Genomic DNA, 57671 nt, shown 5'->3' with positions numbered 1-57671 from the left:
CGCAGTATGGCTGCTGGCAGTACTGGCGCTATGGTTAGGTATAAAGCTCATTGGTACACTCTCAGGTTTGATTTGTTGTAGTGTCACACTTTTTATTGTATTTGGTCGTGCTTAACGCGCCATAAAATAAAGAGCCTAAAAAATACGGTATGACGCATATTTTTTAGGCCCTGTTAATCTATCAATTTATCAAGGTTTAGCTTTAGATATCAACGTTTAGCCGTTGAATTTCTTCGCTATTAGATCTTTGATAAATGCCACAACAGCAGCGCTGTGCTCAGAGTTTTTGATCTCATCTAATAGCTCAGCTTTTGACATGCTTTGGTATCTTTGTATGTCTTCGCTGCTGATGTTTTTTGCGCTGTCGATCAAGCCTGATAGGCCGTTTTCATCGTTATCACCACCAGTTACGGCGCCTAACATATCATTCATGTTCATCATGGGTATTTCCTCATATAAAAGTTATTATCAAGTTTTTCAATGTGAAAGTGCTTATAAATCTGCGCTGTGGTCACATACCGCACACACTTTAGTTTACCGCATCTATATTCGTTTAGGGGTATTAAAGTCACCCTTTTTAGATGATAATTATGCGTCGGGAAGATGGGTTTTAGCCAAAATTTTCACATGGCTTATGATCAATGGTTTTAAAAATAAGATTGAAACCGACTGTCAGTGTCTGGTGATAAGGTCTAAATAGTGCGGTGTAACAAGTGACGAGTAGGGGCATGAATAGTAAAAAAGACGTTTGCCCGCAACGCCAAGTAGCCACTGCAGTATTTGTTCAACCCCCTGTTGTGGAGTGCGGGGTCTTAACACTCGCCCAGTCGGTTCCAAAAGGGTGTTCTATAGTCATTCCACTATAAAAGTAGTCATTTAAAAGTAGTGATTTAAAAGCAACTATTCTGCTAAATCGATTTGCCAGTTATTGGACTGAATCACAATATTGATTTGCCGCAGTTTCATGGCAATATCGTCTGCTTGTTTCTGTAAACTAGCCACGGATACCATGACGTTGTATTTAATCTCACGATGGCTATAACGATCCGTTTCGGTATGCATGGCTGCTATGGCATCGATCAATAGTTTATGGCGCATCTCTAAGGTATCGCGCTCTACCAACAGCGTTAGCATCGATTGACCGTTATCCGTCTTTGCAATTGCATTGGTACGGTGAATACGTTCAATTAGGTTGGACAACTCAGCGATGATTTGGCTGGCATCAACCATCAATGCGTTTGGGTCCTCAGATGGCGTATCGCCTTCTTGGACTTTGATATTGGCGTTGATACGGCCCTTAATTTGAGCTAGCTTATTTTGCATATCGCTACGGATCAGTAGGGCTTCTGCGAGTTTCATTTTGATTTTCCTTAAGAGGTTAAAATGTTTAACCTCAGTTATCTCTTTTAAGCTATCTATTAGTCTGGAGTAATGGGATTACTTTTTATTTTTCGCTGGACGTCCTTATCCTGTCCTAGTTGCTTAATTTGTGCTAAACGCTGTTTACGCTCATAACGGCTGACATACCATTCTTCTATGAGCATTTCTATCAAACCAATTAGCAGACTTGCTTCGTTCTCATCGACCTCAACAATTTGGTTGATGTCTTTTTCCATGTGAGCACCAATATTGCCAACTTTTCGCACGACATCAATAGCTTCCCAAGTATCAGGATTTATTTCATCTTTTATAGACTCAATTTCTTGAAAAAGATTCTGAGGCTTTACATTCCAAAAATCTCTTATCATTCCTTGCAAGCATCGTCGAGCTAATGTTGCTGATGCTTTAGGACTCAAGCTTAGAATTAGACAGGCTTCTTCGTAGTCTTCTTTTATAGCTTTTGGTACATAATCAGGTAGAGGTTTTGCAGAAGATTGTGGGCGTAACTTCCAACGATTTAATAATTTTCCAAATCTATAAGATGGGTGAGTTGCCTTGATCTCTTGTATTTTTGCTTGTACTGTGAATTCTTTGCATTTTGGATTAGGGCAAGTAATAGTTTCAAAACTCAAATGTAATCTGCCATACTTATTCCCATTTTCAAAGTTTAAGTAGTCTGAACTAATGTTGTCTTCATCTATTATCGAATGATGAGAGCAGTACGGACATTGCCAAGATTTACTCATTTTATATTCCTTTTATTCTTTAATTTGAAGATATACATTTTAGTTTTACACTTTACTATACATTGTTTTATATCAGCCAAGCATAGCTTGGCTCTTGCGAAGCTAAAAAGGTCTCCCAGACCTTTTATTAACGCTTCTCACCCTTTAACACAAACCACCTGACGCAGTGTATGTACCACTTCTACCAAATCACTTTGCGCTTGCATTACATCATCAATATTTTTATAAGCTGCTGGAATTTCATCAATCACATCCGCATCCTTTCGGCATTCTACGCCCGCAGTCTGCGCGATTTGATCGGCGACCGTAAATACCTTTTTGGCCTCAGTACGTGACATGATACGACCTGCACCATGCGAGCAAGAGCAAAACGATTCTTCATTACCTTTACCGCGCACGATGAATGACTTGGCACCCATTGACCCCGGAATGATGCCGTATTCACCAACGCGAGCACGGACAGCGCCTTTGCGGGTCACAAACACTTCTTCGCCATAATGTTGCTCCTTTTCTACATAGTTATGATGACAGTTTACTGCTTTTACGGCTGCATCAAACGGCTTGGGTATGATTTGGCGTAGGGCTTTAATCGCTTTTTCCATCATGATTTCGCGGTTTTTAAAGGCAAAGCGCTGCGCCCAACCAACCGCAAACCAATAGTCATCGAAATGTTCTGTACCCTCGGCAAAGTAGGCTAAATCTTTATCTGGCAAGTTGATAAACCACTTGCGCATGTCCTCACGTGCCAGCTCAATAAAGTAGCGTCCGATGGCATTACCCACACCGCGTGAGCCTGAGTGCAGCATGATCCAAACTTGGTTGGTCTCATCAAGGCATACCTCGACGAAATGGTTCCCCGTACCCAGCGTACCCAAATGGTTAAGGTTGTTGGTGTTTTTAAGCTTAGGGTGCTTTTGGGTTATATAGTTAAAGTCATCAACCAGCGTACCCCAACCATTCATTACGGTGTCGTCAGGGTTCGCCCACGCGCCAACATCACGGCGTGATCCGCGACCACGCGTTTTACTACGACCATGTGGAATCGCTTTTTCTAGTTCGGTACGCAGACCAAGCAAACTATCTGGCAAATCGTTCGCGGTTAGGGTGGTTTGTACTGCCATCATTCCGCAGCCAATATCTACGCCAACGGCAGCCGGAATAATCGCTTCTTTGGTTGGCAGTACGGTACCAATAGTCGCGCCAATACCGACATGCACATCGGGCATCACCGCAAGCCATTTATATACAAACGGCATTTTTGAGGCTTTGATCAATTGGTCGTGTGCTTTTGGATCGACAGGGACGCCCTTGGTCCAAAGTCTGATAGGCGTTCCACCGTCTTGAATGATGTTATGAGTGGTTGGTTGCATGTTGTATTCCTTAGCGTTGCAAAGTTTGTTTATTATGAAAGATGATGCTTACTTTATATAGTGCTAAGGGCGTGCCAAGTTTTTATGATATTTTAAATTTATTTGTAAGTAATTGATAGTAAATGGTTTAATTCTTACGTGTTTTTCAAATAGATAAATTTACTTAACCATGGGCTAAAAATATATAGAAATAAAACTAACTAGATAGAAAGTAATATACTATTTGCTAATGATAATCAGTGATAAGTAATATTATGAATAGTGATTCGAACAACAAAACCGCCGTCATCGGTTTCCTCGGCACCACTTTAGATAATGGCTTTAATGACAAGCGTTGGCAAAGATGGCGTCCGACGGTCAGTCTAGGCTTACATGATGAGTTGTTGGTCGATGAGCTGCATATCTTATATAGCAAGCGCGATAAGCGCCTATTTAAAATCATTGTCGATGACGTGGCGCAGGTTAGTCCGCATACGCAAGTGATTGGTCATCATGTAGCGTTGACCAGTCCGTGGGATTTTGCAGACGTTTATGCTGAGCTGTATGACTTTGCTGCAGGGTTTGATTTTCAAGACAATACTGATTACTTATTACATTTGACCACGGGTACGCACGTGGCGCAGATTTGCTGGTTCTTGTTGGTAGAGGCAGGATTTATTCCCGCTGATTTGATTCAGACTTCTCCTTGCACAAGACCCGACCAAGCTGATCCGCAAGGGCGCTATCAAGTGATTGATTTGGATGTCTCAAGATATGATGGCTTACGTGAACGTTTTGAAGCAGAAAAACAGCAACATTGGCAAACCTTGCAAGCCAATCTAGTCACCCAGAATACCGCTTACCAAAAGCTCATCTCCGATATCGAAAAGGTCGCCACCCGCTCAACCGCACCCATACTACTGATGGGCGCAACAGGGGCAGGCAAGTCACAATTAGCAGGCCAAATCTACGCGCTCAAAAAAGCCAAAGTTAGCAGCACGCAAGGCAAAAACACGCTTGATGCGTTCGTCGAGGTAAACTGCGCCACGCTGCGTGGTGACACCGCCATGAGTGTGTTATTCGGTCATGTCAAAGGGGCATTTACGGGCGCTGCGACGAGTCGAGATGGGCTACTAAAATCAGCCGATGGTGGTTTATTATTCTTAGATGAAATCGGTGAGTTGGGGCTTGATGAGCAAGCGATGCTATTAACTGCACTGGAAGAGCAGCGATTTTATCCGCTTGGTAGTGATACACCGATTAGCGTGTCGTTTCAGCTGATGGCAGGCACCAATAAAGACTTGCGGCAAGCGGTTGTGAATGGCGAGTTTCGGGCAGATTTATTTGCGCGTCTCAATACATGGACATTCTTTTTGCCATCCTTGAAAGACCGATTAGAGGATTTACCGGCCAATATCGACTATGAGTTAGCGCGTTTGGGTAGCGAGCAGCAGCAGCAGTATCGATTTACGCCAGAAGCAAGGCAGCGTTATGAAGCTTTTGCGATGAGTGCGGATGCAACATGGCAGGGGAACTTTCGTGATTTGACTGCCAGTATGATTCGTCTGACCACGCTGGCTGAAAGTAAGGTGATTCGCAATGATGATGTACAAGCGGAGATTGAGCGCTTAACGCATCTTTGGGAATTGCCTGATAGTTTGAACGGCTCTAATATATTGAGTAATAGTATAGGCAATAACTCAACTAAAAATAGCCCCAATACTACTTTATATAGTGAAACCATCGAGCAGGGTAGCCATAATATTTTAAGAAAATATCTCGATGAAGACATATTGACAACTATTGATCCGTTTGATGCGGTGCAACTCGCGTATGTGATTGAGGTGTGTATTAATCATAAAAATCAAGCGGCAGCTGGGCGCTATCTATATGCGAGTTCGCGCGATAAGCTAAAAAGCCCGAACGATAGTGATAGATTGCGTAAATATCTGCTGAAGTTTGGGTTGAGGTTTGATGAGTTGGGGTAAAGGCGTTTTAATTTCATTATTAGTGAGGAAGATAGTGAGTAATTTTTAAAGGTTCATCGCAAGCGCAGGTAAAAATAGTGTCATTAAATAAATAGGAGCTGTTGTTATGTTGTTTGATCCACTAAGACGCAGAGAAACTGCAATGATCGATTTCTTAATCAATACGGAATATGACTCGGAAAGACCGATGGGTAATGTGGCTTTGAGTAGTATTAATATGCTTATTGGTGATTGGATAGTCGGCTTGAAATCAGAAACTGAGGCTATCTTACCTAGTCGCATTGAATGGATGCAAATAGCTATTGATTCGGATGAAAATTTTAAAGGTTTATATGAAAGTGCAACTTTCCACAAATATAATCTATACAAATATTTAGCACTTGCAAAATGGTTACATACAGGCGTAGATAGCCAAGTGGCTTGGCAACATGCCAGAGTCATTTTTGCTGACAACTACGTCTCTGGAGATTGGTATGGCAAAAGAAAGTTTAGAACCAATGCTTTAGATGACTATTTAGCTCTATGTATTCAAGCAAAAAATTATCAAGCTGGGATTGACGAGTTTGAGAAATATCATAGGCAAATAATCATTTCACTGAAAAGAAAAAGGATAACACCTAGAGAGTATGGGTATTTAGTTTGTCAAAACAAACTAAACCCAGTTTATGACGATGCAACTATGATTGAGTTAGGTAGAAAGATGCTTGTAGCTAACTTAGAAGATCACCCGTGGTTAGGCTATGGTCAGTACTCTACAGCTGCTATGTGGTTAAAGATAGTTTATTGGTGTCACAAAAAGAACTTAACACCAGAGCAAAACCTGCTTCAGTGTTATGAAAATATGCCTAACGTTCCTAAACCAGATTTTATCTCATAGTATGTAAATCACTACGAATTGCCCCGTGGTTGTTTAAGTCTCAATGTTTCAAGAGAGTACGACAATAAAAACACGAAACAAAAAACCTGAAATTAAATAAGGTAATGTTCGCATTCTGATAGAAGCAGCAAACGAGCACTCTTGCACACAGCTACTGCTAAACCCCACCACCAATCCGCTCAGCCAATGCCTGCAATTTTGTCACTATCATCGCCGCATAGTCATCCGCTTCCCAATTAGCGCTTGGTACACTGGCATTCAGCGAATACGCGTATTGTCCTGTTGCAACATCATAGACGCCAACCGCGACTGCCAGTATGTCAGTAGAAAACTCCCCATCAGACACGGTATAGCCGTATCTTTCATAATGCTCTGCCGCGCTGGCTAGGGCAGTTTGCGCATGGTTATAATCCTCTGTAGATAACTGCTCTTGTAAATTACTATCAATCACAGCCTGTCTTGCTTGTGAGCTTGCCGTATAAAAAGCCCGTCCAATCGCAGTGCGTGCTACTGGAACTGCTGAGCCAACCTGTAAATTTACCGATAGGCGAGCAGGGCTACGACAACAAGCGTGATAGCGCATTTCTCCTTCGACTTCGGTAGCCAAATTCACCGATACTTCATTTTCACTAGCAAACTGCCGTAATAGTGGTTCAGCTGCTGCCATCATATCGTGGCGACTCCACGCGGTAGCACTGAGACGTACAGCACTACTGCCCAATTGATACTGTCCGTGCTCAGTGACACGTAAAAACCCGAGCGTGGTTAAGGTATGGATAAGGCGGGTAATAGTTGCCTTTGGCAGATTTGTCATCTGACACAATTGCTGATGAGTGAGCCTATCATCATGTTCAAATGCTGTGAGCAAAGACAGCCCACGGCCCAGTGCCGTGACGAACTGCCGATCATTATCTTCCTTGCTTTGCTCAAGCGTGGTCGTCATTCGTTCCAATAGCGGAGTAGCTGTTGATAAGGGTTTTGTCATTTTATACTCGTCTTTTTGGGATAAAGGTTTACAGCGTGGCTAAATTTTGCTTAAATGGTTTTAAATTATGAAACTAAGTTTCGCACAGCGGAATTATTAAGTCAATAACCTATTATCTAAACCTATCTATTAATCACAATTCGTCAGTCAGGATGACTGATACCAAGGAGATCCACATGGCAACATCTACTAGCCCACGCTTTGATTGGGAAGATCCTTTTTTACTACGTGACCAGCTCACTGAAGAAGAGCGCATGGTCACCGACAGCGCGCGTCAGTTTTTTCGAAAAGAGTTGATGCCTGGCATTATTGAGGCTAATCGCAATGAGAATTTCGATCGTAATATCATGCGTCAAATGGGTGAAATGGGCCTGCTAGGTGTCACAATTGAAGGTTATGGCTGTGCTGGCTTATCGAGTGTCGCCTATGGTCTGATTGCCAAGGAAGTGGAAGCAGTAGATTCGGGTTACCGTTCAGCGATGAGCGTGCAGTCAAGCCTAGTGATGCATCCTATTTGGGCGTACGGCACAGAAGAGCAGAGAGAGCGTTATTTGCCTAAGCTTGCTTCGGGTGAGTATGTTGGCTGCTTTGGTTTGACTGAACCAGACTCGGGGTCAGATCCTTCATCAATGTCTACTCGTGCGCGCGCTGTAGATGGCGGTTATGAGTTGACGGGTAATAAAATGTGGATCACCAACAGTCCTATCGCTGACGTATTTGTCGTGTGGGCCAAAGATGATGCTGGCGAGATTCGCGGTTTTGTTTTAGACAAAGCCATGAAAGGATTATCTGCGCCGAAAATCGAAGGCAAGTTCTCATTACGTGCATCAGTCACAGGTGAGATTGTCATGGACAAAGTATTCGTTCCTGAAGCCAATGCTTTCCCAGATATTCGTGGTCTAAAAGGGCCATTTGGCTGCTTGAACAAAGCCCGTTATGGTATCGCTTGGGGTTCGATGGGTGCGGCTGAATTCTGTTGGAAAGCCGCTCGTCAGTACACGCTCGATCGTAAGCAGTTTGGTCGTCCGCTTGCCGCAACGCAGTTGGTGCAGTTGAAGCTTGCCAATATGCAAACTGAAATCACGTTAGGTCTACAAGCAGCGCTACGCGTGGGTCGTTTGATGGATGAGGACAATGCAGCACCTGAGATGATCTCACTCATTAAACGTAATAACTGCGGCAAGGCGCTTGATATCGCTCGCATCGCTCGTGATATGCATGGCGGTAACGGTATCTCTGATGAGTTCCATATCATCCGTCACGTCATGAACTTAGAGGCTGTTAATACTTATGAAGGTACGCATGACATCCACGCGCTAATTTTGGGTCGTGCGCAGACAGGTATTCAAGCGTTCTTTTAAACTGAATTTAAGTTAAATATTCAGATTTAGGACACGCCCTAACGTACGTTGCTGCTTGGCTTTTTGTTAAAAGAGCATTAGCAACAGTGTACGTTTTTCAGTTGTTCTTCATGATTTAACTGCTTGGCAATTACATCCTGAATAACAATTTTATGATTAAAAAATCAAAAAATACGCGACAGAGTAAGGGAATCTCATGACAGATATGATTGATATGGCTAATATGCCAAAGGGCGCATTGCATGGTATCAAGGTGCTCGATTTATCGAGAGTGCTGGCGGGCCCTTCTTGTACACAAGTACTTGCTGACCTTGGTGCCGAAGTTATCAAAGTCGAGCGTCCTCATATCGGTGATGAGACGCGTCATTGGGCACCGCCAATATTCAGCGATAACACCTCCGCTTATTACGCTACGATTAACCGCAATAAAAAATCGCTGACGGTAGATATCACTACGCCAATAGGGCAAACCATCATTAAGCAGCTAATCGCTGACAGTGATATCTTGGTCGAAAATTTTAAAGTCGGCGGTCTAAAAAAATACGGCTTGGATTATGACAGTCTAAAACAGTCCAATCCGCGTCTGATTTATGCATCATTGACGGGGTTTGGTCAGACTGGTCCCGATGCCGCGCGCCCCGGTTATGATTATATTATCCAGGGATTGTCAGGGCTGATGAGTATCACAGGCCCTAGTGATGGCGAACCGCACAAAGTTGGCGTGGCAGTGGTTGATTTGTTTGCAGGTTTGCAGCTAACGATTGGTATTCAAGCGGCACTGCTGGCGCGCCAAAATACTGGACTTGGACAACATGTCGATGTGGCGTTGCTTGATAGTGCACTCGCCATGCTGGCCAATGTCGGTATGAATCATTTAGCATCAGACAAAGTACCACCAAGACTGGGTAATCAACATCCTAATATTGTGCCGTATCAAGTATTTTCTGGCGAGGGCGAGCAGCACTTTATTTTAGCCTGTGGTAACGACAGTCAGTTTGCCAAACTGTGCAATGTGCTTGCAGTTGATTGGCATACCGATGAGCGCTTTACGACCAATCCACAACGCGTTGCCAATCGCGAACTGCTGTGCAGCGATCTGACTAAGCATTTTGCCAAGCAGTCACGTACCTATTGGCTAGAAGTTTTAGATCAAGCAGGTATTCCATGCGGCGCGATTCATAATGTGGCTGAAGCCTTGGCTATGCCGCAAGCACAAGCAAGGAGTATGATTGTTAATTTCACCGAGCAAGGCAGTCCAGTCAGAGCACTTGGCAATCCTATCAAATTGTCCGCATCACCGGTCACTTACCGTACGCCACCACCGCAGTTGAGCGAACACACTGATAGTACGCTTGCTGATTTGGGCTATGACAGTGAGATGATCGCTAAGCTAAAAGCTGATGGGATCGTTTAAAGTAGCGTCGGCAGCCGTATATTTACAATGAGACATGATAAAAATAATAGCTAGGAACTGGAACTTCTTAAACAAAGCAACGTTAAGTAAAGCAGTATCACAACAAATAATGTAAAACCAAGTAGTGTCAAACAAGGAATGTTGAGCATGAAAATATACAGCCATGAAAACCTAAGTCTGCATAGACCGTTACCTTATTTTTCTTATGGACAGATGCATGAGCCGTTAGAAATACCAGAGCGTATGGTCGAGTTTTTGAAAGCGCCAGCGGCTTTAAGCCTAGAAGTGACGACTGCTATCGATGTTGGTATCGGGCCAATATTAGCGGTACATGACTTCGGTTATGTTGAGTTTCTTAAGCATGGCTATGATGAATGGATGGCAGTAGAGGAAGACTTGGGCGCGCAGGTGCAAACAGGAGTTTTTGTGCCATATGACAATCCCGGTATTGGTATTATGGCAAAAGCAGCGAAGTATCAAGCAGATGATAGTGCACCCATCAGCGAGCATTCTTGGACGTCTATCTATTGGTCGGCACAGACCGCGCTCAACGCTGCCGAAGCACTGTTAAATGATGAAAAGTCAGATACCGAGCGTGCCGACTGTCATATACAGCTTTTCTTTTCACGGCCGCCTGGTCATCATGCGCGTAAGAGCGCCGCAGGTGGGTTTTGTTATCTGAATAATGCCGCCATCATCGCTGAACATCTACGCCAGAAATATGCAAAAATCGCTATTATCGATACGGATATGCATCATGGACAGGGTATCCAAGAAATATTCTATGACCGTAAAGACGTGCTTTATACTTCAGTACATGGCGACCCCGTTAACTTCTACCCAGCAGTAACAGGGCATGCGTTTGAAAAAGGCATAGGCGAAGGTGAGGGCTACAACATCAATTTCCCGATGCCACATGGCACCGATGAAGTGGGATTTTTTGAGTATGTTGATAAGTCCATTGAAGCGATGACGCTATTTGACCCTGATGTTATCGTTCATGTATTGGGCTTTGATGTTTATGAAAATGACCCAGAAGCGAGATGTGCCGTGAGTACAGAAGGGTTTAAGATCTTGGCGCAAAAGATGAAAGCGCTAAACAAGCCATTGATTGTCTTGGTTGAAGGTGGCTATTATATTCAAAAGCTCAATGATAATTTGCAAGCATTTTTATCGGGGCTTATCTCAGAAGATAACAGTAATAGCTAGCTGACATCGCTGAAAGCTTAGTAGCGTTAAAAGTAAATCGATAGCAGGGTTTTGTAAGCCAAACCCTGCATCTATACTTTTATTCTTTATGAGTGAGTAATTAACCCCAAACGCTGTTCAATTTGCTCAGCCAATTCAATCAATACCGCACTCACTTCCTCACGTCTAATCTCATACTCTCCCTGCAAAAAACTTACCGCCATACCAGCAATTGCAATACCTGATGCATTACGAATGTATGTGCCCAAGCAATACATGCCATCACGTAGCTGTCCATCGTCCAGTGAGATGCGGCTACTATTAATCTTGGTCATTTCAGTTGCCAATGACTCAAAGTCAGACACACAGTTGTGGTTCAATGGCTCAGGAAATACGTCCTCATACAATGATTTTATGGTGTTCATCGACATGGTTGAGAGCATGGCTTTACCCGTAGCAGAGAAAACCGCAGGCACACGTACACCCGCACGGAAGGTGAAGCCGAGCGGGGCAGGCGACTCATGACAGGCCAAAAATACCACTTCTCCCAAGTCCAGTTTTGACAACGTCACCGTATGTTGGAGTAGCACAGGATATTGCGTAATAAGGTCTTTAAATAACTGGATGACGCCTTGCTGCTGCTCGTACTTGCCCGCCCAGTACATTAGATATGAGCCCAGATGAAAACGACTATCAGCATCTTTATAAATAACGTGTTTGCTTAATAGGCTTTGCAAGATATTGTGGGTTGAGCTACGAGGTAGCTCAAGTTGCTTAGCAATATGAGCAGCAGTTAATGGTTGAGGGCTATCTGTAATTAAATCTAAAATCTGAAACGTTTTGTCCAAGGCTGGAACGGCAGTTGTGCTCATAAAGTAACCAAAAAGTGAAGTGAGGGAAACATAATTAGGATAATAGCAAAAATTTCAATTAAAAAAGGAATAAGGGTTGCAAAGTGTCTCATATCATTCCTATAATGATGTCTCACATATGGAATTGTTGTACAGTATATTGAACAATAAGTCGTTTATCAATAACTGTTTTACTCCTCTATCAAGTGGTCATCTTATTAAGAGTTATAAATTGGCAATGAGCTTGCCGACAAGGAGCATTACTATGACAAAGCCCACATCAAATATAAAATTATCCAATTCAGATTTGCTTAAACAACAGTGTCTAACCAAAGACGGTTGGCATGGTTCTAGCGATGCCGCGACCCTCGATGTAACCAACCCTTTTAATGATGAACTCATTGGCACAGTGCCAAGCCTCACCACCGAAGACGTCAATGACGCTGTTGCCTATTCTCATGAAGCGCAAATTGTTTGGGCAGCCAAGACTGCAAAAGAGCGTTCAGAGCTATTGCAAAAATGGGCAGACCTCATCGATGCTAACAAAGAAGATCTCGCTATCATCATGACGGCTGAGCAAGGTAAGCCCTTGACTGAATCACGCGGCGAAATTGGTTATGCCAATAGCTTCATTCGTTGGTTTGCAGAAGAAGGTAAGCGCGTCTATGGCGACGTCATTCCTGCCAATAGTACACAGCTACGTCATGTCGTGCTTAAGCAGCCAGTTGGTGTTTGCGCCGCTATTACCCCTTGGAACTTTCCAGCAGCGATGATTACCCGTAAAGCCGCTCCTGCATTGGCAGCTGGCTGTACGATTATTATCAAGCCTGCGACTGAAACGCCGTTTTCTGCCTTGGCACTGGGTGCATTAGCAGAAGAAGCGGGTATTCCAGCAGGGGTTATACAGGTAGTGACTGGAAAATCTTCGGTGATTGGTGAAATCCTAACGGGTGATGCACGTATTCATAAGCTGTCATTTACAGGTTCTACGGAAGTGGGTCGTACGTTGATGGCTCAGTGTGCACCAACTATCAAAAAACTGTCGTTAGAGCTAGGTGGCAATGCCCCGTTTATCGTCTTTGATGATGCGGATCTTGAAAAAGCAGCGACAGGTCTTATCGCGTCTAAATATCGTAATGCTGGTCAGACTTGTGTTTGCGCTAACCGTGTGTATGTCCAAGACAGTATCAAAGATGAGTTTTTAGACATATTTGTCAAAAAAGTCGCCGCGCTAAACGTCGGTAACGGTATGGATGAAGGCGTCGATATCGGTCCTCTCATCAATAAAAAAGCCCTAGATAAAGTACAAGCGCTACTCAAAGATGCATTAGATAAAGGTGCAAAGCTTATCACTGGCGGTAGCACTAACAGTGCCTCAGAGCTGGCATACAATCCGACCGTTATTACGGATATCAGTAGTGATATGGATATCGCGTCTGAAGAAATTTTTGGCCCTATCGCTACCATCTTTACCTTCAAAGATGAAGCAGAAGTTATTCGTGCTGCTAACGATACTATCTATGGCTTAGCGGCTTATTTCTACAGTAATGATTATGCTCGTTCATGGCGTGTGACGGAAGGCTTAGAATACGGAATCATCGGTCATAACACGGGTCTGATTTCTACAGAAGTAGCACCGTTTGGTGGTGTGAAGCAGTCAGGCTTTGGTCGTGAAGGCTCAAAATATGGCATCGAAGATTACGTAGTAACCAAGTACTGGTGTTCTGACGTTAGCTAATATAGTCATTCCACTATATTGAATCGACTATATAACGATCGATAAAATGTAATACCCATTCTAATAGTAGCCATTGTGATGGTACTAATAATACTAGTACCAATTGCAATGACATCGATAGTAATAATATTGATAGTAATGAATTTAATATAACCAACACCACATGAAAAAAGGACATTCTGATGACCACGAACACCCAAACCACTAACGAAGCATTACTTGCCCGCCGTAAAGCTGTTTTACCTACCGGCCTTGGTATCGCGTTTCCTATCTTTGCCGAAAGAGCAAAAAACTCAGAGATTTGGGACGTTGAAGGCAAGCGTTATATTGATTTTATTGGTGGTATCTCGGTATTAAATACTGGTCATAGTCATCCAAAGATTACCCAACGTGTGCATGAGCAAGTCGACAAATTCACGCATACTGCTGCACAAATTGTTAGCTATGAAAGCTACGTTGACCTTGCAGAAAAGCTGTGTGAAAAAGCACCTATCAGCGGTCCAACCAAAGCATTGTTTTTGACCACTGGTGCTGAAGCCGTCGAAAACTGCATCAAGATCGCTCGTGCGAAAACCCGTCGCCCAGGCATCATCTCTTTCGTTGGTGGCTGGCATGGTCGCACCATGATGTGCATGAGCTTAACTGGTAAAGTATTGCCATACAAAAAGAACTTTGGCCCAATGCCTGGTCCTGTATTCCACGCATTGTTCCCTGCTGAAGAGTTAAACATCACAGAAGCACAAGCACTGCATAGCCTTGATATGATTTTCCAAGCCGACATCGATCCAAGCGAAGTAGCGGCAATGATTATTGAGCCTATTCAAGGCGAGGGTGGTTTCCATCAAGTAACCCCATCATTTGCCAAAGCACTACGTGAGATTTGTGATGAGCATGGCATTGTATTGATTTTTGATGAAGTCCAGTGTGGCTTTGCCAGAACAGGTACTTTATTCGCAGGCGAGCAGTTAGGTGTGGAACCAGACTTGATGACCACGGCTAAGAGTTTGGCTGGTGGCTATCCTGTATCAGCAGTTATTGGTCGTGCCGACATTATGGATGCACCGCAAGTAGGTGGTTTGGGTGGTACGTATTCTGGTAGCCCGATTGCGTTGGCGGCAGCACTGGCTGTAATAGAAGTGATTGAAGAAGAAAACTTGCTTGAGCGTAGTGTCGTGATTGGCGATACCATTGCCGAATTTTTAAAAGGCTTAAATCTAAGCAGCATTGGTAACATTCGTTATAAAGGTGCCATGCTAGCATTTGATTTGGTTGATAGCGAAGGCAAGCCAGATGCTGCTGCAACTGCCAACCTGAAACAGAAATCTTTTGAGCAAGGCCTGTTACTAGCGTCTTGTGGTATGTATGGCAATGCGATCCGCGTAATGGTGCCATTGACGGTCGAAGATGAAATCCTACAAGAAGGTCTTGATATCATTGGCGGCATATTAACTGCTTAATTTGAACAGCAATGTTTTAAAGGCAGTGATTTAAAAGCAATGGTAAGCCTGTCCTGAGAGTAATTAAGAGTACTTACTCTGAGTGATTGAATGAATAACGGCGCCTTGCATGACAAGACGCCGTTATTTTTTTGAGCGGGCTTTTATTACGACCAACATACAAGGTTAGGGTCTGTTGAACATTCAAATATTAGGGCTGCTGATCGCTAAAATTTCACCAAACTAGGCACAAGCCGACGATAATGTCGAGACCTTAGCTAGGCTTGTAACAACGTTTGGGGGGATTTTAGCATCAGCCCTGAGAACGGATAGAGCAAAGCATTGATTTGCCCGTTCGCAAGGCGAGAGCTATGCTCGAGTGGGGGCAGTACTCTTTTTTGCCAATATATGGCGAAATTGTCTAACCTAGAATGACTAGGCATCAAAAATTTCACTGCATATTGTCTAAAAAATAGTGACTGCCAGCACCACATTTGAATGTTCAACAGACCCTAATATAGTGAATGAATAAAGCGATTTAACCCCATTCATAGGTATGCCCTATGAGAGGGTAAGTACGGAAAATAACGATAATGGGCTATGCCCGAATACACTAAAGCCAGTTTAGCTTTGACGAGTTAATCTGGGTGACACATAGACAAGGAGTAAGTTATGTCTGGACTAAAAAAATCGCTGGGGATGTTTGATATCATAGCCTTAGCATTTGGCGCTATGGTAGGTTGGGGTTGGGTAGTACTGGCTGGCGGCTGGATTTTATCTGCTGGTACGTGGGGCGCGATGTTAGCGTTTTTGCTGGGTGGTTTGGCAGTGATACTGATTGGTGTGACTTACGCTGAGCTCGCTTCATCAATGCCTATCACGGGCGGTGAGCATACTTATACCCACCGAGCATTAGGGGTCAATGTCTCCTTTATCTGCTCATGGAGTATTCTATTTGGTTATTTCTCAGTCGTCGCATTTGAGGCAGTCGCCTTGCCGACGGTGGTTGAGTATTTTATTCCCAATTATAATCAGGGTTATCTTTGGACGATCGCTGGTTGGGATGTCTATGCCACTTGGGTAGGTGTGGGGATGCTGGGATCAGTGATTGTCACATGGCTGAATGTACGAGGTATGGAAGTCAGTGCATGGTTCCAAAAAACAGCGGTTGTAGGGATCTTGTTTGTCGGTATATTACTGTTCATTGGTGCGGCATTATATAATCCTGCGACATCGACTGCGATACAAGCTCCGGCGTTTATTGGTGGCGCTGCTGGCGTGATGGCAGTTATCGTGATGGTGCCCTTTATGTTCGTCGGCTTTGATGTGATTCCACAAGCGGCTGAAGAGATTGATTTAACCCGTCCTAATATCGGTAAATTCCTAATCGTATCAATCACGATTGCGGTACTTTGGTACATCGCAGTTGCATGGAGTGTGGGTACCACATTGCCATTGATTCAAGCCGAAAACTCTACGTTGGCGACCGCTGATGCAATGACCAATGCGTGGCATGGTAAATGGGCCGGTATTCTATTGGTTATCGGTGGTGTATTAGGTATTTTATCAAGCTGGAATGCGTTCTTGATTGGTGGTAGTCGTCTACTATATGCAATGTCAAAAGCGCATATGTTGCCAGCATTCTTAAGTAAATTACATCCAAAATATAATACACCTGTTAATGCGATTTTATTGATTGGTGGTTTAGCCACGCTCGCGCCATTATTTGGTCGCAAAATGTTGGTTTGGATTGTTGATGCTGGTGGTTTTGGTATCGTCATTGCTTATACTTGTGTTGCTATCTCTTTCTTAGTATTGCGCTACCGTGAGCCTGATATGGTACGTCCATTTAAGATACCTGCAGGTAAACTGGTGGGTATGATCACGATCGCACTAAGCTTTGGCTTATTGGCACTATACATGCCAGGTATGCCATCTGCGCTTACCGCTATCGAGTGGTGGATTTTCTTCGGTTGGACAGTGTTAGGTGTGGCGCTATATGGTTATGCAACCATTAAGTACCCTGGCAAAAGTGAAGCCATCATGGCAGAAGAATTGCGCGAATTAAAAATCGTGAATCAGCTGTGGTTGAAAGACAATCCACCAAAAAGTTAACTCTATTTAAAATATCCATTAAAAAAGCCTAACGTCAAACGTTAGGCTTTTTCTGTTTTAGGACAGGAATAGAATGTTTAGATTAATGCATTCATTTTATGCGCTAGCTTTATTACGAATCAGCTTATAGTTTAAGAATTCAGTAATACCTAACGTGCCTAGCTCGCGACCAAAACCTGAGCGCTTAACACCACCGAATGGTGTATTGGCTTCACTACCAGATGGGGCGTTGATAGTGACCATACCCACTTCTAATTTCTCAGCAATTTCTGCGGCCAGTTCTGGACTTTGCGTTTGGATAGAAGCACCGAGACCAAACGGCACATCGTTAGCGATTTGGATGGCATGGTCGACATCACGAGCTTTATAGATGACGGCGACAGGGCCAAATAGCTCTTGACGATAGACATCCATTGATTCCGTCACATCCGTTAGTACAGCTGGCGCAAACCAAGCACCTGGCTTATCTTTTACTATGCCGCCTTCTACTAAAACAGTAGCACCTGCGTGAATGGCGCTATCTAGCTGCTTTTGAAGACCATCAGCAGCCGCTTTAGAAGACATTGGTCCCATAAACGTCTGCTCGTCTAATGGGTCTGCCAATGTCATGGCACGTACGTTATCAGTGAATGCTTGAACGAATTGATCATACACGTCATCGACGATAATTAGGCGTTTAGCGGCATTACAGGCTTGGCCGACATTACCAAAACGACCTGAGATGGCTCTTTGTACGGCTTTTTTGATGTCTGCATCAGCAGTAACGATAAAGGCATCAGACCCACCAAGTTCTAAGACAACTTTTTTGAGTGCGCCGCCAGCTTCTTTTGCAACCGCTTGACCTGCGCGCTCAGAACCCGTCAATGAAACACCCTGTACGCGCGTGTCATTGATGATGGTCGCTGACTGCTCGTTGGTCGCAAAGATATTGTTATAAACCCCATCAGGCATGCCTGCGTCTTTCATGATATCGACGATAATTTCGGCTGTCTTAGGGCATTGCGGTGCATGCTTTAGAATAATAGTGTTACCCGCCATGGCGTTTGGCGCGACGAAGCGAGCTACTTGATAGTGTGGATAGTTCCAAGGCATGATGCCTAGTAATGCGCCTACAGGGCGTTTCTCTACAGAAGCTGTTCCTGTATCAACGTCGATGGTGTTAGGGGCTAATAGCTGCTCAGCATTGTCTGCATAATAGCGATAGATATCAGCGACCAGACCAATCTCACCTTTTGCTTGAGCGACTGGTTTACCCATCTCATTGGCGACGATACGTGCTAGCTCTTCTTGACGGTCAAGATAGATATCAGCGACTTTATGAAGTAGTGCACTGCGTTCATTTAGTGGAACATGACGCCAGCTTTGATAAGCTGTGTCCGCTTGCTCAATCACTTGTTGGATATCTTGTTCGGTTGCCGTAGGGTAGGTGGCTTCGAGTTCGCCTGTGGCTGGGTTATTTACTTGATAATCGCTCATAAAAAGTCCTTTTGTTTACATTTTATTTTTGGTTATGTTTAAAAACTTATATTTAGAAAGCCATATATAAAATACATAAATCTCGTTATTGCGCGTTGGCGATAGGCTGCTGCTGAGTAATACAGTGAATATTGCCGCCGCCAAACACAATCTCTTTCGTTCGTACTCCAACTACCTGATGCTGAGGGAAGATTTTTTCAAGCTGCTCAATCGCTAAACTGTCATTAATATCATCATATTGCGGCACAATGACACCGCCGTTACAAATGAGAAAGTTAGCATAAGAGGCGATACAAATATCGTCCGTATTACGAGATTTGGCATCTTCAGACTGAGTAATATCAGCATTGTCAGGCAAGGTTACAGAATGCTTAGTACAGCACAGCTTATGCACTTTTAACTGCCGACCTTTGGCATCAGTCATCTCTGAAAGCTGCTGATACGCCTTTTGCGTGGCTTCATAGAATGGATGTTCAGTATCATCAGTAAATAAGCAGACCACTTCGCCAGGTCTCGCAAAGCAGGCAATATCATCAATGTGCCCAGTGGTCTCGTCGGGATCGATACCATCATCAACCCACAGCACTTTTTCGACATTTAGATGTGATTTCAGCATGTCTTCGATTTGTACTTCATTTAGATGTGGGTTTCGCCCAGGACTGAGCAAGCACATACGGGTGGTCAATACTGTACCTTCGCCATCGACATGAAACGCGCCGCCTTCTAACACAAAGTCGTCAGTACGATAACGCGGAATATCTAAGTGTTCGCACAGTCTCTCAGCGAGCTTGTCGTCGTCATCCCAAGGCGTATAAAGACCATCATAATCGCCGCCCCATGCATTAAATGTCCAATCACACGCACGCATATCGCCAGCATCATTGATTAAGAATGTCGGAACGGTATCACGCGCCCACGCATCATTGCTTGGCATGGCTATCACATCGATATTATCAGGCAATTGCGCACGGCAAGCATCAAAATCATCAGCGTTGACCAAAATGCCAACCTCACTGAACTGTCTGATGGCAGTAGCAACATCTGCATAGGCTGCTTGTGCGGGGACGGCTTTCTGTCGCCAATTGTCTTCTCGATACGGCCATACCATCCAGACTTTTTGCATCGATGCAAATTCTGCAGGCATATAAAAGCCATCTTGTTTGGGGGTCGAACCTGTCAGTAATCTGGACATAAAGTCACCTTATCGCACTCAAGTGGTTATAGAAATAGGGAGAATGGGTTAGCCGTGCGTGAGTAATGTGCCATACATTGATGGACGACGGTCGCGGAACACGCCCCATTGACGACGCTGTTCCGCCAGTGCATCCAGATCAAACGTGGCCATGATAAATTCGCTTTTATCGGTCGAGGCTTCTTGTATAATCTCGCCGCGGCCATCAGTGATAAACGAGCTACCATAAAACTGCATGGTGCTGTCCGTACCATTTTGGCTGATGGTTTCTTCACCAATACGGTTGGAGGCAATAACCGGCATGAGGTTAGCCGCAGAGTGTCCTTGCATACAGCGCTGCCAGTGGCCCGTTGAATTGATATTTAGGGTTGGCTCATCACCAATAGCGGTCGGATACAGCAGCATCTCTGCACCCATGAGAGCCATGCTACGTGCGCATTCAGGGAACCACTGATCCCAGCAAATACCCACACCGATTTTGCCGTACTTAGTGTTCCAAACTTTAAAACCAGTGTCACCAGGTGTAAAGTAGAATTTCTCTGCGTAAGGGATACCATCTGGAATGTGAGTTTTGCGATAGGTGCCCAGTATTTCGCCATCGGCATCAATAATGGTTACACTATTAAACATCGCATTGCCTGATTTTTCATAAAAGCTGATAGGCAGTACCACTTCAAGCGACTTTGCCAGTTCTTTGAAATGATTGATGGCCGTATTGTGTTCGACTTCGGTAGCCAAATTGAAGTATTCAAAATCATGTACTTGGCAAAAATAAGGGGTCTCAAATAACTCTTGTAGCAAGATGATATTGGCACCAGCTTTCGCAGCTTTAATGACCAATGCAGTGGCTTTATCAATGTTTTCTTGTTTGTCCCAAGTGCAGGCTATTTGAGTGCTGGCAACAGTAACTGATCGCATGGTGTAGCTCCTTGATTATAATTTATCTTTTGTATGAACAAAATAAAGCGTAATAAAAGTAAGGTTTGGTCATAGTAACGGCTTAAATAGTGATGTATTTAAACCGTATTGTGATTAAGAAGTTATTTAGCAGTGAGAGTAGCAGTAGCAGCTTCTTTACTCACTATCTAGCGTTAAGCCATCATAAAACCAAGTCCTAAGAAGGTAACAACCGATAGCACAGCACCAAGCATCGCATAAGGGAACTGAGTGAAGGCATGCTGCATGGGTGAACAACCAGCACCTTGTGCGGCTAATAGTGATGAATCACTAAAGAAGCAAGCATGACTACCAAATGAAGACGCTGATAACAAAGCACCGATGACCAATGGCGTGCTAACACCTAGCGCTGCTGCTACTGGGAATACAATCGGCATGGCAAGGACGTATAGGCCCCAGCTTGATGAGGTCGCAAAGGTTAAGAAAGCCATGACAGCGAAAATAACAGCAGGGAAGATAATAATCGTCATATGCGGTGAGATAGCGTCAATGACATACATGGTCATACCAAGCTCGTCGTTAATGGCTTTCAAAAAGAAACCACCAATAACGGTCGATAATGGATACAACATGACCTTAAAGCCTGTAAAAATAGACTCTACTTGGGTCTCAAAACTTAAAAGACCTTGTGCCCAATAGACCATCACGGTCACAAAACAGGTTAGCAATGCGCCTCTTAATAAATCCACTTCAAAGTAAATAGTTGAGACGATAAGCAAAATCATTGGGAATGCAAAGTTAAAAATATTGGCTTTGAATGATAAAGTACGTTTGGCTTTAACATTTGAAACCAATTGTTCATCGACAAAATCTTCTGGAACAGGATTGCCTTCTTTTGCGCGTTTCTCTGCACGTTTCATTGGGCCCCAGTCGCCTAAGATACCGTAAGCCACCAAGAACACGATAATCAGGGCAAACCAAGCATAAGCCATGAATGGAATAGAGCTGATGTAAAGAGACATACCAGCGCCATCTGCTGCTACGCCATTCTCTTCTAATAGGCCTGAAAAGTAGACGGCCCATGTTGAGATAGGAACGATTACACACATAGGGGCAGCGGTAGAATCGACAATATAAGCGAGCTTTTCACGGGATACACCATAAGTATCCGTTAGTTTTTTGACCGAGGTAGAAACGGCCAAACAGTTTAGGTAATCATCGATAAAGACCACAACGCCCAATGCAAAGGTTGCGAGTAACGATTGTCTGCGTGATTTAATAATTCTTTTGAGCCATTCACTAAAGCCATCTAAACAGCCACTCACTTCCAGCAGTTGGATAAGACCACCCATAAGACCACAAACGAGCACGATCCAAATGATGGTTTCGTTACCGAGTACGGCTGAGATATTATCTGCAAAAGGAGAGACTAAATCGAATGGATTGAGCATGACAAGGCCAGCAACACAGCCTGCAATCATTGACTCAAAGGGGCGTCTGGATACGATGGCAATGACTAGTACCAGCATGGTCGGCAGTAGGGAGAGGATGCCCCAAGATTCTGATGCATCGCGGGTGGATGATAACCAGACAAAGGCAAGATAGATGGCGATTCCCACTACGACAGTGAGAAAAACTCGTTTGTTATGATACTGTCCTTCAACAGCATCATTAAGTTTCATGTTCATGGTGACTTTCCTTGTGTGACATTATGGCTTATATAGAGAAGATCCTGTTTTAAGGTGATAATCGATAGGAAGTACGAGTGGACTTCCTGTCGAGTTAGTAATAACAATCTGTTGCATTAATGGCTTCAAAGTCTTGCTTGTCATTAAGCAGAAAATTGAAGCCATTACGTTATTTATAAGCCAGTCGTGTCTTTTAGCGCGTACCACCATGATCCCATCATAGAGTAAGGTACTCGTAGTGCGCGACCACCAGGGAAAGGAATCCATGGAATTTTTGCAAACGTGTCAAACTCTTTGGTATTGCCATTGATAGCATCAGCCAATATCTGTCCAAACAGATGTGAGCCTGTCACGCCATGTCCACTATAACCGTGTGCAAAAAACACGCGATCATGTAGCTTGCCCATCTGCGGCACCCGTGAAAAAGACAATGCAAAGTTACCGCTCCATGCATAGTCAATTTTGACATCGCGCAGCTCTGGGAAAATCTTATTCATGTTGGGTCTGATTTTTGCGGTGATATCAGAAGGATCTTGACCACCGTAGACCGTACCACCACCAAACAACATACGCTTATCTGCTGACAGACGATAGTAATCAAGGATATAGCGGACATCTTCGACACAGACGTCAGTTGGGAGCAGCTTGTCTGCTAAGTCACCTAATGGTTCGGTGGCGATAATTTGTGTCGATACGGGCATGACTCGGTCAGTTAGCTTAGGAATGACTTTGTTTAAGTAAGCGTTACCGCACATAACGGCTTGCTTACAAGTGACCGTACCAAACTCAGTAATGACCTTGATATGATCATCAGCATATTCAACATCAACGACTAAGGTGTTTTCATAAATAGTGCCGCCACGTGATTCAATGGCAGCCGCTTCACCAAGTGCAAGATTTAGCGGATGAAAATGTCCACCTGAGTGATCGATAACCCCGCCTACATAGGCCTCTGACTTGATATGTTCTTGCATACCATATTTGTCTAGCATTTCACGGTCATGCATACCATGGCTTTCCCACAGTGCATGTGTTTTCTGCAAGTCTCTTAACTGCCCGTTGTTTAAGGCGGCAAAGATATTCTTTTCTTTCAAATCGCAGCTGATGTCGTAGTCTTGGATTAGTCGACGAATGATTTTGCCACCGCGTGTGACGAGCTGACCGACAAAATCGGCGTTTTGTTGACCATAAGAGCTTTTGATTTTTTCTAAGCTCGCATTCAGACCGTTGACAATCTGACCACCGTTACGGCCTGATGCACCCCAACCAATCTGTGCACCTTCTAGCACGACCACTTCGTGATCTGTCTCCATGAGATGCAGAGCCGTTGATAGGCCACTATAGCCACCACCCACCACGCAGATTTCTACATGAATGTCATTTTCTAGCGTTGGTCTATCTGGTTTAGGATTGCGACTGGCAGCATAGTAGCTATCAGGATACTGTCCTTTATCTGAATAATGCGGGATATTGCGCGTGTTATTAGACGGTTTGCTATTTGACATATTAGACATCCTGTAAATAGGTGAGGTATTCAAGATTGGTGACTTGCTGAGAGAAGCGTTTGGCTTCTTGCTTTTTAACCGCAATCAGCAGTTCAATCATTTCGCTTGGGAATAAGGCATCAATGACGTCGCTGTTTTCAAACTGACGAATGGCTGAGAGCCAATCTAACGGTAAGGTTTTGAGGTCTTCTTCATTATAAGTAATGCTATTGATTGGTTCAGGTGCTTCCAGTTTGTTTTCGATACCATACAGCATACCTGCCAGTACTGCACTACAGACGAGATAAGGGTTGGCGTCAGCGCCAGAGACACGATGCTCAATACGGCGCGCTTTTGGATCACCACCTGGGATACGTACGGCTGCTGTGCGGTTTTCATAACCCCATGACACATTGTTCGGTGCCAATGTGCCTGGTGCAAAACGGCGATAGGAGTTGACATGTGGTGCAAACAATAACGTGCAATCTGACATGGTCTTCAATAGCCCTGCAACGGCATGACGTAGTATATCCGAGCCTTCCGTTGAGCCATCATCAAAGACATTGTTGCCATCTTTATCTAATAAGCTGCAATGTACATGGAAGCCATTGCCTGACTGTAGACCAAACGGTTTTGCCATAAAGGTGGCGGTTAGCTTGCGACGAGCTGCTACTGCTTTGACAACTTGTTTGAATAGGATGGCATCATCGGCGGCTTTTAACGGATCATCAACATGGAGTAGGTTAATCTCAAACTGACCACAGCCATTCTCAGCTAATGCCGCATCAACAGGAATATCGAGTTTCTCGCACTGAGCATAGACTTCGTCTAAAAACTCATCAAACTGTAATAAATCATTGATGCTTAGAATAGAGGTTTTGTTTAATCTCAGGCCGCTTTTTGGACGAATAGGTGGTTTTGGTGTCTCGCCTTCTGTGTAGTCCACCAAATAAAACTCAAGCTCAGTCGCCATGACTGGGGTCAAACCAAGCGCTTTGAATTTTTTGCTGATGTAGTCCAAAACGTGTCTGGCATCACCGTAATACGGTTCATTGTCTTCGGTATAAAGCCAAACAGGTAATAGCGATGAGGCTGCACTGGTATTAAGAAGGGGATAAGCGGCACGACCTGTAGGACGAGCAATGGCATCAATATCACCATTACATTGAGAGGACTCGATGACGTCTGCACCCCAAATATCGACGCCTAAAATAGATAGAGGCAATCGGATGCCACCAGCTTGTGCTTTGTCCATTTGGTTAAATGGGATACGTTTACCGCGAAGTAAGCCGTTGATATCACCTGCTGCAACATATACATATTCAGTTTTACTTGCAGATGTGATGGTTCCGTTGGTCGTCGTCATGTTGTTCATCCCTGTCAGTTTTTGAAATATTTGGATTGGCCTTGCTGATTTTGTTCACGATATGAAGCACTTAACGTATTTCGGGATACTGTCTATCAACTTTCTAAATGTATAAAAAATGTTCTTTGTCATAAAGATGTCTTTTAATATATGGATGAAGGTTATAGTTGTCAATATTTATTTTTAATTACCTAAAAGTAATTTATATAACTCATATAAACCTATTTAATCGACAATGAAGTTTATAGTTTACATTTGCTAGGTAGTTATGATAAATTTTAGTTAAGTTAAATACCGCAGTATCTGGACATCTAGGTACAGATATCACATTTAGGGAAAATCACATGTCTACTTCTAGACCTATCATCGCTATCGTCTCGTGTCACAAAATGGTGGACGGCCAGCCAGCCCAAGCGGTATATCAAAAATATATCGATGCTATCCAACATTATGGTGGCAATCCAATATTGCTTCCCTATACGGCTGCTGACAGCGAGAATTTTGATGCATTGGTCGCGCTGGCAGATGGTATTGTCTTGACAGGGAGTTATAGTAATGTCGCACCGATGCGTTATGGCGCATCGCATGTAGAAGAAAAGCAGGATTTAAATCGTGATGAGCTAAGCTTTAAACTACTGGCTTATTCAGCGGAATCTGGCACACCTTTATTAGCAGTATGTCGAGGTTTGCAAGAGATGAATGTGCATTTCAATGGCACGCTATACCCTGATTGGCGTGAAGTAGAAGGGTTCTATGAGCAGCATTTAGAAGACAATACCCAGCCGCTGGAAGTGCAATATCAGCCAGTACATGACGTCATTATTCAGCCTGAAGGGAAGCTTGCAGCATTTGGTGACGAGTGGCACGTTAACTCGTTACATAAGCAAGCCATCAATAAAGTGGGTGAGGGTTTGTTTGTAGAAGCGCTGGCACGTGATGGATTGGTAGAGGCGATTAGCTTAATAGAACATCCGTTTATGATTGGTGTACAATGGCATCCTGAGCTGAATTATGCACAAGATGGTTTTTCCAAATTTTTATTTACGGAATTTATTCACTATGCCAGTCAAACAAAATCCTGATAACGATATCCCAGAAAATGACGAGGTAATCTCTGTTGAAGAACAGGAGGTGCCTGAATCGGTTGAAAAGCCAGAAGAGAATATCGGTAAAAAAATCAATCAACTACGGCTTACCAAAGGCTTTTCACAGCGTAAACTGGCGAGACTGGCAGGACTGACCAATACCTCAATCAGTGCTATCGAGCGTAATAAGGTTAGCCCTGCTGTCAACACGCTAAAAGCGATCTTGCAGGTGCTGGATTCTGACCTCAATACTTTTTTTAGTGACGAGTGGAAAGAGCGTAAGGACAGAGTCGTCGTTACGCCAAAAGACCTCATAGAGATTAGTGAGCCAAACAGTCGGGTCTCCATCAAACAGGTGTTTAATGGCAGTCCGATCAAGAATTTAGGTTTTTTGATTGAGGTGTATCAGCCGAACAGTTCGACTGAAGATAGGATTTCTCATGAAGGTGAGGAGATTGGTACAGTCATCGAAGGCAAGATTATTATCCGTATCGATGATACTACCTACCTGTTAAATGAAGGCGATAGCTACGTGATTAAAACCTGTCATCCGCATACTTTTATCAATCCAAGCAATGCCATCACTCGCATCGTCAGCGCGCATACGCCAGCGACATATTAATTGGAAGGGTGGCGGCTGGTAAGAACGGGCACGGCACTATCTATAGGCGCACAGTCAGTAGATAGCTGAATATTTATAACAGGCTTTCTAAGTATCTGTCTCTTTTGAGAGGTTGGCTGCTTCAGAAAGCCTTTTTTTAGCAGGTTCTGTGTTTGCTAGCGAATCGCTATGTTTTGCCCTAGCATCATAAATTTTGGCTTTATTATTTGTCGTATTGGCAGTGGGTTTCAAATACTTCTTAATTCTTCTTACCGCTGCTGCATCGGCTTCCGCTTGCTCTTCGGCCAGCGCCATATCACTTAGATTTTGATAAACCTTGAGGGTTTCCTCAATCATCTCACGCATCGTGAATTTGTTCGTCATTTCAGGGCGAGTGACGCTTTCCAACTGGTTTCTAACCGCTTTACAGAGGGAAGTCGCGTTGTATTTTTTGACCAATCCTTGCGGGTAGAGTGGTTGTAGGATTTCGCTAAAGGCCGCTTGATCCCAACCAATGACAGGAGTGCCTAAGTGAATCGCTTGCAGCGCGTTGATACCAATAGACTCGGGCTCATTGGCCAGTGCCATCACGATATTTGCCGCCGATAGCCACTCTCGCATATCATTGCGTTTACTACCCACGTAAGTGATGCGTTCCGCCAGACCTAAGGTATTGGTGCGTTGGCGAAAGTCTTCATGCGCCACATCGCCATCTTTATAGTCATCGTCCATGATAATGACATGGATGTTAGGGAATTGCTCTTGTAAATTACCTAAAATATCAATCAACCACTCTTGACCATATTCATTGCCGATAATGGTTGGAAATATCAGCCACTTTTTGTGCTCAAGCTCTGGGTATTCTGCAAAGGTGTGACGTAGCCAATAGACTGAGGGATTGTGCCGATAGGGATAGCGGCGAGTATCAATACCTCGATAGATACGTTTGATAATTTTTGGTGCGGTATCTTCACGGCGTAGTCGGTGTTTTAGATAGTTAGTAACACTGTCAGATACGGTAATAAGCGTGTCGACATTGAGCAGTGCTTGTGAGTATCTATTGATAGGGTAAAAGCCATACATGGTCGAGACCAGTTTTGGCATGCGTTTGACACGTGCACGGCGCAATGCTAAATGTACAATCCATGCTGGCGTACGCGAGTGCGCATGAATGACGTCGGGCTCGTACTTTTCAATCAAATGGCGTAGTGGGGCAACTTGGAGTAGTGATAACCAAGACTTTTTATTCATTTGCAACTGGTGATAGATATTGCCGTCACGCTTGAGGCGTCTGACTAGATCATTGTCTTCATCAGCGCTTGAGACGATGATAGAGGTATGTCCATTTTTGACCAATGCGCGCCCAAGATGAAAAATACCGCGCTCGGATTCATCATGCTTCAAAGACGACAGTAAGCGCATAACTTTCATAATAGCGTCGATCACAGGTTAGTAATATCAAGTTGCTATTGTCAGTTAAAAGCAGTAAAAACTCAACCATCAAGGTAAAGTTAAAGCGTTTGTTTTTCAGAGCGAGGAGTAAGTCTGCCATAGATACAACGCTGAAAACGCTTATCGACGTTTTTGTAGATGTTCAGCATTGGGCAGTACTTGTTTTTCACTCAAGTATTTCCAGTAGCGCTGCGGCAGATACTGTTTGTGCAAACGGGGGTTTTTACGCTCTTTGATATTGACATTAGTGAAATATCCTTGCCAAAACTTCTGGTAACGCTGCTCGTCCTCGCTATGGATACTGGCAGGGTTACGCAATACCGCATCATCAAGGTCAGTAATAGTTTGCAGTATGGCAGGGCGTGACGGTGTACTTTGGCTTTTGTCATAATAAATCCCAAATCCGCGACTGATGTCATAAATGGCCCAATGCTGGTCTTGATAGCGCTGACGGAAGTGCTCACCAATCAATGGCAATACATTGAAATCAGGCTCCACTCGCGCAAAATATATATCATCAGTGGTATGCTCAAAACGCACAAATGCCTCCATGCGGTGTTTTTCACGACCCACAGATTTGACCGTCTGCACCAATTCAAGGACATCTAAATTACCCAAATCTTGCATGATAGAGCGGTTAGGGTAGTCGATGGCATATTTGACTACTTGAAACAGAGTAGTACCGATATTATCCTTTTCTGATAAAAATCCCCAAAGCATATTGCGCATACCTGAGCGCCCCAATAGCTTATTCAGTTTTGTGAGGACACGCTCGGCTTTGTCTTCATCAGTTACCACGCTGGTTGCTTGAGCAATTAATGAAGGTACGTAACAATCTTGCGCTATGAGCTGTAATGCGGAATCGTGTTGTAATTTATGCTCATAGGCATGATAGACCGCACTCAGCCAACCTTCAAAACTTGGCTCATAAAGCACAATACTAGGCGTTACTTGGCCGATAGAGTAAGTTTTGTTTTGAACAAGTACTGACATTAGCTGCCCTCAGAAAACAGTTGACGTGTAGTGGCTTATTTTAAGAATCAATTTTACGAATAAACTTTATTCTTACATTTAAAATAAGGCCAGCTGCCCGCTACGCTGATCTTTAAACTTGGTCTGCGTCTGTGCCAGCACATATTGACGGAAGTTATCACGGGTCAAGTGGGCAAGGTGTTCATTTTTACCAGTAGTCGCGATGAAGTATTTGGCACGATTGACGGCCGCTCCCATCTTTTTGAGATGATATAACGTCAGCTGATTAAACTTGCGCGCTTTCACTATTTTTTTAGCCGTTTTGGTACCAATACCGGGTATACGAACAATCATCTCATAAGTTGCAGTTTGAATATTGACAGGGAAGTGCTCACGATGGCGTATCGCCCAAGCCAGTTTTGGGTCACAGTCCAAATCTAAAAATGGCGAGTCCGGCTCAACGATTTCATGTGCACCAAACCCATAAAAACGCATTAACCAATCTGCCTGATAGAGACGATTCTCTCGCACCATAGGCACCGGCGTTCCAATCGCTGGCAGACGATTATCAGACAGCATCGGTACATAACCTGAGTAGTAGACACGCTTTAGATCATACGTTTTATAGAAGTGGCTCGATAGCTGGATAACCTGCAAGTCGGTCTCATTACTGGCACCCACAATCATTTGACTGGTTTGACCTGCTGGCGTGAATTTTGGCGCTTTTTTATGGGTTTTACGGCTCTCACGGATGGTGATAATCTCTTCTTTTACCGTCTCCATAGGCACTTTTAATTGCTCATGTGATTTTTCTGGCGCAAGCAACGCTAGGCCAGATTTGGTTGGAATTTCAATATTAACGCTCAAACGGTCAGCGTAGAGTCCTGCTTCTAGTAGCAGCTCTTTTGAGGCACCGGGTATGGTTTTTAGATGGATGTAACCATTGAAGCGCTCACGGGTGCGCAGTAATTTAGCGACCTCAACCAATCGCTCCATCGTATAGTCGCCACTCTTAAAAATACCAGAACTGAGAAACAAGCCTTCGATATAGTTACGGCGATAAAACTGCATGGTCAAATCAACGACTTCTTCGACACTAAAGGCAGCACGTGGGGTGTCATTACTTTTGCGTGAGGTACAGTAAGCACAATCATAAATACAATGATTGGTCAGCAGGATTTTGAGTAGACTGACACAGCGGCCATCTTCGGTATAGCTATGGCAGATACCTGTCGCTGAGGCATCACCGAGACCGCCGCCTTGGTTCTTGCGTGTACCAGCGGAGGAAGAGCAGGAAACGTCATACTTAGCAGCGTCAGCTAAGATGTTGAGTTTGCCCTGTAGTCGTTCATAATTGATGGTTGCCATAAGCGGTATTTACCAATGCATTAATGAGAAACTATTTTAACAAAATTAGCGTTAAGTCATTGTAATTATAGCTAAAATTAAGAAATTAAACGACAACGGTTGTCGCCTTTGATTATCAAACTCATGTGTTGTTAGGATTAACGAGAAGTACAGGGATTAGGCAAAGTTCGAACCACTTCTTCTGAGAAGTATTCTTTGACAATGAGACGTCCTTTTTTATCAAACTCAACATTGTACCTGGGGTAAGCCGCAAAAGGATCAGGATCATAGGTGAAAGGTAAAGCAATTTCTTTATCTGAAAAAAATCGGCTAGCCATCCATAACTGTTTGTCATGATCATATGCAACGCTACATCGACTATTTAGATCAAAGTTGAAATAACGACCAAAGTCCTGCTCTTTATCGCCACGCCCAAATAACATATTGGCACCGCACGGATTGCCACAACCAATATAGACATGATAGTATCTTTATCGATTTTTTTAAGCGAGGTATGATTCCAGCCGTAGCTACCGATTCCGTCCATAAGCAGAGTTTCTTTTACTTGGCCGCCTTCCAAGGTTTCGCTTTTAAGAACATAACCATCATCACAATATCCATGACCATCTTTACTCATATACGCAGTACAAATTTTCGACATATAAAAGCGATCGTCAAATTTTGATTCGGCGGATTTAGCCCAAGATGTAGCGCTTAAAATACAGCCGAAAATAATAAAAGCCAATGAAGATAAAGAGGCGAAGTTGTACATGCTGATAATAACCGAATATTTGTTCTGAATTAAAGGCACTATAGCAAAAGATTGGTTATTGAGAAATGATAAAGGTGAGTGCAAGTATTACGAATAGTAGGCTGAGTGAGCGTGACAATGTACCTACGGTATATAAGCCAGCTATAGTTTATACAAAAAATTGCTCAGCCAATAATCCAAACACCAAGCTGCCTACAATACCCAAAATACCAAGCAGTATAAGATGAATAGCCAGTATCGTTAGTATCTGTGATTGGCTTTCTTTAACCTCGATAGAATAGAGGCTTAAATCAATATCTGCTAAAGGTATGGCATTTCCTACAGTTGCTTGCAGTCTTGAGGTGCTTGATCCTGATACTAGCTTCAACTCGTAATGACCAGCTTCCGCCCGAAAGGTGAACAGCTCCATTCTACCAGTGGTAAAATTATTTGAGCGTGGAGATAGTATTGAGGGATTAAGCTTAATATTTTTGCCAGTAGTTGTACTTGAGATATGAGGTTGGAACTGAGCCAGTGGTATTTTTTTAAACACAGGGCCTTTATGCCAAATAGCATAAATACCGGATTTGGAGACAGTGAAATTACCAACGCTATCATGGTAGGGTAGCGCTAATAATACGTCGCCATTGAATGCATTTCTAAGCAGTTTTATTGCTTTGAATACTGTAAATATGCCCACGGGAACAATGAGGAATAATAGTATTTTAATGGACAGTACGCTCATTATTTATATTCCTCAATGATTGAAAACTTGGCAATTTAAAAAAAGGTCTTGCTGGCTAGAGATTTAGCCCACAAGACCTTTAATAGTAATTCCTGCTTATTTATTTCTAATATCAATATAAAAGGTCAGTGCGACCTTTATTGTACCTTAGCACGTATCACTACAGTCTGGGTTGCACTGGCATCTAGATTGACCAAGTCCCATTTAAGACCAGAGTAATTCACTTGCGTCGCGGCCGTATTACTCATTGGTTGAATCACTTGATAGCTGTTGCCATCCGTAGTTGCAAGGGTTGGCAGTAAACTGTTTAGCGATACCAACTGAATGCCATTCGGTAGCGAAACCATTGCATTGATACCGTTTACTAGTTGATTGGTGGTATTGGTATAAGTGGTGTGGTACTCAATAATATCACCTTGAGCAATATGATTGGCAGGCACTGCTATCTCACGGCCTTCTTTATTCTTTAATATTTTCATGACCTTGGTTTGTGCATTGACGACATCAGGCTTACTAAAGCTTGGGGTCAGTTGTAGGGTCTCTAAAGAGACCATATTAGCTGTTTGATCGGTAAAGGTTGGGCTAATCGCTGATTGGTTAAGCGTTGATTGATTCAGCGTCGATGAGCTGGTCATGACTTGAATGGCAGTTGATGCATTCATCACTGGCAATTGAGTAGCAGACCCGACAGGCAGTACTTGCTTTACGTTATTAAGTGGTGTGGTGATAACGTTCACTTTGGCAACGGCGTTAGTCCCCTGATTGGTCACAGGCACACTAGTGACGGTGGTGCTGGCTTGAGAGATGATAGTATCGTTAGCACTCTGACGAACGACATAGCTTGGGGTTGTTGTTACTTGAGTCACAGCGTAAGGCATGCCGTCCTGCATGGTGATGCCATTAGGTGTTGCAGTGATAGTCGCGGTGTTACCATCAGAGTACTGCTCAACCACAGTTGTGCTGCCGCTAGCTGATTGATTAATGGTTATTTCAGGCGCAGCATGTGCTGAGGATACGGCAAGTAAAGTGCCTGCGACAATCGAAGAGATAGCAGTGGCTATTGATGTTTTTTGAACCGCTATTTTTTTGGTGATAACCAGTGATGCTGCAAAATCCATATTCATAAAAGACTCCTTTAAAGTAATAGTAAGTGAAGCAGTAGATAACGTGTAGACAAAAAACCCTCGTTATTTGACACTATAGCGCATGTCAAATAACGAGGGTATCAGTATTTATAATAGCCAAGGTCAATCATTCAGCCATCATTGTTTTTCGTAAGATGTTAGGCCAAATGATGGAGCGATACTAGTTGTATATGACTTTCATAATTTCATATTCGACCACGCCCTTTGGCGTTTCAATACGGGCTTCATCGCCTTCTGATTTACCGATAAGACCACGAGCGATTGGCGAGTTGACAGAGATTTTACCCGCTTTAAAGTCCGCTTCGTCATCACCAACGATTTGGTATTGTTTTTCTTCTTCGGTGTCCATGTTTTCGATGATAACGCTCACACCAAATACCACACGACCTTCTTGTGGCAGCGTCGAAGGATCGATGACTTGCGCGCCGCCAAGCTTGGCTTCGATATCACGGATACGTGCTTCACAAAAACCTTGCTGCTCACGTGCTGCATGGTATTCAGCATTTTCTTTTAAATCGCCATGTTCGCGAGCTTCAGCAATAGAAGCCGTGATGCGTGGACGGTCGATACTTTTTAACTGTTTTAATTCGGCTTCTAGAGCCTCATGTCCTTGCGGAGTCATGGGATAACGTTGCATGTTTTTTCCTTAAACCAATAACACCACACCATCTCCTACTCTTAGTGAATAGTGAGATGGTGTTGGGATTATTACAATGGGTATAAAATATAAAAAGAGAGTGGTTTAGGCTGCACAACTGGCATACGAGTGGTTATGTATGAGCGTATTTATGCTCCACTAATGCATACTTAACCTTACGTAATAAAAAGCATAGTCGCAGTTTAGCCACTATGCTTTTTGGGTCTGTCTTTTCAAAGGTATTGTTTGATTAAAGCATTACTGTCATATAAAAACCAATTTCGCATGAGCTTTTACATAAGCCTGACTGTTATGCTTAATCTACTGAAATTATTCAGCCAAGTCAATAGAGCTAAGCAATAGTCTTTGCTTGTTCATGTAAATCTTGTAGCTTATAAACTTCGAATGGCAAGTCAATCGAATAAGATTTGCAGATTGCATCTGCCGCGCCCAATGTCGTGACATAGAATACTTTACCTTGCAGCGCGCTGCGGCGAATAGAGAATGAATCCTCTTGTGCCTGCTTGCCCTCAGTTGTATTAATGATAAGGTCGATTTTACCATTTTTCAATGCATCGACGATATGTGGACGGCCTTCAGTGACTTTGTTAATTTGCTTGCACTCAATGCCAGCATCGCTCAGTATTTTTTGTGTACCAGTAGTAGACACAATGTCAAAGCCAAAGTCTACAAGCTGACGCGCGATTGGAGCGATTTGCGCTTTGTCACTGTCACGTACTGAGATAAAGACGGTTTTGGTTTCGCCTTCAGTCGGTAGACCTGGCAGACGCTCATTACTACCGATGATGGCTTTGTAGAACGCTTCACCAAAGGTTTTACCAACGCCCATTACTTCACCTGTTGATTTCATCTCAGGGCTCAAGATTGGATCGACACCAGGGAACTTAGCAAATGGGAAGACCGCTTCTTTAACGGCATAGAATGCAGGAACAATCTCTTTGGTAAATCCTTGGTCTTTGAGCGACGTGCCAGCCATGCAGCGAGCAGCGATTTGCGCCAATGAGGTGCCAATGCATTTAGAGACAAATGGTACGGTACGGGCAGCACGTGGATTGACCTCAAGAATATAAATAGTTTCACCTTTTACGGCAAACTGTACGTTCATCAGACCGATAACGCCCAGCTCTTTAGCCATAGCAATAGTCTGTGCGCGCATCACATCGCATAACTCTTTAGATAGCGAGTAAGGTGGTAGCGAACAGGCTGAGTCACCAGAGTGAACACCCGCTTGTTCGATATGCTGCATGATGCCGCCAATTACGACATCAGTACCATCACAGACACAGTCCACATCGACTTCGATGGCGTCATCTAAGAAGCGATCTAGCAATACTGGCGCTTCGTTTGATGCTTGTACCGCAGTGCGTAGATAATGTCTTAGCTCATCTTCGTTATAAACGATTTCCATCGCGCGGCCACCTAGTACATAAGATGGGCGTACAACCAATGGATAGCCAACGTCTTTTGCTTTAACCAAGCCGTCTTCTAAGCTAGTCGCTAAGGCATTGGTTGGCTGGACAAGGTTCAATTGCTGAATCATATGTTGGAAGCGTTCGCGGTCTTCAGCACGATCAATCGCATCAGGGCTAGTACCAATGATTTTGACACCAGCGGCTTCAAGGGCGCGAGCCAGTTTCAATGGTGTTTGACCACCGAACTGTACAATGACACCATCAGGATTTTCGATACGGACGATTTCTAGCACGTCCTCTAACGTGATTGGCTCAAAGTAGAGACGGTCTGAGGTGTCATAGTCAGTGGAAACCGTTTCTGGATTACAGTTGACCATGATGGTCTCGTAGCCGTCTGCACGCATCGCAAGGGCAGCGTGTACACAGCAATAGTCAAACTCGATACCTTGACCGATGCGGTTAGGACCACCACCGATAACCATGATTTTTTTGTTATTGGTTGGGTTGGCTTCACATTCGCTGTCATACGTTGAGTACATATAAGCGGTACTGGTAGAGAATTCTGCCGCACAAGTATCCACGCGTTTATAGACTGGATAGACGTTTAAATCCCAACGTTTTTTGCGTAGCTGTTTCTGAGAAACACCAAGCAATTTGGCCAGACGTAAATCTGATAAACCTTTACGTTTAAAGCGACGCAAGTTGTCTTCAGTTAAACCGCCAAAACCTAAAGTTTTAACTTGTGCTTCAGCTTTTACGATGTCTTCGATTTGTACCAAGAACCATGGATCGATTTTGGTAAGGTTAAAGACATCATCGACGCTCATACCGATACGGAAAGCATCAGCAATATAATAAATGCGTTCAGGCGTGGGAATGGTTAAGCGATTATGAATCTCGCTACGGGCTTTGTCAGTACTAAGGCTACCGTCTTTGATAGCGGCAAAGTCAATCTGCTCATCAAAACCATCATTGCCCGTTTCCATGCCGCGTAATGCTTTTTGCATAGATTCTTGGAAGTTACGGCCAATCGCCATCACTTCACCGACTGATTTCATCTGCGTTGACAAAACACTATCGGCTTGCGGGAATTTTTCAAAGTTAAAACGAGGTATCTTGGTCACAATATAATCAAGCGCTGGCTCAAAGCTTGCTGGTGTTTTGCCACCAGTGATGTCGTTTTGCAATTCATCTAAGGTATAACCAATCGCCAGTTTTGCCGCGATTTTGGCAATCGGGAAACCAGTTGCTTTTGATGCCAATGCTGATGAACGCGATACGCGTGGGTTCATCTCGATGACGACCATGCGACCTGTATCAGGGTTGATACCGAACTGTACGTTTGAACCGCCTGTTTCTACACCAATCTCACGCAGTACTGCCAATGAAGCATTACGCATGATTTGATATTCTTTGTCCGTCAGGGTTTGTGCTGGCGCAACGGTAATAGAGTCGCCGGTGTGCACGCCCATTGGGTCAAAGTTTTCGATGGCACAGATGATGATGCAGTTGTCGTTTTTGTCACGAACCACTTCCATCTCATATTCTTTCCAACCGATTAACGACTCATCGATAAGCAATTGATGGTTAGGAGACAAGTCAAAACCACGCTCACAGATTTCAATGAACTCATCACGGTTATACGCGATACCGCCACCTGAACCACCCATCGTGAATGAAGGACGAATGATACATGGATAGCCCATTTTTTCTTGGGTAGCAAACGCTTCTTCCATGGTTTCAGCAGTTTCAGCGCGTGGGCATTCAAGGCCGATACGCTTCATTGCTTTATCAAACAAGTTGCGATCTTCTGCCATCTCGATTGAGTCTTTAGTTGCACCAATTAGTTCGCAATCATACTTGGTTAATATGCCATGCTTATCTAAATCTAATGCACAGTTTAGTGCCGTTTGTCCGCCCATCGTTGGCAGGATAGCATCAGGACGTTCTTTGGCAATGATTTGCTCAACCGTCTGCCAAGTAATCGGCTCGATATACGTGGCATCAGCCATAACAGGATCGGTCATGATGGTCGCAGGGTTTGAATTGACCAAGATGACGCGGTAACCTTCTTCTTTTAGTGCTTTACACGCCTGCGCGCCTGAGTAGTCAAACTCACATGCTTGGCCGATGACGATAGGGCCTGCGCCAATGATAAGAATGCTTTTTATGTCGGTACGTTTTGGCATAGTTAGGGCTACCTTCGTTTGGGTTATATTTTGATTAATCTATATTTTTAATAAAACTGACAGTATTCTGGTTGATACAACTTGAACCACCATTAGTGATTCAAGCTTAATATTTATTATTCGCTACCAATGTTGATGCATTAAGCTTTGGCAGCTGCCATCATCTCAGCAAATTTATCAAACAATGGCGCGCAATCATGCGGACCAGGGCTGGCTTCTGGGTGACCTTGGAAGCTAAAGACTGGCTTGTTGGTCAGCTCGATACCTTGGTTGGTACCGTCAAATAGTGAGCGATGGGTAGATTTAACGTTATCAGGTAGCGTGTCTTCATCAACGGCGAAACCATGGTTCTGGCTGGTAATCATAACCGTACCAGCTGCCACATCTTGTACTGGATGGTTAGCACCATGATGGCCTGTTTTCATTTTGATGGTGTTTGCACCGCTGGCAAGACCGACCAGCTGATGACCTAAACAGATACCAAACGTTGGCACGTCAGTTTGTTCAATGATATGACGCACGCTGTCAATAGCGTAGCCACAAGCGGCAGGGTCACCAGGGCCATTTGATAAGAAGATACCGTCTGGATTCATCGCTAGCACGTCAGCGATAGGCGTTTGTGCTGGGACGACCGTTACGTGACAACCGCGATCGACGAGCATGCGTAGGATGTTGGTCTTGGTACCAAAGTCATAGGCGACTACGTTAAATTTGTGCTCAACGTGTGTGCCCAGTTGCTTGAAAAATCCGCCTGTACCGCTATCATGACTGCCAATGGCATCACGGTTAAGTAGGGTATCTGATAAATCCCACGTACCTGCTGTCCATTCGAACGTCTCTTTAGTACAGCATTCTTTTGCCAGATCCATGCCTTCAATACCAGCGAACTCTTGCGCCAATTTGATGGCTTGTTGCTCGTCATCACTGCTAATGGTCTCGCCATTAGAGGCTGTCATGATACAACCGTTTTGAGCGCCTTTATCACGTAGTAGACGAGTCAATTGACGGGTGTCAATCTCAGCGATTGCGACGGTATCATGGTTTTGTAAGTAATCACTCAATGATTCTGAGTTACGGAAGTTTGAGGTAACCATGGTGGCATCACGGATGATGAGACCGTCTGCCCATACTTGATGACCGTTACCAGACTCGGTGTCCTCGCTATTGGTACCAGTATTGCCGATGTGCGGATAGGTTAGGGTCACTAGCTGACGAGCATAGCTGGGGTCAGTTAGGATTTCTTGATACCCTGTCATGGCTGTATTAAACACCACCTCACCGACACGATGACCGAGACTGCCGATACTCACACCGCGAAAAATCGTACCGTCTGCTAATGCCAAAATTGCTTGTATTTCTGCCGATGAATTCAAGGTTTGCCTCCGCTGTTATTGGTGAGTGCCATAATTTTTCATGATTAAATTTTGGATTTAAAGCAGCTTTTTATATCTTGATAGTCACTGTTAATTAAGAATAAAAAACAACCAAACCCAAAATTTTTCCACAAAAAAGCGAGAAGACATTATTGATGGAAACTACAAAACCCACTAGATAGTGAATAGGTAACTTGCATCATGTCCGCTCGCTTAGGCACAGATTTTGCGCATTATATACAATATACACGCAGATAGCCAGTCGATTTTCTAACTTAACGGACACGGATTCCTCGTCTACCGTAAATATACAATATACTATCTGTTAAATAATTGTTTATAAAAGATTTCTAAAAAACAATATATGAAAAACAGTATATGATAATCAGCACTCTAATTGCGACGAGTGATTTTTTCTATTTTTACGGTCTAAAAGATGATTTGTTTACAAGATAATTTGTTCTAAATGAGTAGCTATAATAGCCTAAGTAGAAATAGATACTTCTTACGATGACTGGTACAACCATCATACTAGGGTGAATAGCACTAGATTTTGATAGAAGGCTTTGCCACAATAGAGGGCATTATTGACTGATATAGAATGATAGCTGTCTATCATTAGGTCGGTATGAAAAACAATAACAAGGAGTGGTTATGATTTATCAATATTTAGACAAGGTGCCTAAGTTCGCTGTGCCTTTTAATGGCTGGGTAGCAGATTCTGCGCAAGTTATCGGTGATGTTTATTTGGGACATCAAGCCAATATTTGGTTTGGTGCGGTGCTCCGCGGTGACAATGAACTGATTCATATCGGTGACTATAGCAACGTGCAAGAAAATAGTGTGATTCATACTGATGCAGGTATTGAGGTGAAAATCGGCAATTATGTCACCATTGGGCATTTAGCGATGTTGCATGGCTGCGAAGTCGGTGATAACAGTTTAATTGGTATTGGTGCAGTGGTATTAAATAATGCCAGAATCGGTAAAAACTGTATCATTGGTGCCAAAGCATTGGTCACGGAAGGCAAGGTTATTCCGGATAACTCATTGGTGATGGGCGCACCAGCAAAAGTGGTGAAAACATTAACAGATGAGCAAGCCTCGATGCTGAAATTGTCAGCGATGCATTATGCGGAACGTTGTCAGAAGTTTAAAACAGGCTTAAAAGAAATCGCAATGCCTGATTAATTAGTACGGGGCGAGCGATCAGTTCAGTACAGCGGAAGCGATCAGTAGTGGATAAAAATAAAAGGATGGTAGTATATTGTTCTATCCTTTTTATATTCTTATAATATGATGCCAGTGGTTATACCATGAGCATCATAACCAGCCAAATAACGGCAAAGATAATGATACCTATAATGAGTCCGCGAAAAATATCATGACTGATAGATGTGTCATCGAGATAAGGATTATGGTTAGCAGTTTCGTCGATATGTAATGCGTTGACGCTCTCAGCACCTGCGTTTTTGCCAACGATGAGTCCTATCAATACGCCAAGCGCGAGCATAAATGGGGTGAATAACCAAAAAACCTCACCATTACCAAGACCAGCTACTGAGCGAATGACAACAATGGCAAGGTCGATAAGTAATCCACCAAAGCCATACATCAAGCCATTCAAGAGCGCATAGAACACGCGGTCTAAAGGTGATTGATAAGTATCACCCAACCGACGTTGTCTAATTTCTTTGATTGAGCGAGCAGGACGAGGTGACTTATTAAGCCGTGACTTACTAAATAAGTCTGTTTTGTTATGATACGCTTTCATAAGGTTCTCTGGGTTGCCTATTATGTTCGTTGAAAGTCTTATAAAATGAGTTGAATAAACAATTTAGCATAATTATGTCTGGCAAACAGTAGTGTTCTCACAAATTTACCGAGCAAACGTTATATCCACAAAACCGACTATATTCAAGGCTTCAGAGCAAATATGGTTTATAAAGCGCATCATTATAGTTAAGATTATTCATCATCCACTTTAAAAAAATAATAAGGCTTCGCTATGCAAGCATCTCACACACAAAGCACTCAAAAAGAACTGGCACTGTTTGATTTAGATCATACGTTGCTCGATGTCGATAGTGACTATCTATGGGGCGAATATATCGTCAATAATGGTCTGGTCGATGAAGCGCAGTATCGCACAGCCAATCAAGAATTTTATGAGGACTATATCGAAGGCACGCTCGATGCCACCGAGTACAATGAATTTGTCGCCCAGTTTTTGACTACATTACCCTTGGCGCGTTTGCATGAGCTGCGTGAAGATTATATTAAATGCGAAATCGAACCGCATATTCGTCCAAAAGCGATGGAAGTGTTGTGTCAGCATATTGAGAAGGGCCATGACGTGGTTATTATCTCTGCGACCAATGACTTTGTGGTGTCTGCCATTGCCAAACGTTTCGGTATAGAAGCCGCCAATGTGTTATCAACACCGCTCGAGATAAAAAACGAGCGTTATACGGGCAAGTTAGCGGATAAGCCAAACTTTCAAGCGGGCAAAATATACCATTTAGATAAATGGCTGAGTAAGCAACAAGTCGCTGGCATCACGTTTGAAAAAACGTATGCGTATTCAGATTCTAAAAATGACATTCCATTGCTTGAGTGGGCGGATGTGGCAATTTGTGTGTCACCCGACGATGCGCTACATGCTCATGCGTTAGCGCATCACTGGGCAGTAGAGGATTGGTCGATTTAGGTTGTTTAACGCTATTTAATATATAGGCGGTACTAATTAGCCAACTATTTAGCCTCAATCTCATTTAAAATGACGGCATATCCGTTAGATATTTATTTAAAAAAACAGGAACATTTATGGAAATCAATCCGTATCAAGAGCAAATCAAAGATTTATCTGAGCGTGGGCAGGATTTGCGGAGGTATCTTTGACTTTGATGGTAAGCAAGAGCGCTTAGAAGAAGTCAATTTAGAGTTAGAAAACCCTGAGCTATGGAACGATCCAGAGCGAGCGACTAAGATTAATAAAGAAAAAAGCCATCTTGATGGCGTCATCGATGTGGTAGTGTCGCTTGAAACCACATTAGAAGATGCATCTGCCATGCTAGAGCTAGCGGTAGAAGAAGACGATGAATCACTGCTCGCTGATGTGCAGACCGAGCTGGACAATGCTGAAAAACGTGTGGCTGATCTAGAGTTCCGCCGTATGTTCAGTGGTGAGATGGATCCAAACAATTGCTATTTGGATATTCAATCAGGTAGTGGTGGTACCGAGGCGCAAGATTGGGCAGAGATGCTACTGCGCATGTATACACGCTGGGCAGAGGCGCATAACTTTAAAGTTGACGTGATTGAAGTGTCATCTGGTAGCGTCGCGGGTATTAAGTCAGCCACGATTGAGATTAAAGGTGATTATGCCTTTGGTTGGTTGCGTACCGAAATTGGTGTCCACCGCCTAGTACGTAAGTCACCATTTGATAGTAATAATGGTCGTCATACCTCGTTTGCTGCGGTGTTTGTCTCACCTGAAATCGATGATAATGTCGAGATTGATATCAATCCGGCTGACCTGCGTATCGATACCTATCGCTCCTCTGGCGCGGGTGGTCAGCATGTGAACACGACAGATTCTGCGGTACGTATTACCCATGAGCCAAGTGGTGTGGTCGTCACTTGTCAGAACGAGCGTAGTCAACATGGTAATAAAGCCACTGCAATGAAAATGCTACGTGCTAAGCTGTATGAGCTGGAAATGCAAAAGCGCATGGAATCACAGCAAGCGGTTGAAGACGGTAAGTCTGACGTCGGCTGGGGCAGTCAAATTCGCTCATACGTACTTGACGACTCTCGTATCAAAGACTTGCGTACCGGTGTTGAAACCTTTAACACGGGTGCTGTGTTAGATGGTGACCTCGATCAGTTCATCGAAGCCAGTCTAAAAGCAGGATTGTAAGCAGCCGTTTTAAAATAGCAACTAACATTTAATTAAGGAAAATTATGCCAAGCGTTAATAATTATTTTGATGATAAAGTGACTTCTATCGCCTTTCAGACAGCGACTAAGCCTGCTACTGTCGGCGTTATGGAAATTGGTGAGTATGAGTTTGACACCAGTGAATTTGAAACCATGAGCGTGGTAAGTGGCGCCTTGACCGTTAAATTACCAGAAGTTAACGAGTGGCAGACTTTTAGTGCTGGCGAGCAGTTTACGGTTGAAGCCAATCAGAAGTTTCAAGTAAAAGTAGACGTCGAAACTGCTTATTTATGCGTTTATGGTAAATAATGTTTAAGCTACTTTAACGTAAAGCCGTATTGATACAAAGAACGCCAAGTGTTGAACACTTGGTGTTTTTTATTTGCTTATTTATTGTAAATCATAAGGCAAGTAGTACAAATCATAGGTTTTTACGATACTGCACCATATCTGTTTGAGTGGCAATGGTGTCGTATAGAGTGCGTGCCGTTGTGTTGCCTTCTTGCGTCGTCCAATACACACGGTTGCATTTCTTCTGGCGTGCAAAGTCATACACATATTCAATCAAGGCTCGCCCGACACCTTGTCCGCGAACAGACTCACTCACATACAAATCTTCTAAATAACAACATTCCGTGGTATTCCATGTATTGGGGTGCAGCACCACATGAGTGATACCTACCAATGTACCATCCTGCCATGCGCCAAATCCATAAATAGCGACATTGCTATCTAGCAAGTTGCGCCATGTTGTGTCAGTCGTGCTCATGGGCAAACTGGTCTCATAAAAGGTTAGGTAGTTTTGCCACAATGCTAACCAAAAGTCGTAATCTGCATTAGATAATGAAGTGATTTTTATAGAAGGGTTTTTCATTGTGTTTTATTCAACTTAAGTTTTGATAGTCATTAAATTATGCCCTAAAATTCAATAATTGAGAACCCTGCCATCCGCTTAGTTTTACACATCGATTACACTTTGCCCGTGGCAAGTAAACAGTAAAAATAGCCATCATTAATTATGCTAAAACGACTATTTTATAAGACGGATATTTTTATGGCTAAGCCAAACCATCAGACAGATAAAGCAGTAGATGTGCGCCATAACTATGAACATCTGGCTCGTTTGGCGAATTTACGCTACGTGAGTGATGATGAGCCTGGTTATGAGCGTAGACGCTGGGGTCGCGGTTTTACCTATAAGGACGCCACTGGTAAAACGGTCAAAGACAAGGCTTTACGCAAGCGTTTTGATGCGTTGGTGATACCACCGATGTGGTCGAACGTTTGGATATGCCAAGATGAAACAGGGCATCTGCAATCGACAGGGCGTGATGACAAAGCGCGCAAGCAATACTTGTACCATCCAGAGTGGGATCGCGTACGTGATCGAGCGAAGTTTGATGCGATGATTGGCTTTGCAGAGGCGTTACCGAATTTACGTGCTCAGGTTGAGTTAGATCTAGACGCCAAGCCCTTGTCACGAGCTAATGTGCTCGCTGCGGTGGTTAAACTGTTAGAGACTACTTTAATTCGTATTGGCAATAGCCGCTATGCTAAGCAAAATAAAAGCTATGGTCTGAGTACGCTACGCAGTAAGCATGTCAGTGAGACCGACAATGGACTGGCATTTGATTTCGTTGGCAAAAGCGCAAAAGAGCATCATATTGAACTGCAAGACGAGCGTTTGACGGACATCGTACAAGCGTGTTCTGAATTACCTGGCTATCAGATTTTCAAATACTTGGATGATAGCGGTGTTAAGCAAGTCGTCGACAGCGCCGATATTAATGAGTATATACGCACCCATACTGGCTGTAGTGATGGCAATGGCAACATGTATAGTGCCAAGGATTTCCGTACTTGGATGGCTAGTGTACTCGCAGCCAGTCATTTATATGATGAGCTACAAACAGCACATGGAAAAACAATATTAGCCACTGATCCTAAAAGCGCTGAGCGCCAACAACTGGTCGTTGATATGGTCAAAAGCGTGGCAGAGGAGCTAGGCAATACCCCGACAGTATGCCGCGCATCTTATATTCATCCCGTCGTTATCGATCAGTTTTTAGCAGGTCAGTTTTTTGAGCCGTACAAAAATGCCCATCGTGGACGTACCAAAAAACATCAAAGCAGTGAAGAAAAGGCGCTACTAGGGTTTTTAAGCATACGATAGTCGGCTCACTATAAAACCGTTAAGACGTTCATCTTGCTAGCTATACTGAACATCACTTAGGATGACACTCCTTGTATCGAAGTAATGGCACATTGACTATATAGTGAATTTATATTTCTATAAAAATTAGTATTTACTATGAAAATGATACGTTATGTATTGAAATAAATATAAAAATGCGTTACTAATAGGACATGATAAATACGAAGATATTAAACGGTCTATAGGATGTGACCGTTTTACAATCACCATTTTACCAGTTATCTGTTATTGCTAAAGGATTAGCTTATGAACACCGCCTTTCAAACTGCTACGATCGTTGACGTAGACGCTACCATCACACCAAAAAACTATACCGATTATTATAATAACTTCGACATGAACGCGCTGCTGTCAGAAATCTTTGGCACGCAGGTAGACGATCGGTTGAATGCTTATATGGCATGCTGTGGTCGTCATGTACGTGACGGTCGCGGTGATAACATTGCGCTAGTACATGAAGATACCTCCGGCAACGTGACTCGTATGAGCTTTGCTGAGCTAGATGCGGCGAGTGCGCAAGTCGCTAACTTACTACTGTCTTATGGCGTACAAGTCGGTGACCAAGTCGCGACCATGCTACCGCGTACACCTGAGTTACTCACCGTTGTACTAGCAACTTGGCGGATTGGGGCAGTTTATCAGCCGCTATTTACCGCTTTTGGCTATGATTCGATTAAGTATCGAATGGACAAAGCGAATACCAAAATTGTTTTTACCAATCAAGAAAACCGTGACAAATTTGAAGATTTGGCCGAGCAAACCAAGATGGTCATGGTAGGTAGCGTCGTGGATGCTCAAGCTTGGGGTGATGATCATTATAGCCAGTCCATGGCAGCGCAGCCGCAAACTCTAGAATCCGTGACGCTCGATACGGATGCGCCATTTTTGCAAATGTTCACCTCAGGTACGGTAGGTAAATCAAAAGGCGTGAGTGTACCACTAGGGGCATTATCGGCTTTCTATCTCTACATGCGCTACGCGATTGATTTGCGCGACGATGATCACTATTGGAATATGGCCGATCCTGGTTGGGCATATGGATTGTACTATGCCATCACAGGGCCTTTATTGTTAGGTATCACGACTTATTTCAATGAGGCGGGCTTTGATGCGACCCATACGCGTGACTTTATGGTGCGTCATAAGATTACCAATTTGGCGTCTTCACCGACTGCCTTTCGTATGATGAAGTCTAGCGGTGTGTTTGAGCATTCACATAACGATGCCAACGCGAAGCTATCTCTACGCTGTGCGAACTCGGCAGGAGAAACACTCAACACCGAAGTCGTCAGCTGGCTAGAAACCTATCTGGGCTGCCAAGTAAAAGACCAGTATGGACAGACAGAGACAGGCATGACTTGCTGTGCCCATCATGCACTGGCACATGAGAGTCCCGTTGGCTCGATGGGTATGGCGCTACCGGGGCATACATTGGTCGTATTAAATGATGACATACAAGTGTTGACTGATGGTGAGCAAGGACAGCTGGCCGTTGTAGTTAGTCAATCGCCAGCATTTTATTTCCGTGGTTATAGCTGGAATGAAAAACAAGCCTTTGTAGATGATTACTATCTGACGGGCGATGTGGTCGAGCGTCATAGTGATGGCAGCTATTGGTTCTCAGGGCGTGATGATGACATTATTATTACCGCAGGTTACCGCGTAGGGCCTACTGATGTCGAAAATACTGTCTTAGAGCATGAGGCAGTGGCAGAATCTGCGGCGGTAGGCGTGCCAGATGAAGTACGTGGTCACACCATTAAGTCTTATGTGGTGCTAAAAGATGGCATCGTTGGTAATGAGCAGATTGCCAAAGAAATCCAAGAGCTGGTACGCAAACGCCTATCCACTCATGCGTATCCGCGCGAGGTAGAGTTTGTGGCGGAATTACCGAAAACGCCAAGTGGCAAAATTCAGCGCTTTTTACTACGTAGTTTGTCATTGGCTTAGCGATAATGGTATTCATGATAGCTTTTGACGACTGAATTGAAGATTAAATATCAATGCGTCAATGCGTCAATACGTCAATAAAGTTAAGAGAACGTTCAATAAAAATACTAATTAAAGGAATAATTATGCAAATTGAAAAACACAGCTTTTTGGTGACGGGTGGTGCATCAGGTCTAGGCGAGTCAGTGGCTCGTGCTATCGTAGAGCAAGGCGGCAATGTCGTCATCGCTGACCTCAACCAATCAGCTGGGCAATCTCTAGTTGCAGAGTTGGGCGATAATGCACGCTTTGTGCGTTGTGATGTCACCAGTGGCGATGAGGTGCAAGCGGCTGTGGATATGGCTGAAAAAGAATTTGGCGGCTTACAAGGTTCTATCAACTGTGCAGGTATCGCAGTGGTACAAAAGCTGCTGGATCGTGACAATAATCCAGCTGATTTAGACTCGTTCAGTCGCGGTGTTAATATCAATCTGGTCGGTTCGTTTAACGTGGCGCGTTTGGTCGCGGCCAGTATTGCTAAACGCGTGGCTAATGATAGCAATGCAGATAACAGTACAGGCAGTAATACAGACCAAGGCATTATTATCAATACTGCATCTATCGCTGCCTTTGATGGGCAAGTTGGACAAGCCAGTTATTCATCATCTAAAGCGGGCGTAGTTGGTTTGACCTTACCGTTAGCACGTGAGCTGGCTCGTCATGGTATTCGCGTGATGACCATCGCACCGGGTGTATTTGCCACACCGATGATGGACACCATTCCTGAAAAAGCACGCGAACAGCTAGAGGCAGGTGTCCCTTATCCTAAGCGTTTGGGTGCGCCAAATGAGTTTGCTAAATTGGCTGTCCATATCATTGATAATGCCTACCTAAATGGAGAAGTCATTCGCTTAGATGGTGCGATTCGTATGGTGTAGTTATCTGTTTTGAATGAATGAGTATTTGTTATTTTCCATATGATTTACACAGTAGCAGGCGCCATGTCTTGATAGATTATGATTAACTGTATTTAACGTTATCAATATCATAAAGGGTCAACTCATGGCATTCTTACGTAATCGCACTCATCGCTTCTTACTTATCTTGATTGGCCTCGGGGTGGTTACGATTATTAGCAGCAGCGTTTTTAATTATATGACACGCGCCTCTGCTAATAGCCATACCTTTGAAGAGGTTAACAATCGGCCTATCGCTGACGTGGTGATTGATAAAGTGTTCGTCGATAAATCCGAACGTCGTTTGCAGTTATTGAGTGGTGACGACGTCATTCGTACTTATCACATTGCCTTGGGGGACAGTCCCATAGGTCACAAACAGCAAGAGGGTGATCAGCGCACCCCAGTTGGCATCTATACATTAGGTTATAAAAACGAGAACTCTATTGCCCATCGCTCTATCCATATCAGCTATCCGAATGCGGCTGATAAAGCACACGCTCAGCAATTGGGTATCAGTCCGGGCGGAGATATTATGATTCATGGACAGATGAATGGCTTTGGTCATTTGGCTGCTATCAATCAGAAATATGATTGGACCGATGGCTGTATCGCCGTTACCGATGCCGAGATGGATGAGATTATGGCGGCAGTAACGCTTGGTATCCCTATTGAGATAGTAGAGTAGGGCTATTCACTGTGTTCTGATACAGTCAATCCTGTATAAATCAGAGAACGTGTCAGGAATACTCTATTTACTATCTGCATTGATGCCACTCTTTAATGCTTTCATTCTTTAATACTGCTACTCACTTCCACTCACTCTCCTTGTGTCTATATTGTTTTGAACCGACTAGCTATTCTTGAAACCACTACCCATCATTCATATTTAATCGCATACTAATCATGCTTTTGCATGGTTATACTGTGTCTATAGTCGATTAACTACTAAACCGCTACAGCGTTGCCCTCCTTAGATGTACTACTTGTACAATCTGCAGTCGGCTGCCTTATACCAATTTTAGAGTTCTGTGACTATATTTTTAGTTATTTCATAGTGCCACTTTCTTTAAATACCTTTTAAATTTATCTTAAAAGCATATTTAAATGATATTAATTAATAGACGAAGCTAAATATCATTGCTTATAGTAAGGTTTTATTTGATAATTGGCTTGAAATAAGAACATATATACCTTATATAAATGACAGATAACAGTAGTCGCTAGACTATAAAGCATCTGCTGTAAATACTAATTATAAAAGGATGTGAATATGAGATTTGAGAAATTTACCCAAAAACTGCAATCCGCTATTCAAGAAGCACAAAGCCTAGCCTTAGGCCGCGATCATACGGGTATCGATCCTGTGCATCTGCTTGCTGTATTGCTACAAGATGAGTCTAACTTGTCTATCTGCCAACAAGCAGGTGCTTCTATTCCTGCTCTAAAAAATGGCGTGGCAAAGGCGCTTGACGGTCAAGCAACGATTTCGGAGCCGACTGGTGATGTCAATCTAAATCCAAACTCAGTCAAGATTTTAAATTTAGCAGATCGCCAAGCCCAAAAAGAAGGCGATGATTTTATCGCCACTGAATGGGTGATGTTAGCACTCGCTGAACAAGGTGAAACCAAAAAGATATTTGAAAGTGCTGGCGTGACAGCTAGCAAATTAAAAGTGGTCATCGAGCAGCTGCGTGGCGATGATACGGTGAATAACCAAAATGCAGAAGATCAGCGTGATGCACTCAACAAATATACGATCAACCTGACTGAACAAGCGGAGCTTGGTAAGTTAGATCCAGTGATTGGCCGTGACGAAGAGATTCGCCGTACCATTCAGGTGCTGTCACGCCGTACCAAAAATAACCCTGTGCTCATCGGTGAGCCGGGTGTCGGTAAGACGGCTATCGTTGAAGGCTTGGCGCAAAAAATCATCAATGGTGACGTGCCAGAAGGTCTGCGCCGTAAAGAAGTGCTGTCGTTAGACTTAGGCGCACTGATTGCAGGGGCAAAATTCCGTGGTGAGTTCGAAGAGCGCCTCAAAAGCGTATTGAGCGATTTGGCCAAGCAAGAAGGTAACGTCATCTTATTCATCGATGAGCTGCATACCATGGTCGGCGCCGGTAAATCTGAAGGGGCGATGGATGCAGGTAATATGCTAAAACCTGCACTAGCTCGTGGTGAGCTACACTGCGTTGGTGCGACGACATTAGATGAGTATCGCAAGTATATTGAAAAAGATGCGGCACTTGAGCGTCGTTTCCAAAAAGTACTGGTCGATGAGCCAACGGTTGAAGATACCATTGCGATATTACGTGGCCTCAAAGAGCGCTATGAGCTGCATCATGGGGTCGATATCCAAGATAGCGCCATCATTGCTGCGGCACGCATGAGTCACCGTTACATCACGGATCGCAAGTTGCCAGACAAGGCGATTGACTTAATTGATGAAGCAGCCAGTCGCTTACGTATGGAGATGGACAGCAAGCCTGAAGCACTGGGTAAGCTCGACAGCCGTTTGATTCAGTTGAAAATGCAGCGTGAAGTACTTAAAAATGAAGAAGATGCTGGCGCGCAAGCAGAGCGTAAAGTACTGAATGCACAAATTGAAGAGCTAGAAAAAGAGTACGCGGATCTTAATGAAATTTGGCAAGCAGAAAAAGCACTGGTCAAAGGCAGTCAGCAGCTAAAAGACGAGCTGGATAAAGCCCGTATTGCGTATGACAAAGCCAGTCGTGAAGGTGACTATGAGACCATGAGTAAGCTGCAATACGAAACCATTCCGCAGCTAGAGCGCCGTATCACTGAGTCTGACTTGGCAGAACAAAAAGAGCAAACAGGCGAAGGCAGTGGTGTTAAATTGCTACGTAATAAAGTCACAGACAATGAAATTGCGGAAGTGGTTGCGGCTGCGACCGGTATTCCAGTCAACAAAATGATGCAGGGCGAGCGTGAAAAAATGCTGGCAATGGAAGAAAAACTCCATGAGCGCGTGATTGGTCAAGATGAAGCGGTCGAGTCGGTAGCAAATGCAGTACGCCGTAGCCGAGCGGGCTTGTCTGATCCCAATCGTCCTTCTGGCTCGTTCTTATTCCTTGGGCCTACAGGGGTCGGTAAAACTGAGCTGACCAAATCATTGGCGAACTTCTTGTTTGATAGTGAAGATTCGATAGTACGCATCGACATGAGTGAATACATGGAGAAACACAGTGTCAGTCGCTTGGTGGGTGCGCCTCCAGGTTATGTGGGCTACGAAGAAGGTGGTGCGTTGACTGAGGCCGTTCGCCGTAAGCCTTATAGTGTAATTTTGTTTGATGAAGTCGAAAAAGCGCATCCTGATGTGTTTAACATATTATTGCAAGTATTGGATGATGGGCGTTTGACTGACTCGCAAGGTCGTGTCGTTGATTTTAAGAATACTGTGATTATTATGACCAGTAACTTGGGTTCGCATAAAATTCAAGAAATGGTCGGTGAAAGTTACGAGGATATCAAAGCTGAGGTGATGGACTCTGTTGGTCAGCATTTCCGCCCAGAGTTCGTCAACCGTATCGATGAGATTGTGGTCTTCCATCCACTTGGTATGTCGCAAATGGCAGGAATTGCTGCCATCCAGCTAGATCGTTTGCGTCAACGCTTGCATGATCGTGAGATGGATATCGAGCTATCAGCTGACGCGATGAACAAGTTGGTCGCGGTCGGTTATGATCCTGTGTATGGTGCGCGCCCACTCAAACGTGCCATTCAACAAGAGATTGAAAACCCATTGTCATTAAAGCTATTGGCGGGGGATTTTGTAGCAGGAGATATCATCAAAGTCGATGTTGGTGCTGATGATAAGCTGAGCTTTAATAAACTTAGAATGAGCTAATATCTAAGCCAACAGGACTGTTTCTTAATAAAACCAACCCCTTACTTGCCTATATTTTATATGGATAAGTAAGGGGTTTTTACGTTGTGGGCTATTATTATTTACCGTTTTCATGCTTTTACTATGCTATAAATAATCTATAGTCAAAGAACTCTAAAATGGGTACAAGGCAGCCGACTGCAGATTGTACAAGTAGTACATATAAGGAGAGTAACGCCGTAGCGGTTTAGTAGTTCACCGACTATAAGCGCTCATAAGAGGAATGTAAAATAAATGGAGATGACAACATGGCAATAATCAATAAAAAATATTTAAGTGCGCCGTTAACTTTACCGATTATAGTCGCGACATTGCTGATTAGCACGTCGGCGTGCTCCAATCAATCGGCAGTTAATACCAATGAAGATTTGGCAGAATACAAAGAAGCCAAAACCTCAGATGCTAATTCGTCTATGAGTATTGATAAACCAGAATTTACCACTGAAATTATTGCTACTTTTAATGAACCTTGGGCGATGACAGCATTACCTAAAGTGGATAATGCACCACAAAAAATCTTGGTAACACAAAAAACCGGTGAATTATTCGTGGTTGATACTGAGACAGGTGCGAAGATAGCAGTGACTGGTGTACCAAAAGTCGCTTATGGCGGGCAAGGGGGACTTGGTGATGTAATTATCGCGCCAGATTTCTCTAGTTCCAATAATGTCTATATAAGCTACGTTGAAGCAGGTGAGGGTGCAGATAGTAATAAATTTGGTGCGACAGTCATCAAAGCAACATTGTCAGGATTAGATACCAGCACACCAAGTTTGCAAGCCATTACGCCCATTTGGGAGCAGTCGCCAAAAGTAAAAGGGCAAGGACATTACAGTCATCGTCTCTTGTTTTCACCTGATGGGCAGTATTTATTCATCAGTTCAGGCGAGCGCCAAGAAAAAACCCCGGCCCAAGATATGAGTGTCAATTTGGGTAAAATCATACGCCTAAACGCCGACGGTTCTATCCCAGCAGACAATCCATTTTCGGATGATACAAATGACATCGCCAAGCAGTTTTGGACGATAGGTCATCGTAATATATTGGGCATGGCATTCGATGACAGCGGTAAGTTATGGGCGCACGAGATGGGCCCAAGAGGCGGAGATGAGTTTAATCTGATTGAAAAAGGCAAAAATTACGGCTGGCCACTCGTGTCCAATGGTCGCAATTATTCGGGGATTGATATCCCTGATCATGATACTCGGCCTGAGTTTGAAGCACCCAAAATCACATGGACACCAGTTATATCACCTTCATCGATGAGCATCTACTCCGCGGGTAGAGAGAATGATTTTACAGCATGGCAAGGCAATGTGCTGATTAGTGGTTTGTCATCCAAAGCGCTCATTGTTGTGAGTATGAATGATGACAACACAGCTTCTGAACGTTATCGCTATGATATGAGAGAGCGTATTCGTAGTGTACTGGCGGTAGATGGTAACGTTTGGGTATTAGAAGATGGTAACGAGAGTGGTTTATTGCGATTGTCACCACAATAAAAATGGTGAAAACTTGCTCTTTTTATTGGAATGAACTCACGAATGTCCAGTATGAGTAAAAATGGAAATTGCTATTAAGCCGTCTTAGCTGAAACAACATAATAACTAGGAATTACATGTATTCAGGATTATGTCAGTCAATGCTGAACGTGTAAGTAATTGAATTAAATTTGATAGTTGTCAGGTAACTTGTTAAGGTTACCTTTCTAAAAATGAAAGGTTAATATAAAAATGGATCATGTGAAAGTTGGCAGGTTAGGCCCTTTCCCACGGGTAAGTAAGCCTGTGTTTCTTATTTCAGCGTTACTTATCGTTGCGTTCATTATTTTCGGTGCATTTTTCACTGAGACAGCAGGGGCGCTCTTTAGTTTCTTACAAAACTTTATTACGGATAAATTCGGCTGGCTATTTATTATCCTAGTCAATACTTCGCTCGTGCTTTGTATTTACTTAGCAATGAGTCGCTACGGTGACATTCGACTGGGCAATCAGACTGAGCAACCACAGTACAATTTGTTCTCTTGGATTGGCATGTTGTTCTCTGCGGGTGTTGGTATTGGTCTGGTATATTGGGGCACCGCGGAGCCGTTGTATCACTTCATGGCACCACCAATGGGTGATGCAGAAACGGTAGCAGCCGCCAAGCAAGCGATGAACATCTCATTTATGCATTGGGGTTTACACGCTTGGGCCATTTATACGATTGTGGCACTGTCTCTAGCGTACTTCCATTTCCGTCGTGGGTTGCCGTTATCGATTAGATCAACTTTGTACCCTCTAATTGGCAAAAGAATTTATGGCCGCTGGGGACATACAGTCGATATCTTGGCTGTATTTGGTACGATGTTTGGTGTAGTGACGTCGCTCGGGCTCGGCGTGATGCAGATCAACTCTGGTCTCGAAAAACTGTTTGGTACGCCTAACAGTATTACAGTTCAGTTTGGTTTGATTGCTTTCATCACAGCGCTGGCAGCCGCTTCCGTTATGATGGGCTTGGACAAAGGTATTAAACGACTGAGTGATATTAACATTGGCTTCACGGTCGTCTTATTAGCGTTCATGGTCATCTTAGGACCGACGCTATTTATCTTTGATAGCTTCATTGAAAATATTGGCAACTATCTGACAGTGATTGTACCGTTAGGTACATGGGGTGAGGCTTATAGCGGAACTGACTGGCAGAGTGGTTGGACGATATTTTATTGGGCATGGTGGGTAAGCTGGGCACCATTTGTCGGTATTTTCATCGCCCGCATCTCTCGTGGTCGTACGATTAGAGAGTTTGTACTTGGTGTACTACTCATTCCTATGATGATCTTGTTCTTCTGGTTCACGACATTTGGTGGCGTTGCTATCCATATGGAGCTTGCGTCTGCTGTGTCAGGTGTTAGCCCAGGATTGGTAGAAGCGGTACAAGCGGATACTGGTAGTGCCATCTTCAAATTGGTTGAGTACTATCCGTTAGCGCAACCAATCACGTTGTTGATCGTAATCATGATTGTACTATGGTTTGTGACGTCGTCAGATTCGGCCAGCTTTGTTATTGATATGCTGACGGCTGGTGGTGATACCAATCCACCAAAAATCCAGCGCTTGTTTTGGGCGACGACAGAAGGTGTTATCGCTGCGATATTGCTAGCGGCTGGTGGGCTGTCAGCCTTGCAGGCAGCAGCTATCGTAGCTGGCTTGCCATTTGCTTTAGTTGTTTTTGTCATGATGTATGCGTTATTGCGTGGTTTGAGTCGAGATCGTCTGATTCTATATCGAGCACAGCAGCGCTTCATCACGGATGAATCAGCAGATCATAACTCGGCAAATGAGTTCGTTGATGAGCACTTGCTAAAAGGACCACCTAAGATTGTAGAAGGTGATTAATAGTCAAAGATAACTAGGGCGTGTCCTCAATTCAATCGATAGTTATCTAAATGGGTTAAAAATGGCTAAATCTTGCCAAACGGCGTCAAATAGCTGACTAATATCTCGATATTATCTGCGCTATTTTCCTTGTTTGACTGCAATTTATCTCATTTTTATCACCATTTTTAAAATGAGGACACGCCCTAATAATTGTTGAAGCATTTATTATTAATTAACTTGTACTGATTGTTAGAGAAGTTCGAAAAACCCCTAAGATACACAGGTATCTTAGGGGTTTTTATATTTTCAATTGTAATGAATATCTGCTTAGATTTGATAGTTTGCGCATATCTTGTTAAGGTAGCCACCCCAAAAAATTGAGATTACGACATGGATCATGTGAAAGTTGGTCGATTAGGCCCTTTTCCGCGGGTAAGTAAACCCGTGTTTTTAACTTCAGCGTTGTTAATTCTTGCGTTTATTATCTTCGGTGCTCTCTTTAGTGAGCAAGCGGAGCTGGTCTTTGGTCACGCAAAAGCCTTTGTGTCTTTACGCTTTGGCTGGTTTTTTATTGTGGTTGTCAACTTAACGTTGGTGATGAGCATCTATATGATATTTAGTCGTTATGGCGATATCAGGCTTGGTCATCAAAACGAGAAACCAGAATACAATCTAATATCTTGGATTGGTATGCTGTTTTCAGCCGGTATCGGTATCGGGCTGCTTTATTGGGGAACAGCTGAACCGTTGTACCACTTTATGGCGCCGCCATTAGGAGAAGCTGAAACGGTCGCTGCCGCCAAACAAGCGATGAATATATCGTTTTTACACTATGGCTTACATGTATGGGCGCTCTATGGCATGGTCGCTTTATCATTGGCTTATTTCCATTACCGAGTGGGTTTGCCGCTAGCCATCCGCTCAACCCTATATCCTATATTGGGCAAAAAAATATACGGTGGTTGGGGTCATACGGTGGATACTCTAGCCGTATTCGGTACGATGTTTGGTGTCGTGACGACGCTTGGTTTAGGTGTACTACAGATTAACTCAGGTCTTGAGACTCTATTCGGTATTCCTAATAACACGACCGTGCAGATTATTCTCATTGGCTTGATTACGGTGTTATCAGGATTGTCGCTGTTTATGGGACTGGATAAAGGTATCAAGCGTTTGAGTGATATCAATATCTTATTCACTGTCGTGCTACTGAGCTTTGTGATTATTTTAGGCCCTACGCAGTTTATCTTTAATAGTTTTGTCGAAAACATCGGTAACTATTTGCATGAAATTGTACCATTAGGGCTTTGGACTGAGTCTTATAGAGGTGAAGAAAACTGGCAGTCTTCATGGACGATATTCTATTGGGCATGGTGGATCAGCTGGTCACCATTCGTTGGTGTATTCGTTGCTCGTATTTCACGTGGTCGTACTATTCGTGAGTTTATATTAGGGGTGTTGTTGATTCCTATCACCATCTTGTTCTTATGGTTTACCGCTTTCGGTGGTTCAGCGGTGCATATGGAACTGATGGCCGCAGCGGACCCTAGTATGGTGAGTCCTGGTCTCATCGAAGCAGTACAAACCGATACTGGCAGCGCTATCTTCAAGCTAATGGAGTCTTATCCATTAACTTCAGCCGTGAACTTACTCATTGTTGTGATGATTGTATTGTGGTTTGTGACGTCGTCAGATTCGGCGAGTTTTGTGATTGATATGCTGACCTCTGGTGGCGATGCCAACCCACCAAAGATTCAGCGTCTGTTTTGGGCGGGTACGGAAGGCGTTATTGCAGCCGTACTGTTGACAGCAGGTGGACTGAGTGCCTTGCAAGCTGCTTCTATCGTTTCAGGTTTTCCTTTCGCTATCGTCATCGTTGTTATGATGTACTCGCTATTACGAGGCTTGAGTCGAGATCGTCTGATACTATATCGTAATCAGCAATGGTTCGTCACCGAAGAGTCAGCAGAGCATAACTCAGCCAACGAGTTCCGTGATGAAGACTTGCTAACAGGCCCGCTTGATCTTGAAGACTCTAAAAATTAAATGATAAGTTAATCGAAAGTAATATTTAAAAGCCCCCACTTATGATTAAGTGG

General features: G+C 43.6%; 46 protein-coding genes (1 of these 46 running past the window's edge). 22 read left to right on the top strand and 24 right to left on the bottom strand.

All coding sequences use genetic code 11. From position 1 onward, the window contains the following. The 5 genes from rtcA to ACZW67_RS06150 form a co-directional block, all read right to left on the bottom strand. Nucleotides 1-51, bottom strand: partial view of an RNA 3'-terminal phosphate cyclase gene (gene rtcA, locus ACZW67_RS06170; protein WP_465182551.1) — the beginning only. It extends 1083 nt beyond the left edge of the window; only the first 51 of its 1134 coding nucleotides appear in the window; it begins with the start codon at nucleotides 49-51; its stop codon lies beyond the left edge, outside the window. 165 nt (nucleotides 52-216) lie between these two features. Then, complete coding sequence (locus ACZW67_RS06165; RefSeq protein ID WP_110922718.1) at nucleotides 217-441, bottom strand: hypothetical protein; 225 nt, start codon at nucleotides 439-441, stop codon at nucleotides 217-219. A 459-nt stretch (nucleotides 442-900) separates the two neighbouring features. Further along, a complete protein-coding gene (locus tag ACZW67_RS06160; RefSeq protein ID WP_465182550.1) occupies nucleotides 901-1359 on the bottom strand; it encodes a DIP1984 family protein in 459 nt (152 codons plus the stop codon). Nucleotides 1360-1418: 59 nt separating this feature from the next. Then, complete coding sequence (locus ACZW67_RS06155) at nucleotides 1419-2126, bottom strand: DUF4145 domain-containing protein (RefSeq protein ID WP_465182549.1); 708 nt, start codon at nucleotides 2124-2126, stop codon at nucleotides 1419-1421. Nucleotides 2127-2263: 137 nt separating this feature from the next. Further along, nucleotides 2264-3496: an RtcB family protein gene (locus ACZW67_RS06150; protein ID WP_197131194.1), complete on the bottom strand. Its 1233-nt coding sequence runs from the start codon at nucleotides 3494-3496 to the stop codon at nucleotides 2264-2266. Nucleotides 3497-3750: 254 nt separating this feature from the next. Here ACZW67_RS06150 and rtcR point away from each other — a divergent pair, with 254 nt between their 5' ends. Beyond that, nucleotides 3751-5463 carry an RNA repair transcriptional activator RtcR gene (rtcR, locus tag ACZW67_RS06145; RefSeq protein ID WP_465182548.1) on the top strand — a complete coding sequence of 571 codons (1713 nt, stop codon included), beginning with the start codon at nucleotides 3751-3753 and terminating at the stop codon, nucleotides 5461-5463. Between the two features lie 106 nt (nucleotides 5464-5569). Next, on the top strand, nucleotides 5570-6340 hold the full coding sequence (locus ACZW67_RS06140; protein WP_465182547.1) for a hypothetical protein: 771 nt from the start codon (nucleotides 5570-5572) through the stop codon (nucleotides 6338-6340). A gap of 157 nt (nucleotides 6341-6497) precedes the next feature. On the opposite strand, the gene ACZW67_RS06135 is transcribed toward ACZW67_RS06140, so the two are convergent. After that, entirely contained in the window at nucleotides 6498-7325 is an 828-nt protein-coding gene (locus ACZW67_RS06135) for an IclR family transcriptional regulator (RefSeq protein WP_465182546.1), read from the bottom strand. A 176-nt stretch (nucleotides 7326-7501) separates the two neighbouring features. Between ACZW67_RS06135 and ACZW67_RS06130 the strand changes: the two genes are divergently transcribed. The 3 genes from ACZW67_RS06130 (at nucleotide 7502) to ACZW67_RS06120 (ending at nucleotide 11309) form a co-directional block, all read left to right on the top strand. Next, nucleotides 7502-8686 carry an acyl-CoA dehydrogenase gene (locus ACZW67_RS06130; protein WP_465182545.1) on the top strand — a complete coding sequence of 395 codons (1185 nt, stop codon included), beginning with the start codon at nucleotides 7502-7504 and terminating at the stop codon, nucleotides 8684-8686. 205 nt (nucleotides 8687-8891) lie between these two features. Further along, the gene (locus tag ACZW67_RS06125; RefSeq protein WP_465182558.1) at nucleotides 8892-10100 is read left to right on the top strand and encodes a CaiB/BaiF CoA transferase family protein; all 1209 of its coding nucleotides are present in this window, start codon (nucleotides 8892-8894) and stop codon (nucleotides 10098-10100) included. 147 nt (nucleotides 10101-10247) lie between these two features. Next, nucleotides 10248-11309: a histone deacetylase family protein gene (locus ACZW67_RS06120; RefSeq protein ID WP_465182544.1), complete on the top strand. Its 1062-nt coding sequence runs from the start codon at nucleotides 10248-10250 to the stop codon at nucleotides 11307-11309. Between the two features lie 86 nt (nucleotides 11310-11395). On the opposite strand, the gene ACZW67_RS06115 is transcribed toward ACZW67_RS06120, so the two are convergent. Next, a complete protein-coding gene (locus ACZW67_RS06115; protein WP_465182543.1) occupies nucleotides 11396-12160 on the bottom strand; it encodes an IclR family transcriptional regulator in 765 nt (254 codons plus the stop codon). A gap of 217 nt (nucleotides 12161-12377) precedes the next feature. On the opposite strand from ACZW67_RS06115, the gene ACZW67_RS06110 reads away from it, so the two are divergent. The 3 genes from ACZW67_RS06110 (at nucleotide 12378) to ACZW67_RS06100 (ending at nucleotide 17428) form a co-directional block, all read left to right on the top strand. After that, entirely contained in the window at nucleotides 12378-13877 is a 1500-nt protein-coding gene (locus tag ACZW67_RS06110) for an NAD-dependent succinate-semialdehyde dehydrogenase (RefSeq protein ID WP_465182557.1), read from the top strand. A gap of 182 nt (nucleotides 13878-14059) precedes the next feature. Continuing rightward, nucleotides 14060-15334 (top strand): 4-aminobutyrate--2-oxoglutarate transaminase, encoded by a 1275-nt coding sequence (gene gabT, locus ACZW67_RS06105; protein WP_197100077.1) that lies wholly within the window; start codon nucleotides 14060-14062, stop codon nucleotides 15332-15334. Between the two features lie 651 nt (nucleotides 15335-15985). Next, the gene (locus ACZW67_RS06100; RefSeq protein WP_110922731.1) at nucleotides 15986-17428 is read left to right on the top strand and encodes an APC family permease; all 1443 of its coding nucleotides are present in this window, start codon (nucleotides 15986-15988) and stop codon (nucleotides 17426-17428) included. Nucleotides 17429-17524: 96 nt separating this feature from the next. Here the strand turns inward: ACZW67_RS06100 and ACZW67_RS06095 are convergent, their stop codons facing one another. The 6 genes from ACZW67_RS06095 to ACZW67_RS06070 all read right to left on the bottom strand — a co-directional run bounded on the left by ACZW67_RS06095 (nucleotide 17525) and on the right by ACZW67_RS06070 (nucleotide 25531). Then, a complete protein-coding gene (locus ACZW67_RS06095; RefSeq protein WP_465182542.1) occupies nucleotides 17525-18904 on the bottom strand; it encodes an NAD-dependent succinate-semialdehyde dehydrogenase in 1380 nt (459 codons plus the stop codon). Between the two features lie 85 nt (nucleotides 18905-18989). Further along, nucleotides 18990-20096: an agmatine deiminase gene (gene aguA / locus ACZW67_RS06090; RefSeq protein ID WP_465182541.1), complete on the bottom strand. Its 1107-nt coding sequence runs from the start codon at nucleotides 20094-20096 to the stop codon at nucleotides 18990-18992. A 48-nt stretch (nucleotides 20097-20144) separates the two neighbouring features. After that, nucleotides 20145-21014 (bottom strand): N-carbamoylputrescine amidase, encoded by an 870-nt coding sequence (gene aguB / locus ACZW67_RS06085; RefSeq protein WP_465182540.1) that lies wholly within the window; start codon nucleotides 21012-21014, stop codon nucleotides 20145-20147. Between the two features lie 173 nt (nucleotides 21015-21187). Further along, nucleotides 21188-22681, bottom strand: coding sequence for a Na+/H+ antiporter NhaC family protein (locus tag ACZW67_RS06080; protein WP_465182539.1), 1494 nt, complete (start codon nucleotides 22679-22681; stop codon nucleotides 21188-21190). Between the two features lie 173 nt (nucleotides 22682-22854). Then, a complete protein-coding gene (locus ACZW67_RS06075) occupies nucleotides 22855-24186 on the bottom strand; it encodes an NAD(P)/FAD-dependent oxidoreductase (protein WP_465182538.1) in 1332 nt (443 codons plus the stop codon). A 1-nt stretch (nucleotide 24187) separates the two neighbouring features. Continuing rightward, nucleotides 24188-25531, bottom strand: coding sequence for a glutamine synthetase family protein (locus ACZW67_RS06070; protein ID WP_194197303.1), 1344 nt, complete (start codon nucleotides 25529-25531; stop codon nucleotides 24188-24190). Between the two features lie 344 nt (nucleotides 25532-25875). Here ACZW67_RS06070 and ACZW67_RS06065 point away from each other — a divergent pair, with 344 nt between their 5' ends. Both ACZW67_RS06065 and ACZW67_RS06060 read left to right on the top strand, forming a co-directional pair. After that, nucleotides 25876-26613 carry a gamma-glutamyl-gamma-aminobutyrate hydrolase family protein gene (locus ACZW67_RS06065; RefSeq protein ID WP_465182537.1) on the top strand — a complete coding sequence of 246 codons (738 nt, stop codon included), beginning with the start codon at nucleotides 25876-25878 and terminating at the stop codon, nucleotides 26611-26613. After that, nucleotides 26591-27238, top strand: coding sequence for a cupin domain-containing protein (locus ACZW67_RS06060; protein ID WP_465182536.1), 648 nt, complete (start codon nucleotides 26591-26593; stop codon nucleotides 27236-27238). Before ACZW67_RS06065 ends, ACZW67_RS06060 begins: the two co-directional genes overlap by 23 nt. Nucleotides 27239-27325: 87 nt before the next feature. Here the strand turns inward: ACZW67_RS06060 and ACZW67_RS06055 are convergent, their stop codons facing one another. The 9 genes from ACZW67_RS06055 to carA all read right to left on the bottom strand — a co-directional run bounded on the left by ACZW67_RS06055 (nucleotide 27326) and on the right by carA (nucleotide 39261). Next, nucleotides 27326-28648, bottom strand: coding sequence for a glycosyltransferase (locus ACZW67_RS06055; protein ID WP_227687428.1), 1323 nt, complete (start codon nucleotides 28646-28648; stop codon nucleotides 27326-27328). 141 nt (nucleotides 28649-28789) lie between these two features. After that, the gene (locus ACZW67_RS06050) at nucleotides 28790-29662 is read right to left on the bottom strand and encodes a TIGR03915 family putative DNA repair protein (RefSeq protein WP_465182535.1); all 873 of its coding nucleotides are present in this window, start codon (nucleotides 29660-29662) and stop codon (nucleotides 28790-28792) included. A gap of 78 nt (nucleotides 29663-29740) precedes the next feature. After that, nucleotides 29741-31009, bottom strand: a complete 1269-nt coding sequence (locus tag ACZW67_RS06045; RefSeq protein WP_465182534.1) for a putative DNA modification/repair radical SAM protein — start codon at nucleotides 31007-31009, stop codon at nucleotides 29741-29743. Between the two features lie 361 nt (nucleotides 31010-31370). Continuing rightward, entirely contained in the window at nucleotides 31371-31760 is a 390-nt protein-coding gene (locus ACZW67_RS06040; RefSeq protein ID WP_465182533.1) for a hypothetical protein, read from the bottom strand. Nucleotides 31761-31908: 148 nt separating this feature from the next. Beyond that, nucleotides 31909-32484, bottom strand: coding sequence for a hypothetical protein (locus ACZW67_RS06035; RefSeq protein WP_465182532.1), 576 nt, complete (start codon nucleotides 32482-32484; stop codon nucleotides 31909-31911). Nucleotides 32485-32621: 137 nt separating this feature from the next. After that, on the bottom strand, nucleotides 32622-33608 hold the full coding sequence (locus ACZW67_RS06030) for a hypothetical protein (RefSeq protein ID WP_465182531.1): 987 nt from the start codon (nucleotides 33606-33608) through the stop codon (nucleotides 32622-32624). 181 nt (nucleotides 33609-33789) lie between these two features. Then, entirely contained in the window at nucleotides 33790-34266 is a 477-nt protein-coding gene (gene greA, locus ACZW67_RS06025; RefSeq protein WP_110922744.1) for a transcription elongation factor GreA, read from the bottom strand. 352 nt (nucleotides 34267-34618) lie between these two features. After that, nucleotides 34619-37888, bottom strand: coding sequence for a carbamoyl-phosphate synthase large subunit (gene carB / locus ACZW67_RS06020; protein WP_465182530.1), 3270 nt, complete (start codon nucleotides 37886-37888; stop codon nucleotides 34619-34621). A 140-nt stretch (nucleotides 37889-38028) separates the two neighbouring features. Next, the gene (gene carA / locus ACZW67_RS06015; protein ID WP_465182529.1) at nucleotides 38029-39261 is read right to left on the bottom strand and encodes a glutamine-hydrolyzing carbamoyl-phosphate synthase small subunit; all 1233 of its coding nucleotides are present in this window, start codon (nucleotides 39259-39261) and stop codon (nucleotides 38029-38031) included. Nucleotides 39262-39915: 654 nt separating this feature from the next. Here carA and ACZW67_RS06010 point away from each other — a divergent pair. Then, entirely contained in the window at nucleotides 39916-40452 is a 537-nt protein-coding gene (locus ACZW67_RS06010; protein WP_465182528.1) for a gamma carbonic anhydrase family protein, read from the top strand. A 118-nt stretch (nucleotides 40453-40570) separates the two neighbouring features. On the opposite strand, the gene ACZW67_RS06005 is transcribed toward ACZW67_RS06010, so the two are convergent. Continuing rightward, nucleotides 40571-41035 carry a hypothetical protein gene (locus tag ACZW67_RS06005; RefSeq protein WP_465182527.1) on the bottom strand — a complete coding sequence of 155 codons (465 nt, stop codon included), beginning with the start codon at nucleotides 41033-41035 and terminating at the stop codon, nucleotides 40571-40573. A 234-nt stretch (nucleotides 41036-41269) separates the two neighbouring features. Between ACZW67_RS06005 and ACZW67_RS06000 the strand changes: the two genes are divergently transcribed. The 3 genes from ACZW67_RS06000 (at nucleotide 41270) to ppnP (ending at nucleotide 43512) form a co-directional block, all read left to right on the top strand. Continuing rightward, nucleotides 41270-41971: an HAD family hydrolase gene (locus ACZW67_RS06000; protein ID WP_197100093.1), complete on the top strand. Its 702-nt coding sequence runs from the start codon at nucleotides 41270-41272 to the stop codon at nucleotides 41969-41971. Between the two features lie 116 nt (nucleotides 41972-42087). Then, a protein-coding gene (gene prfB, locus ACZW67_RS05995; protein ID WP_110922751.1) for a peptide chain release factor 2 occupies nucleotides 42088-43183 on the top strand; the annotation gives its coding sequence in 2 pieces (ribosomal slippage) (nucleotides 42088-42159 and nucleotides 42161-43183; 1095 coding nt in all). Between the two features lie 44 nt (nucleotides 43184-43227). Then, complete coding sequence (gene ppnP, locus ACZW67_RS05990) at nucleotides 43228-43512, top strand: pyrimidine/purine nucleoside phosphorylase (protein WP_465182526.1); 285 nt, start codon at nucleotides 43228-43230, stop codon at nucleotides 43510-43512. Between the two features lie 112 nt (nucleotides 43513-43624). On the opposite strand, the gene ACZW67_RS05985 is transcribed toward ppnP, so the two are convergent. Further along, nucleotides 43625-44077, bottom strand: a complete 453-nt coding sequence (locus tag ACZW67_RS05985; RefSeq protein WP_197217708.1) for a GNAT family N-acetyltransferase — start codon at nucleotides 44075-44077, stop codon at nucleotides 43625-43627. Between the two features lie 180 nt (nucleotides 44078-44257). On the opposite strand from ACZW67_RS05985, the gene ACZW67_RS05980 reads away from it, so the two are divergent. The 8 genes from ACZW67_RS05980 to ACZW67_RS05945 all read left to right on the top strand — a co-directional run bounded on the left by ACZW67_RS05980 (nucleotide 44258) and on the right by ACZW67_RS05945 (nucleotide 57618). Continuing rightward, a complete protein-coding gene (locus ACZW67_RS05980) occupies nucleotides 44258-45376 on the top strand; it encodes a DNA topoisomerase IB (RefSeq protein ID WP_465182525.1) in 1119 nt (372 codons plus the stop codon). Between the two features lie 288 nt (nucleotides 45377-45664). Further along, complete coding sequence (locus tag ACZW67_RS05975) at nucleotides 45665-47368, top strand: AMP-binding protein (RefSeq protein WP_465182524.1); 1704 nt, start codon at nucleotides 45665-45667, stop codon at nucleotides 47366-47368. Nucleotides 47369-47493: 125 nt separating this feature from the next. Then, nucleotides 47494-48285, top strand: a complete 792-nt coding sequence (locus tag ACZW67_RS05970) for an SDR family NAD(P)-dependent oxidoreductase (protein WP_465182523.1) — start codon at nucleotides 47494-47496, stop codon at nucleotides 48283-48285. A gap of 124 nt (nucleotides 48286-48409) precedes the next feature. Beyond that, entirely contained in the window at nucleotides 48410-48991 is a 582-nt protein-coding gene (locus ACZW67_RS05965; RefSeq protein ID WP_465182522.1) for a L,D-transpeptidase family protein, read from the top strand. Nucleotides 48992-49576: 585 nt separating this feature from the next. Further along, complete coding sequence (clpB, locus tag ACZW67_RS05960) at nucleotides 49577-52174, top strand: ATP-dependent chaperone ClpB (RefSeq protein WP_465182521.1); 2598 nt, start codon at nucleotides 49577-49579, stop codon at nucleotides 52172-52174. A 287-nt stretch (nucleotides 52175-52461) separates the two neighbouring features. Further along, nucleotides 52462-53715, top strand: a complete 1254-nt coding sequence (locus ACZW67_RS05955; protein WP_465182520.1) for a PQQ-dependent sugar dehydrogenase — start codon at nucleotides 52462-52464, stop codon at nucleotides 53713-53715. A 231-nt stretch (nucleotides 53716-53946) separates the two neighbouring features. After that, nucleotides 53947-55590 carry a BCCT family transporter gene (locus tag ACZW67_RS05950; protein WP_465182519.1) on the top strand — a complete coding sequence of 548 codons (1644 nt, stop codon included), beginning with the start codon at nucleotides 53947-53949 and terminating at the stop codon, nucleotides 55588-55590. A gap of 372 nt (nucleotides 55591-55962) precedes the next feature. Then, nucleotides 55963-57618, top strand: a complete 1656-nt coding sequence (locus tag ACZW67_RS05945) for a BCCT family transporter (RefSeq protein WP_201550637.1) — start codon at nucleotides 55963-55965, stop codon at nucleotides 57616-57618. Nucleotides 57619-57671: the final 53 nt, after the last annotated feature.

Source organism: Psychrobacter sp. TPE 89C (assembly GCF_055522395.1).
Note: the sequence above shows the minus strand (reverse complement) of the source record. Positions and strands in the feature narration are given on the sequence as shown.

Excerpts from the sequence above, each read along its gene's own strand:
- ACZW67_RS06120 (WP_465182544.1), top strand. The coding sequence starts at position 10,248 with ATGAAAATATACAGCCATGAAAACCTAAGTCTGCATAGACCGTTACCT.
- ACZW67_RS06075 (WP_465182538.1), bottom strand. The coding sequence starts at position 24,186 with ATGTCAAATAGCAAACCGTCTAATAACACGCGCAATATCCCGCATTAT.
- ACZW67_RS06130 (WP_465182545.1), top strand. The coding sequence starts at position 7,502 with ATGGCAACATCTACTAGCCCACGCTTTGATTGGGAAGATCCTTTTTTA.
- ACZW67_RS06005 (WP_465182527.1), bottom strand. The coding sequence starts at position 41,035 with ATGAAAGCGTATCATAACAAAACAGACTTATTTAGTAAGTCACGGCTT.
- ACZW67_RS06115 (WP_465182543.1), bottom strand. The coding sequence starts at position 12,160 with ATGAGCACAACTGCCGTTCCAGCCTTGGACAAAACGTTTCAGATTTTA.
- aguB (WP_465182540.1), bottom strand. The coding sequence starts at position 21,014 with ATGCGATCAGTTACTGTTGCCAGCACTCAAATAGCCTGCACTTGGGAC.
- aguA (WP_465182541.1), bottom strand. The coding sequence starts at position 20,096 with ATGTCCAGATTACTGACAGGTTCGACCCCCAAACAAGATGGCTTTTAT.
- ppnP (WP_465182526.1), top strand. The coding sequence starts at position 43,228 with ATGCCAAGCGTTAATAATTATTTTGATGATAAAGTGACTTCTATCGCC.
- ACZW67_RS06110 (WP_465182557.1), top strand. The coding sequence starts at position 12,378 with ATGAGCTTGCCGACAAGGAGCATTACTATGACAAAGCCCACATCAAAT.
- ACZW67_RS05955 (WP_465182520.1), top strand. The coding sequence starts at position 52,462 with ATGGCAATAATCAATAAAAAATATTTAAGTGCGCCGTTAACTTTACCG.
- ACZW67_RS06060 (WP_465182536.1), top strand. The coding sequence starts at position 26,591 with ATGCCAGTCAAACAAAATCCTGATAACGATATCCCAGAAAATGACGAG.
- ACZW67_RS06125 (WP_465182558.1), top strand. The coding sequence starts at position 8,892 with ATGATTGATATGGCTAATATGCCAAAGGGCGCATTGCATGGTATCAAG.
- ACZW67_RS06040 (WP_465182533.1), bottom strand. The coding sequence starts at position 31,760 with ATGTACAACTTCGCCTCTTTATCTTCATTGGCTTTTATTATTTTCGGC.
- ACZW67_RS06050 (WP_465182535.1), bottom strand. The coding sequence starts at position 29,662 with ATGTCAGTACTTGTTCAAAACAAAACTTACTCTATCGGCCAAGTAACG.
- ACZW67_RS06150 (WP_197131194.1), bottom strand. The coding sequence starts at position 3,496 with ATGCAACCAACCACTCATAACATCATTCAAGACGGTGGAACGCCTATC.
- ACZW67_RS06045 (WP_465182534.1), bottom strand. The coding sequence starts at position 31,009 with ATGGCAACCATCAATTATGAACGACTACAGGGCAAACTCAACATCTTA.
- greA (WP_110922744.1), bottom strand. The coding sequence starts at position 34,266 with ATGCAACGTTATCCCATGACTCCGCAAGGACATGAGGCTCTAGAAGCC.
- ACZW67_RS05965 (WP_465182522.1), top strand. The coding sequence starts at position 48,410 with ATGGCATTCTTACGTAATCGCACTCATCGCTTCTTACTTATCTTGATT.
- ACZW67_RS05950 (WP_465182519.1), top strand. The coding sequence starts at position 53,947 with ATGGATCATGTGAAAGTTGGCAGGTTAGGCCCTTTCCCACGGGTAAGT.
- ACZW67_RS06095 (WP_465182542.1), bottom strand. The coding sequence starts at position 18,904 with ATGAGCGATTATCAAGTAAATAACCCAGCCACAGGCGAACTCGAAGCC.
- ACZW67_RS06070 (WP_194197303.1), bottom strand. The coding sequence starts at position 25,531 with ATGACGACGACCAACGGAACCATCACATCTGCAAGTAAAACTGAATAT.
- ACZW67_RS06140 (WP_465182547.1), top strand. The coding sequence starts at position 5,570 with ATGTTGTTTGATCCACTAAGACGCAGAGAAACTGCAATGATCGATTTC.
- ACZW67_RS05980 (WP_465182525.1), top strand. The coding sequence starts at position 44,258 with ATGGCTAAGCCAAACCATCAGACAGATAAAGCAGTAGATGTGCGCCAT.
- gabT (WP_197100077.1), top strand. The coding sequence starts at position 14,060 with ATGACCACGAACACCCAAACCACTAACGAAGCATTACTTGCCCGCCGT.
- ACZW67_RS06080 (WP_465182539.1), bottom strand. The coding sequence starts at position 22,681 with ATGAACATGAAACTTAATGATGCTGTTGAAGGACAGTATCATAACAAA.
- ACZW67_RS05975 (WP_465182524.1), top strand. The coding sequence starts at position 45,665 with ATGAACACCGCCTTTCAAACTGCTACGATCGTTGACGTAGACGCTACC.
- ACZW67_RS06100 (WP_110922731.1), top strand. The coding sequence starts at position 15,986 with ATGTCTGGACTAAAAAAATCGCTGGGGATGTTTGATATCATAGCCTTA.
- ACZW67_RS05970 (WP_465182523.1), top strand. The coding sequence starts at position 47,494 with ATGCAAATTGAAAAACACAGCTTTTTGGTGACGGGTGGTGCATCAGGT.
- ACZW67_RS06135 (WP_465182546.1), bottom strand. The coding sequence starts at position 7,325 with ATGACAAAACCCTTATCAACAGCTACTCCGCTATTGGAACGAATGACG.
- ACZW67_RS06160 (WP_465182550.1), bottom strand. The coding sequence starts at position 1,359 with ATGAAACTCGCAGAAGCCCTACTGATCCGTAGCGATATGCAAAATAAG.
- ACZW67_RS06010 (WP_465182528.1), top strand. The coding sequence starts at position 39,916 with ATGATTTATCAATATTTAGACAAGGTGCCTAAGTTCGCTGTGCCTTTT.
- carB (WP_465182530.1), bottom strand. The coding sequence starts at position 37,888 with ATGCCAAAACGTACCGACATAAAAAGCATTCTTATCATTGGCGCAGGC.
- rtcR (WP_465182548.1), top strand. The coding sequence starts at position 3,751 with ATGAATAGTGATTCGAACAACAAAACCGCCGTCATCGGTTTCCTCGGC.
- ACZW67_RS06165 (WP_110922718.1), bottom strand. The coding sequence starts at position 441 with ATGATGAACATGAATGATATGTTAGGCGCCGTAACTGGTGGTGATAAC.
- ACZW67_RS06055 (WP_227687428.1), bottom strand. The coding sequence starts at position 28,648 with ATGAAAGTTATGCGCTTACTGTCGTCTTTGAAGCATGATGAATCCGAG.
- clpB (WP_465182521.1), top strand. The coding sequence starts at position 49,577 with ATGAGATTTGAGAAATTTACCCAAAAACTGCAATCCGCTATTCAAGAA.
- ACZW67_RS06065 (WP_465182537.1), top strand. The coding sequence starts at position 25,876 with ATGTCTACTTCTAGACCTATCATCGCTATCGTCTCGTGTCACAAAATG.
- ACZW67_RS05945 (WP_201550637.1), top strand. The coding sequence starts at position 55,963 with ATGGATCATGTGAAAGTTGGTCGATTAGGCCCTTTTCCGCGGGTAAGT.
- ACZW67_RS06000 (WP_197100093.1), top strand. The coding sequence starts at position 41,270 with ATGCAAGCATCTCACACACAAAGCACTCAAAAAGAACTGGCACTGTTT.
- ACZW67_RS06030 (WP_465182531.1), bottom strand. The coding sequence starts at position 33,608 with ATGAATATGGATTTTGCAGCATCACTGGTTATCACCAAAAAAATAGCG.
- ACZW67_RS06035 (WP_465182532.1), bottom strand. The coding sequence starts at position 32,484 with ATGAGCGTACTGTCCATTAAAATACTATTATTCCTCATTGTTCCCGTG.
- ACZW67_RS05985 (WP_197217708.1), bottom strand. The coding sequence starts at position 44,077 with ATGAAAAACCCTTCTATAAAAATCACTTCATTATCTAATGCAGATTAC.
- ACZW67_RS06155 (WP_465182549.1), bottom strand. The coding sequence starts at position 2,126 with ATGAGTAAATCTTGGCAATGTCCGTACTGCTCTCATCATTCGATAATA.